The 55,335-nt window shown below is 51.1% G+C and carries 67 protein-coding genes (2 of these 67 cut by a window edge); 17 read left to right on the top strand and 50 right to left on the bottom strand.

Features of this window, described 5'->3' with window-relative positions; translation table 11 throughout:
- The 4 genes from thiP to mpl all read right to left on the bottom strand — a co-directional run.
- A protein-coding gene (gene thiP, locus LGV68_RS16145) for a thiamine/thiamine pyrophosphate ABC transporter permease ThiP (protein WP_252535669.1) crosses the window boundary here: on the bottom strand, positions 1-114 show its 5' portion. 1,497 nt of this gene lie to the left of the window's left edge; only the first 114 of its 1,611 coding nucleotides appear in the window; its start codon is at positions 112-114; its stop codon lies beyond the left edge, outside the window.
- A 7-nt stretch (positions 115-121) separates the two neighbouring features.
- Positions 122-1,111 (bottom strand): thiamine ABC transporter substrate binding subunit, encoded by a 990-nt coding sequence (gene thiB, locus LGV68_RS16140; protein ID WP_252535668.1) that lies wholly within the window; start codon positions 1,109-1,111, stop codon positions 122-124.
- Positions 1,112-1,369: 258 nt separating this feature from the next.
- Positions 1,370-1,993 (bottom strand): flavin prenyltransferase UbiX, encoded by a 624-nt coding sequence (locus LGV68_RS16135; protein ID WP_222778010.1) that lies wholly within the window; start codon positions 1,991-1,993, stop codon positions 1,370-1,372.
- A 29-nt stretch (positions 1,994-2,022) separates the two neighbouring features.
- Positions 2,023-3,393, bottom strand: coding sequence for a UDP-N-acetylmuramate:L-alanyl-gamma-D-glutamyl-meso-diaminopimelate ligase (mpl, locus tag LGV68_RS16130; protein WP_154183981.1), 1,371 nt, complete (start codon positions 3,391-3,393; stop codon positions 2,023-2,025).
- A gap of 259 nt (positions 3,394-3,652) precedes the next feature.
- Here mpl and fbp point away from each other — a divergent pair, with 259 nt between their 5' ends.
- Positions 3,653-4,663, top strand: a complete 1,011-nt coding sequence (gene fbp, locus LGV68_RS16125) for a class 1 fructose-bisphosphatase (RefSeq protein WP_020329516.1) — start codon at positions 3,653-3,655, stop codon at positions 4,661-4,663.
- Between the two features lie 228 nt (positions 4,664-4,891).
- Complete coding sequence (gene ppa, locus LGV68_RS16120) at positions 4,892-5,422, top strand: inorganic diphosphatase (RefSeq protein WP_020329515.1); 531 nt, start codon at positions 4,892-4,894, stop codon at positions 5,420-5,422.
- A 49-nt stretch (positions 5,423-5,471) separates the two neighbouring features.
- Here ppa and LGV68_RS16115 read toward each other — a convergent pair whose 3' ends face one another.
- The 3 genes from LGV68_RS16115 to LGV68_RS16105 are packed head-to-tail and all read right to left on the bottom strand — an operon-like array spanning position 5,472 to position 11,339.
- Positions 5,472-5,819, bottom strand: coding sequence for a gamma-glutamylcyclotransferase (locus LGV68_RS16115; protein WP_020429075.1), 348 nt, complete (start codon positions 5,817-5,819; stop codon positions 5,472-5,474).
- A gap of 46 nt (positions 5,820-5,865) precedes the next feature.
- Positions 5,866-9,627 carry a translocation/assembly module TamB domain-containing protein gene (locus tag LGV68_RS16110; RefSeq protein WP_252535667.1) on the bottom strand — a complete coding sequence of 1,254 codons (3,762 nt, stop codon included), beginning with the start codon at positions 9,625-9,627 and terminating at the stop codon, positions 5,866-5,868.
- Positions 9,624-11,339 (bottom strand): autotransporter assembly complex family protein, encoded by a 1,716-nt coding sequence (locus LGV68_RS16105; RefSeq protein WP_158147924.1) that lies wholly within the window; start codon positions 11,337-11,339, stop codon positions 9,624-9,626. The genes LGV68_RS16110 and LGV68_RS16105 overlap by 4 nt, the downstream gene beginning before the upstream one ends.
- 146 nt (positions 11,340-11,485) lie before the next feature.
- Here LGV68_RS16105 and msrA point away from each other — a divergent pair, with 146 nt between their 5' ends.
- From msrA to LGV68_RS16065, 8 genes are all read left to right on the top strand, one after another.
- Positions 11,486-12,121, top strand: coding sequence for a peptide-methionine (S)-S-oxide reductase MsrA (msrA, locus tag LGV68_RS16100; protein ID WP_172570464.1), 636 nt, complete (start codon positions 11,486-11,488; stop codon positions 12,119-12,121).
- 110 nt (positions 12,122-12,231) lie between these two features.
- Entirely contained in the window at positions 12,232-12,783 is a 552-nt protein-coding gene (locus LGV68_RS16095) for a YtfJ family protein (protein ID WP_172567327.1), read from the top strand.
- A gap of 105 nt (positions 12,784-12,888) precedes the next feature.
- Entirely contained in the window at positions 12,889-13,182 is a 294-nt protein-coding gene (locus tag LGV68_RS16090; RefSeq protein WP_252535666.1) for a DUF2607 family protein, read from the top strand.
- Positions 13,183-13,246: 64 nt separating this feature from the next.
- The gene (locus tag LGV68_RS16085) at positions 13,247-13,912 is read left to right on the top strand and encodes a DUF2796 domain-containing protein (RefSeq protein WP_172570463.1); all 666 of its coding nucleotides are present in this window, start codon (positions 13,247-13,249) and stop codon (positions 13,910-13,912) included.
- A gap of 54 nt (positions 13,913-13,966) precedes the next feature.
- Positions 13,967-14,683 carry an ABC transporter ATP-binding protein gene (locus tag LGV68_RS16080; RefSeq protein WP_020329507.1) on the top strand — a complete coding sequence of 239 codons (717 nt, stop codon included), beginning with the start codon at positions 13,967-13,969 and terminating at the stop codon, positions 14,681-14,683.
- Entirely contained in the window at positions 14,680-15,939 is a 1,260-nt protein-coding gene (locus tag LGV68_RS16075) for an ABC transporter permease (protein ID WP_047458666.1), read from the top strand. Before LGV68_RS16080 ends, LGV68_RS16075 begins: the two co-directional genes overlap by 4 nt.
- 25 nt (positions 15,940-15,964) lie before the next feature.
- On the top strand, positions 15,965-16,465 hold the full coding sequence (locus tag LGV68_RS16070) for a DUF3299 domain-containing protein (protein ID WP_020429090.1): 501 nt from the start codon (positions 15,965-15,967) through the stop codon (positions 16,463-16,465).
- A gap of 298 nt (positions 16,466-16,763) precedes the next feature.
- Positions 16,764-17,663 (top strand): TIGR03899 family protein, encoded by a 900-nt coding sequence (locus LGV68_RS16065; RefSeq protein ID WP_020329503.1) that lies wholly within the window; start codon positions 16,764-16,766, stop codon positions 17,661-17,663.
- A gap of 69 nt (positions 17,664-17,732) precedes the next feature.
- Here the strand turns inward: LGV68_RS16065 and cysC are convergent, their stop codons facing one another.
- The 5 genes from cysC to cobA form a co-directional block, all read right to left on the bottom strand.
- Positions 17,733-18,353 (bottom strand): adenylyl-sulfate kinase, encoded by a 621-nt coding sequence (cysC, locus tag LGV68_RS16060; RefSeq protein WP_020429095.1) that lies wholly within the window; start codon positions 18,351-18,353, stop codon positions 17,733-17,735.
- A 29-nt stretch (positions 18,354-18,382) separates the two neighbouring features.
- Complete coding sequence (locus LGV68_RS16055) at positions 18,383-20,107, bottom strand: SLC13 family permease (protein WP_222764810.1); 1,725 nt, start codon at positions 20,105-20,107, stop codon at positions 18,383-18,385.
- A gap of 46 nt (positions 20,108-20,153) precedes the next feature.
- Complete coding sequence (gene cysN / locus LGV68_RS16050; RefSeq protein ID WP_252535665.1) at positions 20,154-21,581, bottom strand: sulfate adenylyltransferase subunit CysN; 1,428 nt, start codon at positions 21,579-21,581, stop codon at positions 20,154-20,156.
- A 17-nt stretch (positions 21,582-21,598) separates the two neighbouring features.
- Positions 21,599-22,507 carry a sulfate adenylyltransferase subunit CysD gene (gene cysD, locus LGV68_RS16045; protein WP_020329499.1) on the bottom strand — a complete coding sequence of 303 codons (909 nt, stop codon included), beginning with the start codon at positions 22,505-22,507 and terminating at the stop codon, positions 21,599-21,601.
- Between the two features lie 73 nt (positions 22,508-22,580).
- Positions 22,581-23,459 (bottom strand): uroporphyrinogen-III C-methyltransferase, encoded by an 879-nt coding sequence (gene cobA, locus LGV68_RS16040; RefSeq protein WP_020429100.1) that lies wholly within the window; start codon positions 23,457-23,459, stop codon positions 22,581-22,583.
- Positions 23,460-23,763: 304 nt separating this feature from the next.
- On the opposite strand from cobA, the gene cpdB reads away from it, so the two are divergent.
- Both cpdB and LGV68_RS16030 read left to right on the top strand, forming a co-directional pair.
- A complete protein-coding gene (gene cpdB / locus LGV68_RS16035) occupies positions 23,764-25,725 on the top strand; it encodes a 2',3'-cyclic-nucleotide 2'-phosphodiesterase (RefSeq protein WP_252535664.1) in 1,962 nt (653 codons plus the stop codon).
- Between the two features lie 85 nt (positions 25,726-25,810).
- Complete coding sequence (locus LGV68_RS16030; RefSeq protein ID WP_024373769.1) at positions 25,811-26,377, top strand: Crp/Fnr family transcriptional regulator; 567 nt, start codon at positions 25,811-25,813, stop codon at positions 26,375-26,377.
- Between the two features lie 3 nt (positions 26,378-26,380).
- Here LGV68_RS16030 and dbpA read toward each other — a convergent pair whose 3' ends face one another.
- A complete protein-coding gene (dbpA, locus tag LGV68_RS16025) occupies positions 26,381-27,763 on the bottom strand; it encodes an ATP-dependent RNA helicase DbpA (RefSeq protein WP_252535663.1) in 1,383 nt (460 codons plus the stop codon).
- A gap of 170 nt (positions 27,764-27,933) precedes the next feature.
- Here dbpA and LGV68_RS16020 point away from each other — a divergent pair, with 170 nt between their 5' ends.
- Together LGV68_RS16020 and LGV68_RS16015 are read left to right on the top strand one after the other, a co-directional pair.
- Complete coding sequence (locus tag LGV68_RS16020) at positions 27,934-28,386, top strand: GNAT family N-acetyltransferase (RefSeq protein WP_238854238.1); 453 nt, start codon at positions 27,934-27,936, stop codon at positions 28,384-28,386.
- A complete protein-coding gene (locus LGV68_RS16015) occupies positions 28,383-29,288 on the top strand; it encodes a DMT family transporter (RefSeq protein WP_154183971.1) in 906 nt (301 codons plus the stop codon). The genes LGV68_RS16020 and LGV68_RS16015 overlap by 4 nt, the downstream gene beginning before the upstream one ends.
- Here LGV68_RS16015 and LGV68_RS16010 read toward each other — a convergent pair.
- Complete coding sequence (locus LGV68_RS16010) at positions 29,234-29,812, bottom strand: LysM-like peptidoglycan-binding domain-containing protein (protein ID WP_020429107.1); 579 nt, start codon at positions 29,810-29,812, stop codon at positions 29,234-29,236. The two genes, LGV68_RS16015 and LGV68_RS16010, sit on opposite strands and share 55 nt — an antisense overlap.
- 230 nt (positions 29,813-30,042) lie before the next feature.
- Here LGV68_RS16010 and LGV68_RS16005 point away from each other — a divergent pair, with 230 nt between their 5' ends.
- Both LGV68_RS16005 and LGV68_RS16000 read left to right on the top strand, forming a co-directional pair.
- Positions 30,043-30,663, top strand: coding sequence for an FKBP-type peptidyl-prolyl cis-trans isomerase (locus tag LGV68_RS16005; protein WP_020329492.1), 621 nt, complete (start codon positions 30,043-30,045; stop codon positions 30,661-30,663).
- 99 nt (positions 30,664-30,762) lie between these two features.
- Entirely contained in the window at positions 30,763-31,251 is a 489-nt protein-coding gene (locus tag LGV68_RS16000) for a DUF2780 domain-containing protein (RefSeq protein ID WP_020429109.1), read from the top strand.
- A 66-nt stretch (positions 31,252-31,317) separates the two neighbouring features.
- Here the strand turns inward: LGV68_RS16000 and rplQ are convergent, their stop codons facing one another.
- From rplQ to rnr, 30 genes are all read right to left on the bottom strand, one after another.
- Positions 31,318-31,704 (bottom strand): 50S ribosomal protein L17, encoded by a 387-nt coding sequence (gene rplQ, locus LGV68_RS15995; protein WP_001216360.1) that lies wholly within the window; start codon positions 31,702-31,704, stop codon positions 31,318-31,320.
- A 26-nt stretch (positions 31,705-31,730) separates the two neighbouring features.
- A complete protein-coding gene (gene rpoA / locus LGV68_RS15990; protein WP_004728619.1) occupies positions 31,731-32,723 on the bottom strand; it encodes a DNA-directed RNA polymerase subunit alpha in 993 nt (330 codons plus the stop codon).
- A gap of 24 nt (positions 32,724-32,747) precedes the next feature.
- Entirely contained in the window at positions 32,748-33,368 is a 621-nt protein-coding gene (gene rpsD, locus LGV68_RS15985) for a 30S ribosomal protein S4 (RefSeq protein WP_020329490.1), read from the bottom strand.
- A 27-nt stretch (positions 33,369-33,395) separates the two neighbouring features.
- Positions 33,396-33,785 (bottom strand): 30S ribosomal protein S11, encoded by a 390-nt coding sequence (gene rpsK / locus LGV68_RS15980; RefSeq protein ID WP_001118870.1) that lies wholly within the window; start codon positions 33,783-33,785, stop codon positions 33,396-33,398.
- A gap of 19 nt (positions 33,786-33,804) precedes the next feature.
- The gene (gene rpsM, locus LGV68_RS15975; RefSeq protein ID WP_020329489.1) at positions 33,805-34,161 is read right to left on the bottom strand and encodes a 30S ribosomal protein S13; all 357 of its coding nucleotides are present in this window, start codon (positions 34,159-34,161) and stop codon (positions 33,805-33,807) included.
- A 149-nt stretch (positions 34,162-34,310) separates the two neighbouring features.
- Entirely contained in the window at positions 34,311-34,424 is a 114-nt protein-coding gene (gene rpmJ / locus LGV68_RS15970; protein WP_000868186.1) for a 50S ribosomal protein L36, read from the bottom strand.
- A gap of 37 nt (positions 34,425-34,461) precedes the next feature.
- Positions 34,462-35,796 (bottom strand): preprotein translocase subunit SecY, encoded by a 1,335-nt coding sequence (secY, locus tag LGV68_RS15965; protein ID WP_004728616.1) that lies wholly within the window; start codon positions 35,794-35,796, stop codon positions 34,462-34,464.
- 20 nt (positions 35,797-35,816) lie between these two features.
- The gene (gene rplO, locus LGV68_RS15960; RefSeq protein WP_020329488.1) at positions 35,817-36,251 is read right to left on the bottom strand and encodes a 50S ribosomal protein L15; all 435 of its coding nucleotides are present in this window, start codon (positions 36,249-36,251) and stop codon (positions 35,817-35,819) included.
- Positions 36,252-36,256: 5 nt separating this feature from the next.
- Positions 36,257-36,433, bottom strand: a complete 177-nt coding sequence (rpmD, locus tag LGV68_RS15955) for a 50S ribosomal protein L30 (RefSeq protein ID WP_000201159.1) — start codon at positions 36,431-36,433, stop codon at positions 36,257-36,259.
- Positions 36,434-36,440: 7 nt separating this feature from the next.
- On the bottom strand, positions 36,441-36,944 hold the full coding sequence (rpsE, locus tag LGV68_RS15950; RefSeq protein ID WP_004728614.1) for a 30S ribosomal protein S5: 504 nt from the start codon (positions 36,942-36,944) through the stop codon (positions 36,441-36,443).
- Between the two features lie 15 nt (positions 36,945-36,959).
- Positions 36,960-37,313, bottom strand: coding sequence for a 50S ribosomal protein L18 (gene rplR, locus LGV68_RS15945; RefSeq protein WP_020329487.1), 354 nt, complete (start codon positions 37,311-37,313; stop codon positions 36,960-36,962).
- 9 nt (positions 37,314-37,322) lie between these two features.
- Entirely contained in the window at positions 37,323-37,856 is a 534-nt protein-coding gene (rplF, locus tag LGV68_RS15940; RefSeq protein ID WP_020329486.1) for a 50S ribosomal protein L6, read from the bottom strand.
- A gap of 12 nt (positions 37,857-37,868) precedes the next feature.
- A complete protein-coding gene (gene rpsH / locus LGV68_RS15935; protein ID WP_020329485.1) occupies positions 37,869-38,261 on the bottom strand; it encodes a 30S ribosomal protein S8 in 393 nt (130 codons plus the stop codon).
- A 29-nt stretch (positions 38,262-38,290) separates the two neighbouring features.
- On the bottom strand, positions 38,291-38,596 hold the full coding sequence (gene rpsN, locus LGV68_RS15930) for a 30S ribosomal protein S14 (RefSeq protein ID WP_020329484.1): 306 nt from the start codon (positions 38,594-38,596) through the stop codon (positions 38,291-38,293).
- A gap of 17 nt (positions 38,597-38,613) precedes the next feature.
- Positions 38,614-39,153: a 50S ribosomal protein L5 gene (gene rplE, locus LGV68_RS15925; RefSeq protein ID WP_020329483.1), complete on the bottom strand. Its 540-nt coding sequence runs from the start codon at positions 39,151-39,153 to the stop codon at positions 38,614-38,616.
- A 24-nt stretch (positions 39,154-39,177) separates the two neighbouring features.
- Positions 39,178-39,495 (bottom strand): 50S ribosomal protein L24, encoded by a 318-nt coding sequence (gene rplX, locus LGV68_RS15920; RefSeq protein WP_020329482.1) that lies wholly within the window; start codon positions 39,493-39,495, stop codon positions 39,178-39,180.
- A 14-nt stretch (positions 39,496-39,509) separates the two neighbouring features.
- Positions 39,510-39,881, bottom strand: coding sequence for a 50S ribosomal protein L14 (rplN, locus tag LGV68_RS15915; protein WP_004394532.1), 372 nt, complete (start codon positions 39,879-39,881; stop codon positions 39,510-39,512).
- Between the two features lie 161 nt (positions 39,882-40,042).
- The gene (gene rpsQ, locus LGV68_RS15910) at positions 40,043-40,297 is read right to left on the bottom strand and encodes a 30S ribosomal protein S17 (RefSeq protein WP_020329481.1); all 255 of its coding nucleotides are present in this window, start codon (positions 40,295-40,297) and stop codon (positions 40,043-40,045) included.
- Positions 40,297-40,488, bottom strand: coding sequence for a 50S ribosomal protein L29 (gene rpmC, locus LGV68_RS15905; RefSeq protein ID WP_020329480.1), 192 nt, complete (start codon positions 40,486-40,488; stop codon positions 40,297-40,299). The genes rpsQ and rpmC overlap by 1 nt, the downstream gene beginning before the upstream one ends.
- Complete coding sequence (rplP, locus tag LGV68_RS15900) at positions 40,488-40,898, bottom strand: 50S ribosomal protein L16 (protein WP_004728605.1); 411 nt, start codon at positions 40,896-40,898, stop codon at positions 40,488-40,490. The genes rpmC and rplP overlap by 1 nt, the downstream gene beginning before the upstream one ends.
- An 11-nt stretch (positions 40,899-40,909) precedes the next feature.
- Positions 40,910-41,611, bottom strand: a complete 702-nt coding sequence (gene rpsC, locus LGV68_RS15895; protein ID WP_020329479.1) for a 30S ribosomal protein S3 — start codon at positions 41,609-41,611, stop codon at positions 40,910-40,912.
- Positions 41,612-41,630: 19 nt separating this feature from the next.
- A complete protein-coding gene (rplV, locus tag LGV68_RS15890; protein WP_020329478.1) occupies positions 41,631-41,963 on the bottom strand; it encodes a 50S ribosomal protein L22 in 333 nt (110 codons plus the stop codon).
- Positions 41,964-41,973: 10 nt separating this feature from the next.
- A complete protein-coding gene (gene rpsS / locus LGV68_RS15885; RefSeq protein WP_004394525.1) occupies positions 41,974-42,252 on the bottom strand; it encodes a 30S ribosomal protein S19 in 279 nt (92 codons plus the stop codon).
- Between the two features lie 22 nt (positions 42,253-42,274).
- A complete protein-coding gene (gene rplB / locus LGV68_RS15880) occupies positions 42,275-43,099 on the bottom strand; it encodes a 50S ribosomal protein L2 (RefSeq protein WP_020329477.1) in 825 nt (274 codons plus the stop codon).
- 16 nt (positions 43,100-43,115) lie between these two features.
- On the bottom strand, positions 43,116-43,418 hold the full coding sequence (gene rplW / locus LGV68_RS15875; RefSeq protein ID WP_020329476.1) for a 50S ribosomal protein L23: 303 nt from the start codon (positions 43,416-43,418) through the stop codon (positions 43,116-43,118).
- The gene (gene rplD / locus LGV68_RS15870) at positions 43,415-44,017 is read right to left on the bottom strand and encodes a 50S ribosomal protein L4 (protein WP_020329475.1); all 603 of its coding nucleotides are present in this window, start codon (positions 44,015-44,017) and stop codon (positions 43,415-43,417) included. Before rplD ends, rplW begins: the two co-directional genes overlap by 4 nt.
- Positions 44,018-44,033: 16 nt before the next feature.
- The gene (gene rplC, locus LGV68_RS15865; RefSeq protein ID WP_020329474.1) at positions 44,034-44,663 is read right to left on the bottom strand and encodes a 50S ribosomal protein L3; all 630 of its coding nucleotides are present in this window, start codon (positions 44,661-44,663) and stop codon (positions 44,034-44,036) included.
- Between the two features lie 14 nt (positions 44,664-44,677).
- Positions 44,678-44,989, bottom strand: coding sequence for a 30S ribosomal protein S10 (rpsJ, locus tag LGV68_RS15860; protein ID WP_001181007.1), 312 nt, complete (start codon positions 44,987-44,989; stop codon positions 44,678-44,680).
- A gap of 426 nt (positions 44,990-45,415) precedes the next feature.
- A complete protein-coding gene (rlmB, locus tag LGV68_RS15855; protein ID WP_020329473.1) occupies positions 45,416-46,156 on the bottom strand; it encodes a 23S rRNA (guanosine(2251)-2'-O)-methyltransferase RlmB in 741 nt (246 codons plus the stop codon).
- Positions 46,157-46,166: 10 nt separating this feature from the next.
- A complete protein-coding gene (gene rnr, locus LGV68_RS15850; protein ID WP_020329472.1) occupies positions 46,167-48,614 on the bottom strand; it encodes a ribonuclease R in 2,448 nt (815 codons plus the stop codon).
- Positions 48,615-48,796: 182 nt separating this feature from the next.
- On the opposite strand from rnr, the gene LGV68_RS15845 reads away from it, so the two are divergent.
- Entirely contained in the window at positions 48,797-50,632 is a 1,836-nt protein-coding gene (locus LGV68_RS15845; protein WP_252535662.1) for a DUF3413 domain-containing protein, read from the top strand.
- A 53-nt stretch (positions 50,633-50,685) separates the two neighbouring features.
- On the opposite strand, the gene LGV68_RS15840 is transcribed toward LGV68_RS15845, so the two are convergent.
- The 6 genes from LGV68_RS15840 to kefB all read right to left on the bottom strand — a co-directional run.
- Positions 50,686-51,321 carry a tetratricopeptide repeat protein gene (locus LGV68_RS15840; protein ID WP_024373776.1) on the bottom strand — a complete coding sequence of 212 codons (636 nt, stop codon included), beginning with the start codon at positions 51,319-51,321 and terminating at the stop codon, positions 50,686-50,688.
- Positions 51,322-51,546: 225 nt separating this feature from the next.
- Complete coding sequence (locus LGV68_RS15835) at positions 51,547-52,863, bottom strand: adenylosuccinate synthase (protein ID WP_020329470.1); 1,317 nt, start codon at positions 52,861-52,863, stop codon at positions 51,547-51,549.
- 127 nt (positions 52,864-52,990) lie between these two features.
- Complete coding sequence (locus LGV68_RS15830) at positions 52,991-53,932, bottom strand: isoaspartyl peptidase/L-asparaginase (RefSeq protein WP_020329469.1); 942 nt, start codon at positions 53,930-53,932, stop codon at positions 52,991-52,993.
- 154 nt (positions 53,933-54,086) lie between these two features.
- A complete protein-coding gene (gene slyD / locus LGV68_RS15825) occupies positions 54,087-54,656 on the bottom strand; it encodes a peptidylprolyl isomerase (RefSeq protein ID WP_020329468.1) in 570 nt (189 codons plus the stop codon).
- Between the two features lie 164 nt (positions 54,657-54,820).
- Positions 54,821-55,036 (bottom strand): YheV family putative zinc ribbon protein, encoded by a 216-nt coding sequence (locus tag LGV68_RS15820; RefSeq protein ID WP_020329467.1) that lies wholly within the window; start codon positions 55,034-55,036, stop codon positions 54,821-54,823.
- Positions 55,037-55,048: 12 nt separating this feature from the next.
- A protein-coding gene (gene kefB, locus LGV68_RS15815) for a glutathione-regulated potassium-efflux system protein KefB (protein ID WP_252535661.1) crosses the window boundary here: on the bottom strand, positions 55,049-55,335 show its 3' end. The gene runs 1,516 nt beyond the window's last position; 287 of the gene's 1,803 nt are visible here — the last part of the coding sequence; its start codon lies off the right edge, out of view — the gene reads right to left on this strand; it ends in the stop codon at positions 55,049-55,051.

The raw sequence follows: 55,335 nt of genomic DNA, 5'->3' as shown, positions 1-55,335 counted from the left end.
CTGCCCCAGATTGAGATTCGGCGCTTGCCACAATAACGCGCTCAGCGCAGAAAGGACAAAGGCCGCGACAACTGCCGCGACCCCGATGCCAAGTTTAGGCGTACGACTTTGCATTAATGGCTCAGAATGTCAGGGCGTTTTGCCATTCACGAATCCAGCCTTTGCGCTTCGCTGCCACCTCTTCTGCGCTGAACGACAGCGATTTGGCTGGCACACTCAACGTCTCGAAACCTTTTGGCAGCGCCACGTCGGTCACCGGATACATCCAGTTGCCCGTTGGCATCAATGACTGGAACTCGTTGCTGAGCATAAATTGCAGAAACTCATCCGCCAACTTGTCGTTTGGCGACCCCTTCACTTTGGCCGCCACTTCGACCTGCATGTAATGACCTTCGGCAAAGTTCGCCGTTACGTACTTGTCATCGTTTTCAGCAATCAGGTGATAAGCCGGCGATGTGGTGTAAGACAGTACCATGTCGGATTCGCCATCCAGGAACATCGAATACGCTTCCGACCAGCCTTTGGTCACGGTCACGGTTTTGTTGGCCAGTTTCTGCCACGCCTGCGCTGCGTCATCGCCATACACCGACTTCATCCACAGCAACAAACCTTGGCCTGGCGTGGAGGTACGCGGATCCTGATAAATCACGCGCAAATCGTCGCGCTTTTCCACCAGCTCTTTCAGGCTGGTCGGCGGGTTGGTCAGTTTTTGCTTGTTGTATACAAAGGCAAAGTAGCCGTAATCGTACGGTACAAAGGTGTCATCACTCCAGCCGTTTGGCAGGTGCACCGCGTGCGTATCGGTGGTGTGTTTGGCTAACAAGCCTGTTTGTTTGGCTTCCACCATCAGGTTGTTGTCCAATCCCAGCACCACGTCGGCTTTGGTCTTGTTACCTTCCAGGCGCAAGCGGTTAAGAATCGACACGCCGTCATCGAGCGCAACGAAGTTGAGATCGCAGCCGCATTGGGCTTCAAAGGCTTTTTCTACAGCCGGGCCAGGGCCCCAGTCCGCAGCAAAAGAGTCGTAGGTATAGACGGTTAACGTCGGCGCCGCAAGGGCTGCAGAAGAAAACAGGGTTGCCATCGCAATGGCCGTCAGTTTGGTATTCAAGGCTCGCTCTCCTCATTGAGCGGCACAGGCTTGAGGGAGGATGTGATCAGTCCGTTAATCGGTTTCGCAAACCCAGCTCAATTCCTACGCCAGCATTATCTGGTTCAGGTGTATAACCGCAAAGTATTGTGCAGGGCACAACCTTTGTGACTAATGCGGGTCCCAAGCTAGGCTTGATCTCAGCGCCATTCACATGGTGAATGGTGGGCTCCCCGATGAGTGGTACGGATTGTAATTCTATTCGCGTGAAAAAGCGACTCACACGCGTTGGTCGTAACCCCAGCGCGTCACCAATTTCTGTTCAATGCCGAGATGATCCAGTATGCGTGCCACCATAAAATCGACCAGATCGTCAATCGACTGGGGTTGATGATAAAAACCCGGTGCCGCCGGCATGATCGTCACGCCCATTTGCGACAGCTTGTGCATGTTTTCGAGGTGCAACGTCGAGAACGGCGTTTCGCGCACCACCAGCAGCAACTGACCACGCTCTTTCATCACCACATCGGCTGCACGTTCGATCAGATTGTCCGACATACCATGGGCAATCGCCGCCACACTGCCGGCTGAGCACGGACAGACCACCATCTGCTTCGGCGCCGCAGAACCCGACGCCACCGGAGAAAACCAGTCTTCTTTACCGCACACCACCAGCTTGTCGGCGTCACACCCCAAATGGGCGACCAGTGCCTCTTTGGCCGCTTCCGGTCCGGCAGGGAGTTTGAGGCCGTGTTCCGTCGCGAGTACCACTCTCGCTGCTGATGAGATCAGCAGGTAAACGGTGTAGTCCGCCGCCAGCAGACATTGCAGCAGGCGCAGGCCATAAGGCGCGCCAGAGGCACCCGTCCAGGCCAACGTGATGGCTTTATGTTGTTTTGTCATAGCGTTATCGCACGTTCACTGTTTAATCTTCACGCAGGCTGCTGCGCTTTGGCTTTGAGCGCCGCTAGCAGTTTGCCATGAATACCGTCAAACCCGCCGTTGCTCATAACCAGAATCTGATCGCCCGACTTGGCTTCCTGGCAGATTTGCGCCACAAAGTCAGCCATATTGTCGCCCACATGAGCGGGCTGCGAACATTGCTGTGCCACATCTTGCACTGACCATGGAATATTAGCAGGCTGGAACAGATAGACCGAATCCGCTGCCGCCAATGATGCTGCCAAGGTTTCTTTGTGCACACCCAGTTTCATCGTCGCCGAACGAGGCTCCAGCACCGCAATGATTTTGCTGTCGCCGACCTTATTACGCAGCCCGCCTAATGTCAGTTCAATCGCCGTAGGATGATGGGCAAAATCGTCATACAACGTGACACCATTTTCTTCACCTTTCAGTTCCAGGCGGCGTTTGGTATTCACAAATAGTCCGAGCGCCTCACACGCCAGATCCGGCGTGACGCCGACATGGCGTGCCGCTGCGATGGTCATCAAGGCGTTATTGACGTTGTGGTCGCCGACCAAATCCCATTTTACGCTGCCGACACGTTCACCCTTGAGCAGCACATGGAACTCAGAGCCATCTTTACGGACTTTTTCCGCCTGCCAGTCGCCCTGCTCGCCAGTGAATTCGGTTTCACTCCAACATCCGCGGTGCAATACATCGGCTAAAGCGGCGTCTTGTTGCGGTGCAAGAATACGGCCATTGCCCGGCACGGTACGCACGAGATGGTGAAATTGGCGTTTAATCGCTTCCAGATCATCGAAGATATCTGCATGATCGAACTCAAGGTTATTCATCACCAAGGTGCGAGGATGGTAGTGAACGAACTTCGAACGCTTATCGAAAAAAGCACTGTCGTATTCGTCCGCTTCGACAACGAAAAACATGCTATCGCCCAAGCGCGCCGAAATGCCGAAATTGCCCAGCACTCCGCCGACCAGAAAGCCGGGTTGGTAGCCACAATGCTCTAACACCCATGCCAGCATGCTCGAAGTGGTAGTTTTTCCGTGCGTTCCCGAAACTGCCAGCACCCAACGATCATGCAAAAGAAAATCTTGCAGCCACTGCGGACCTGAGGTGTAACGCAGGTTATGATTCAGCACATATTCCACGCAAGGGTTTCCACGACTCATTGCGTTGCCAACCACCACCAGGTCTGGCCTCGGTTCCAATTGTGCCGGGTCAAAACCTTCGATAATTTCGATGCCCTGAGCCTCCAACATAGTGCTCATTGGCGGGTAAACATTGGCGTCACTACCGGTCACTTTATGGCCCAATTGGCGAGCCAACATGGCGACACCACCCATGAACGTGCCACAAATTCCCAGAATATGAATGTGCATAAACCTAGCCTCATTACGACTGTTTTGTATTGCGCTCCATTATCCTGATTCGCATCGCAAAAGCGAGCGTCGCAAATCAGAGCAATGTAATTTCCAAAAAGTCGACAAACAAATTGAGATCTTCGTCTGTTACTTCATTACCCATAAAAAGATCTAACCCCTAAAATCCTCGCTAGGCGCGAGTGCAAATAAGTTCCCCCCAAAGAACCCGCCACCGTGCCGACATACTCCCCCAAAAAATTAGTGTTAAGGAAACAACATGTCTGAGATGCGCACCCTTGGTGAGTTCATTGTTGAGAAACAACATGACTTCCCCCATGCAAGTGGTGAACTATCCTCCCTTCTGGCATCGATTCGTCTTGCTGCGAAAATTGTTAACCGCGAAATCAACAAAGCGGGCCTGGCCGACATCACTGGCGCGTCTGGTAACGACAATATTCAGGGCGAAGAACAACAGAAGCTTGATGTTTACGCGAACGAAAAATTCAAATCCGCTCTCGAAGCGCGCGATCAAGTGTGTGGCGTGGCGAGTGAAGAAGAAGATGAAGCCGTCGCGTTCAACAAAGAACTGAACAAAAACGCCAAATACGTCGTGCTGATGGATCCGCTTGACGGCTCATCCAACATTGATGTGAACGTTTCAGTGGGCACCATTTTCTCTATCTACCGTCGTATCTCGCCGGTAGGCGGTCCACCGACTGCAGAAGACTTCCTGCAACCTGGCCACAAACAAGTAGCGGCGGGCTACGTCATTTACGGCTCTTCAACCATGCTGGTGTACACCACCGGCAACGGCGTGAACGGCTTTACTTACGATCCATCGATCGGTTCGTTCTGTCTGTCGCATGAAAACATGTGTATTCCGGAAAACGGTAAGATTTACTCGATCAACGAAGGCAACTACATTCGTTTCCCGACCGGCGTGAAAAAGTACATTAAGTACTGTCAGGAAAATGTGCCGGAAGATGGCCGTCCTTACACTTCACGTTACATCGGTTCATTGGTGGCGGATTTCCATCGCAACCTGCTCAAAGGCGGTATCTACCTCTATCCGAGCACGCAGAGCCATCCGAACGGCAAACTGCGTCTGCTGTACGAATGCAACCCGATGGCATTCCTGATTGAGCAGGCTGGCGGCACCGCTTCTGACGGCGTCAACCGCATCATGGACATCAAACCGACCGAACTGCACCAGCGCGTACCGTTCTTCGTTGGTTCGAAGAACATGGTGGCGAAAGTGGAAGAGTTCCTCGAAGCTAACCCAGATTAAGTCAGATAGCGCCGCACTTGCGGCGCTGTTTTTTAGGGCTGATAAAATTCAGGCAGTTAGCGGCAAGCTGTGGCCAATTGTCGTGCTTAGACTTAGGTTTACTTGGGAATCGGGCAATTTGAGAGTAAACTCTCTGCTTTGCTGTGCGTTGATTTTTGCACCTCAGCTAATCTTGAATAATAATAAGTCTCGATTTTTTGAAGTCCGGCTAACGAAAAGGAAACCTTAATGAGCTTAAACAATGTGCCAGCGGGCAAATCGCTTCCTGATGACATCTACGTTGTAATCGAAATTCCAGCGAACGCTGATCCGATCAAATACGAAGTAGACAAAGAGTCTGGCGCTGTGTTCGTAGACCGTTTCATGTCTGCTCCAATGTTCTACCCATGTAACTACGGTTACGTGAACCACACTCTGTCTCTGGACGGTGATCCGGTAGACGTACTTGTCCCAACTCCATACCCGCTTATCCCGGGTTCAGTTATTCGCTGCCGTCCGGTTGGCGTTCTGAAAATGACTGATGAGTCTGGTGAAGACGCGAAAGTTGTTGCGGTACCGCACTCTAAACTGTCTAAAGAGTACGACCACATTCAGGACGTAAACGACCTGCCAGAGCTTCTGAAAGCACAAATCACTCACTTCTTCGAGCGCTACAAAGAGCTTGAATCAGGCAAGTGGGTTAAAGTAGACGGTTGGGAAGACGCAGCTTCAGCTCGCGCTGAAATCCTGACTTCTTACGAGCGTGCTCAGCAAAAATAAGCGCTAAGCAACGTTAAAAAAGCCAGCACGATGCTGGCTTTTTTGTGGCTTAAATCCGTTGACACCAGTCACCGGAATCAATGATGGAATCGAGTCGGCTGGCATCCTGATAGATGTATATCCAGGCGGTGCCATAGGGGGTTTCAATCGTTTCACGTCGGTACTCCACTGGTACATCTTCCAGAATGTCCAGCTTCGCCAGCGTCTCCTCATCAACCCGATACACTTCACCATGAATCGACTGATGACCGGCGACTAAGCCCGGATACGGCCCCAAGTCGTGCAGCGCATATTCTGGCTGCGTATCAAACCGTCCGAGTTGTTCACTGTCGGTCAGATAGTTGTGATTGCTTTCGCCCTGACGCAACGTGCCATAAACAAATACCAGATGCTGCACACTCTTCTCCCTGTTTGCATTCGGCTCATTTTCGGCCGCCAACGCGTTAGTCAAACTCAAACCGGTACAGCAGATCGACAGCACTGTCGAGACCTGAAACCGCCTCAAGATACAGATCTTTCATCAATCGGTAGCGAACCGTAAACTCGCCAACCGAGTTAAAAATACCCACACCGTACTTCACTTGCAAGCCTGGCAGAATGTAACCACTTACGGTGACCTGTGAGTCATCGCCCGAACCAGCGGTATCAAGCTGCAAATCCTGCACGCCCAGCTCTTCGCCAATCTGGCCAACCACTTTACCGCTTTTCGCCAGACTCAGACCAATCAGGGTCGTGGTCATCGCGTTGCCACCCGTTTCACCATCAATGTCCTGACCGCGCAGCAAGTAAGACAGCGCGTTGGCCTGCGGCATGCTCGGGTCGGAGAAAATCGACACCGTCGGTTCATCGGCCGGTCCCGTCACCTGCACCCCGGCAACCACATCGTCCTGAGTGTTGTCCGGATTACGAATCGCTTTGATCGACACGTATGGTTGATCCACCGGGCCATTCATCAGAATCTTACCCTCCTGAATGATCAAGTCCTGACCAAACGAGCGGTACTGACCATCCTGAATATTCACCTCACCGGTCACAAATGGCCCCTGGTCTTTCTGGCTGACCTGCAAACGCCCCACCAGACCACCTTCCAAACCAAACGCACTCAGTTTGAAGTCATTACCAATCACGATGCTGACGTTGGTTTCGACGTTAAACGGTATGCTACTCTGCTCTGAAATCGGCTGCAGATCCGCATTCACCAGCACCTGATCTTTCGAGACACTGATCGCGCTCGGCGGCAGTTCTTCGACCACAATCCGTCCCCACGGCAGCGCTATCGAACCGTCGATTTTCGCCAGTTTCGGCTGCATTGCCAGCGTCAGATCGGGCACCACTTTCATTTTCACCATCGGCGGCAGATCCACCAGCAAAGACTCCGCTCCGACATGGGCATTGACCCGCCAGTCATCGAGTTGCTGCCAGTTGGCATCACCAGTCACATTGAGTTTGCCATCGGTGGTTTCAATGCCCGCGTCCAACGTCGCCTGATAGCCGTTGAAGTTAACCGCCAGGGTGCCAGCGTTGATTTCCACCGGCGCAATGTCACCGCGCACCTGCATATCGCTGACACTAAAACGGCCATTGATCTGCGGATGCAACATCGCGCCGCTGAAAGTCACATCGGTTTCAATGTTGGATTTCACTTCGCTGTATTCGCCAATCAGCGGCGCGAGAAAATCGATGTTGAACGTAGTGAGCTTAAGCGCGCCCTGCATCTGCTTGTCTTCAGCGATGACATTCGGAATCGTCAGCTTGCCGCTGACATCGCCGTTGTCCGTCACATCCACCTGCCAATCGGCCTGCAGGCGGTTTTTCACCAGCATCGCGTTGAGCTCAATCTTGTCCCAGCCGAGTTTGAGTGTCTGTTCCAGTTTCTGTTCCACATTGCCTTCAGGCATGCGAACTTTTGCCTTCACCTGCGGCGGTTGATCCGGTGACCACTTGGCCCACACGTCAGCATCCACAGAACCACGCAGCAATGTTTCAGGTGGTAAGAAAGCTTTCACCTGAGCAAAGTCAAACTGATTGACCGACAGCTGTGCTTCGCCACTTACACCAACGGTAGCCGGCTTATCCAGACACAGGGACGAACCCGCCTGGCGCCAGCAGTGAGCGGCGATCGTTGCATTCTGCTGGTCAATATTGGCTTTGATCTCGGTTGCGTGATTGAGCTCCCACACGCCCTGTTGAGACTCAATCCGCGCACGCTCTAAACGCCCGTCCCAGATCATCGCGGGTTTCTCCAACAAGCTCCCCGTCACCGCAAGCTGCGTCGAGACTAAATCGGAGTCTACGTCGAGCGTCAGCTCATGCTGCGCCTGCGTGCCACGCGCAACCAGATTCACCGTGCGCACCACCTGATCCTGATACTCAATTCCTTGTACACGCAGACTGATATCCGCCTGCGGCGTTGGCATCGGCACCACACTGCCACTCAGAGTCACGTGTTTTACCTTTGCTTCTTGCTGCCAGGCGAGGCGGTCAGCATCAAGCGCCAGCTTCACTTTCGGCTCTTTAAGCGGCCCCAGCAACGTCACATCGCCAATCACCTTGCCTGTTAAATCCGGCACACTTTTGGCTAAATCCGGCAGATCGAGAGACAATCCTAAACGCCATGTTTTGTCCAACTGGCCCTGCGCCGTGACTTTGTTCGGCCCGTGCGCCAGTGTCAGTCCGGGAGTAGAAAATTTGAAATCACTATTTCCGCTGACATCCGACGCACTGAGCGTGCCGTTAATGTCCAGCGGGTAGTCACGCACCATGCCATGAATCGCCAGAGTCGGCAGTTCAACTTGCCAGCCCCCTTGCTTGGTCAGTTGGCCTGAGGTCGCCACATCGCCGCTGACTACGCCTTCGGCTTGCGGCCATTGCAGTCCGGGCTGAATTTGCTTGAGGTTCAGTGAAGCCTGCCATTTGACCAATGCACTCCAGTCGGCACTGGCCTGCCCTTGAATATCCCCGCCCAGAGTATGAACCTTCAGTTCATTGAGCGAAATGCGTTGCAGATTCCCTTCACCTTGCAGAGCGACATCCACTTCCGGCACCGCATTGCCCTTCAGATGGCTTTGCAGCTCAAGCTGATAGCCTTGCAGCGATCCTTTGGCGGCGATACGCGGCGCTTCAACAAAATACTCGCCCTTTTCCACCAGCGGCCACTGCGCTTTGAGTGAGTCGATGGTGACATCAAACGGAAACTCTCTGTTCAGCGGCTGCAGTTTGGCATTCAATTGAGCTTCAGCGCGGCCTGCCAGCTGAGCTTTCAAGGCCAGATTGGCGACGCTGCCACTGGCGTTGAGCGTCAGCGTCTGCCCTTTGGCTTCTGCCAGTTTCGCGGTGGCATCGAGAGCGAGCGACAACGGATAATCGCCGCTCAGCGTGATTTGCGTATTGAGCTTGGCGTTCACTTGCGGCATGTCGAGTTCCAGCGTATCAACACTCACTTGTGACTGATAAGCGCTGGCTTTGAGCCCCAAATGATGAATCTGAATCGGCGTCTCTTGCACCAGCGTGAAATCACGCAGATCAAAGCGGTTCAGTTCGACGCGCAGCGGAATGATCACCTCTGGCAACACGATATCCTGAGCCGGTTCATTGGCGGCTGGCGGCGCAGCGGAGGTTGGTGTCTCTGCGGCCGGGGCCAGTGCCACGCGCACGCCCTGCCAGTCGGTCTGGCCGATTCTCAGACGATTGCTCTGAAAGGTCGCGCTGGTCGCGAAATGTTGCCAGTCAAGCTGGTGACCCAACACATTGAGGTGAATATCATCCAGCACCAAACGGCCCAGTTTGATCGGCACCGGCGTCGATAAATTGGTCAGCGGCTCAGACGGCGCGCTTGGAGGCTCGTCACTGGAAGCGGGCAGCGAAGGCAGATTGAGATGCAGGCCGCGAATGGCGACTTCATTGACGCACAACACCGGATCCAGCAGGCAGCTGGCTTTCACTGCCAGCGTCAGACTGTCGACCTCGGTGTCGATGTTGAGCTCAGCATCGTTGAAGCGAACCTGCTGCAGAGTAAAACGGGGGAACAGCGCCCCCTGCGTGGCGCCAACGGAGAACTGAGGCAGCGCTTTTTGCGCCCCCCACACCACCAGATTCAAGCCTTGGTTGGTAAACAGCAATCCGGCAATCGCCAGCGTCAGAATGATGGTCAGAGCAACCAGAGCTGCGGTGAACCATTTGGTCCATTTGATCGCGCGCCTGATCATAATTCAGGCCCCAGCGTGAAGTGGATCTTGAAGCGGCTACCCGGATCTGAGTCTAACCCCCAAGCAAAGTCGAGGCGGATCGGGCCGACTGGCGAGATCCAGCGAATACCAAAACCGGTACCGGTTTTCCAATCCGGTGTATCGTTAAACGCATCGCCGTAATCGACAAACAGCGCTCCCCACCAGTTCCCCGTCAGACGGTACTGATACTCCAGCGAGCTGGTGGCGATATATTTCGCACCGGTCAACGAACCACTTTCATCGCGTGGTGAAATCGATTCATAGCCGTAACCACGTAGGTTATTGTCGCCACCGGCAAAGAAACGCAACGATGGCGGCAACTTATCGAAATCTTCGGCAAAGTTCGCACCACCATCCAGACGAATCAGACCGCGGTGGTTATTTCCGAGGCTGCGCAACCAGGAAGTGCCCGCCTGTACCCGTGTCACTCGAGTATCCGAGATAAAAGCCGGGTCGCCATATTCCAGCGTCATGGTTTGTTTGTCGCCCCAGGTGAGCAGCGAACCGTTCATGCGCGAACGGGTGCGTGTATAGGTCACACCGGGTAAGACGAATTGAGCCGCATCGTCCTGTATACCCTGCTCATAGTCTTCAATCAGATAGCGAACAAATACGGTACGGTGCCAGCCGTTATCCAGCAACCAGTGACGTTCCAGTGCCAAGTTGGATTCGATACTTTTCGTATCACGATTATCGACGTGCTTCATCCCGTATTGAATACGATAGTACTCATGCAATACGTCTTCGAGCGGAATCTTGTAGCCAGCGGTAATGCTCTGCTCTGGTGCGGAAATCGAAAAGCTGCTGTCAAAACTGTGGCCGCGTTCATTTACCCACGGTTTTTTCCACTTGAGTGAGCCACGCACCCCGACGTCGGTTGAATAACCGATACCCGTTTCGAGCTGGTTACGCGATTGCGGTGCCAATGAAACATTCATCGGCAGCTCGCGGCCATTGGTCAACTGGCTGAGATCGGGTTCAACCAACACAGACGAGAACCAATCGGTATTAGAGAGGTTCTGGTTATACAGCCCCACCTGTGACACCAGATACGGGTCACCCTGTTTGAACGGTTGTAGCGAGCGCACACGGTTTTCGTAGATTTGGCTACCGGTAATCGTGCTGGCACCAAAGTGATAGCGAATGCCACTGGCATAATGCAGACGCACAAACGCTTCATTGAGCTCTGGCGCGACTTCAAGTTTGCTGACGATATACTCGCCATCAAAATAGCCTTTTTGCAGCGCCAGGTTGCGCAGACCCGATTTCAAGCTGTCGTACTGACCATGATTGAGCGGCTCACCAACCGTCAGACCGCTGCGGCGAATCAGGCGCTGAAAGTCTTTGTCGCTCTCCGCTTCGCCTGTGATCACGATGTCCACCAGCTTAAGACGCACCACTTCCCCCGGCTCCACCGTCAGGGTCATCGCCTGATTCGGTTTGGTGACATCAAAGTCAAATTGCGGGTGGTAGTAGCCCAGTGCATTGAGCGCCTCGGTGATGGTTTTCTCCAGACGCGACTGAAAGCGCAACTGAGTGGAGTAGTCGCTCTTGGGTATAGAAGAGAGATAAGCATCGACATTGTCTTTCAGCCCGCCTTCCAGCCCTTTAATGGTTAAATCCACGTCGGCGAAAGAAGCAGCAGAAAAGCATAAAGCCGAGATTAGCACTGGTAATGGGGTTCGTCTCATGCTTAATTATTGGCGTTATACAGCAGTTAAGATTTAGCTAGTTGAGAATCATACCGTCAATATGCAATTTAGTCTGTATGAAAACAGTCAATTATCCGGTCTCTCTGTTCATGGTCACACAGTCAGCGAATTAAAAAGGAAATATCATGTTAGACAAACAAGTGATGGTCACCGCTGAAACGGCATTACCAGGACGCTCGACTCCTATGAGTGTAGAAGACACTCACTTCGTCAATCAAACCCGTCTTTCGGCAGCACCCGCGGCGGGTCAGGAAGAAATTCTGATCGGCATGGGTTGTTTCTGGGGCGCAGAACGCCTGTTCTGGCAACTGGATGGCGTAGTCTCAACGTCAGTTGGTTACGCAGGCGGCTACACGCCAAACCCGACTTACGAAGAAGTGTGTACCGGACGCACTGGCCATACCGAAGTGGTACGCGTCATCTACAACCCAAGTGTACTGTCACTGAACGCCCTGCTGCACGCATTCTGGGAACGCCATGACCCGACGCAAGGCATGCGTCAGGGGAACGATTTGGGTACTCAGTACCGCTCCGCAATTTACACCTACAGCGACGAGCAGCAGGCTATTGCCGAGCAGAGCAAAGCCGATTATCAGGCGCTGCTGGAAGAGCACCAACGCGACCTGATCACCACTGAGATTCTGCCAGCTGGACCTTACTACTTCGCGGAAACCTACCACCAGCAATATCTGGCGAAAAATCCACAAGGCTATTGCGGCTTAGGCGGCACTGGTGTGTGCTTCCCGCCGAGCCTGGTGTAAACCGCTCTGATGCTTCAGGTTGCCGGAACCCACATTCCTGTAACCTGAATTTTTCGCAACCTCATTTTCTGTGCTATACCTTTGGGTGCTCAACCAAAGGAACAAAAACAATGAAAAATAAAACACTTATCGCCTTAATGCTGGCGTGCTCTCCAACCCTCGCTCTCGCTCACAACATTCAGCTCGGCCAATCGGTGCCGAATGTCGAAGTCGACAGTTACGGGGAAGTTATTCTACAAAATAAAGATACCACCTTCCAACCCTGGAACAGTGCTCAGATGCCGGGCAAAGTCCGCATCATTCAAGCGATTGCCGGGCGGAGCAGTGCGAAAGAGATGAACGCCGCGCTGATGGCCGCCATCACTGCCGCGCACTTTCCAGAGGAGCAATACCAAACCACCTCGATCATCAACCAGGATGATGCGATTTGGGGAACTGGTTCATTCGTGAAATCGTCCGCTCAGGACAGCAAGAAAGAGTTCCCATGGTCCTCTATCGTGTTGGATAAAGCCGGAAAAGTTGCGAAAAGCTGGGATCTTCAGGAAGAATCCTCGGCAATTATCGTTCAGGATAAAGCGGGGAAAGTGCTGTTTGTTAAAGAAGGTTCACTCAGCGAACCGGAAATCGAACAAGTACTTGGCCTGGTGAAACAGAGCCTGTAATTCTCATGCCGTGAGGAGAAATCTCTGCTCACGGCACAATCCGTACTTGCCTCTACGTCTAATTGTTATACTATAACAATTCTTTTTTCATCCAGTGGATTCACCATGAACCATAGCCTGCACAGTCTGCGACTGCATGCTCGGGTAGTCACCTTAATGGCTATCCTGCTGGCGCTATGGCTCAATTTTGCTTACGTCGAACATCAACTGGATATCACGCCATCGCATCACACGCAGCATCATTGTCAGCTATTTTCCGGTGCCCATCACGGCCTTGCCGCTACACTGCCAGAACTGCCGGTGTGGATCGAACACGATTATCTGCAGCCCGTCGCGGCCACGCTGAACATTACTCGGCTCTATCTGGCCTATCTGGCCCGCTCACCGCCCACTCTGTAAATCACTGCTATTTCCGCGTGCTGTGCGCGCCTATTACCTATTTCAGTATTTATGGAGTCAAACAATGTTTACTAAACCTGTGCTGGCACTCAGCATTTCTGCCGCTCTGTGTGGCAGCGCTTTCGCTCAAGAAGAATTTCGCCAACACGAAGCCCATGTCCATGGCCATGTCGAACTCAATATCGCTCAGGATGGTCAGGATCTTTTGATTGAAATCACCGCGCCAGGCGCTGACGTGGTGGGTTTTGAACACGCACCGCAAACAGATGAGCAGACACAACGCCTCAATCAGGCGCTGGATAACCTCAACAACGCCGAAGCGATTTTCACCCTGAGTGACGGTGCGCGTTGTCATCTGGAAACGGCCAACGTCAAGCATACATTGGGTGGGGCGGACGACCACGACCACGACCACGACCACGACCACGACCACGACCACGACCAGCATGATGATCATGACCACGAGCAACATCAAGGCCATGATGACCATGAACACCACGATGATCATGAACAGGCGCATGAAGGTCATGAGCATCACGACGAGCACCAGCACGGTTCGTTCACAGTACAATATCAGTACCATTGCGATCAGATTACTGAGCTGAAGCAAATCGATAGTCACTGGTTTGAATTGTTCCCGAACACCCAGGAAATGGACGTGAATCTGCTGACCGACAGCGTACAGACGGCGACGGAACTGCGTCCGGGTCAGGCTCGAATTTCACTGTAATGGACCTCTCGGGTAAGTACTTACTTACCCGAGACTATTTTGCAAGGAACTGTGATGAGTGAACTCCATCTCTATTCGGCCAAGCAGGTGATCGAACTCAATCAGGTCACTTTTCGCTGGCCAGACAGCGACAGCCCGACATTAGATATCGAACAGCTGAGTGTCGCAGCCAAAGAGCATCTGTTTATCAAAGGCCCAAGCGGGTGCGGTAAATCCACCCTGCTCAGCTTGCTGACCGGCATCAATACCGCCAGCAGCGGCGAAGTGCGCCTGCTCGGACAAGATTTGAGTCAGCTAAAAGCCAGCGCCCGCGATCGCTTTCGCGCCGATCATATTGGCTATATCTTTCAGCAGTTTAATCTGTTGCCTTATCTGTCAGTGATCGACAACGTTATTCTGCCGTGCCAGTTCTCGGCCCTGCGCCGCAGCAAAGTCAACGAGCCTTTAACTGAGCGGGCCAAAGCACTGCTGACGCGTCTGCACTTGCCGCAAGCTCTGCTGGAAAAACCAGTTGTAGAACTGAGTATCGGCCAACAGCAGCGCGTGGCCGCCGCGCGCGCCTTGATTGGCGAGCCCCATCTCATCATCGCCGATGAACCGACTTCGTCACTCGATTACGACAATCGCAGCGCTTTCATTGAATTGCTGCTGGAAGAGGCAAACCGTGTCGGCTCAACCTTGGTGTTTGTCAGCCATGACCCGACGCTGGAAAGCTTGTTCAGCCGCAGTGTTCACTTACCTACTCTCAACCGTGCGCGAGGGATGTTATGAGCGTCACCGTCAAACTGGCCTGGAAAAGCCTGCTCAACCGTAAGACTACCGCGCTGCTGACGGTCCTGACCGTCGCCATTTCCGTTATTCTGCTGCTGGGTGTAGAACGCATTCGTACTCAGGCCAAAAGCAGTTTTGCCAACACCATATCGGGTACCGACCTGATCGTGGGTGGCCGCAGCGGACAAGTCAATCTGCTGCTCTACTCGGTCTTTCGCATTGGTAATGCCACCAACAATATCGACTGGAAAAGCTATCAGGAATTTAGTACTCATCCGGCCGTGAAGTGGGCGATTCCGATTTCACTGGGCGACTCGCACAAAGGCTTCCGTGTGATGGGGACCAACCATAGTTACTTTGAACACTATCGCTATGGGAGTAAGCAACCACTTACTTTCTCTCAAGGTCGCGAGTTCAACGGTTTGTTTGAAACCGTGCTGGGCGCCGATGTCGCCCGTCAATTGGGTTACCACATTGGCAGCCAAATCATTATTGCTCATGGTATCAGTGACGTCGGTTTTGCCCGTCATGACAACCTGCCCTTTACCGTGGTGGGTATTCTGGCGCCAACGGGTACCCCGGTTGACAAAACCGTTCATGTTTCGCTTGGTGCCATTGAAGCGATTCACGTTGGCTGGGAGTCCGGAGCGCATCTGGGAAATACTCCGGATGCCGCTCAGCTAGAGCAGCGTCAGTTCGAGCCCAAACAGATCACCGCGATGATGATTGGTCTCAAATCCAAAATTCAGACATTTGCACTGCAACGCCAGATCAATGAGTATCGCAAAGAGCCGCTCAGTGCCATTATGCCTGGGGTCGCGCTGCATGAATTATGGGGCATGATGTCGGTGGCAGAACAGGCGCTGATGGCGGTCTCGGTATTTGTGGTGGTCGCAGGGCTGCTCGGCATGCTCAGCAGCCTGCTTACCAGCTTGCAGGAGCGCCGACGGGAAATGTCGATTCTGCGTGCCATGGGTGCCCGGCCACAGCATGTATTCGCGCTGTTGGTGAGTGAAGCCAGTGTACTGACATTCTCAGGCATCGTGCTCGGGCTGGCCGGACTCTATGCCCTGCTGGCGATCGCCGCACCATTGATTGAAAGTCAGTATGGCATCCGTCTGCAGCTGGAATCGCTGTCCGGTTATGAGTGGCAGCTGCTCGGCTATGTGCAAGCGGCTGGCATCGTGATTGGCTTTATTCCCGCGCTGCGCGCCTATCGCCAGTCGCTCAGCGACGGCATGACGATTCGACTGTAAACAACCTGAATAACTGGGGAAAGAGATGAAAAAATGGCTGGCGAGCGCCGCCCTGATGCTAATGACTGTCGTCGCGGCACCAGCATTTAGCAGTGATGAGGTCTTGAAACTGGACTGGATCGATTTGATTCCGGAAAACGAACGCAATCTGTTTGATCAGCAGGGCATGCCGATGCCGGATCACAACGGCAGCGCACCAGCCAAGCAATCCAAAATCGGCCATGTGCGTTCTGAACTTAATGGCAGCACGGTAAAAATTCCCGGCTTTGTGATCCCATTGGAAGGGGATGAAAATACCGTCACGGAATTTTTGTTGGTGCCGTATTTTGGTGCCTGCATTCATGTGCCACCACCGCCACCGAATCAGATTATTTACGTGAAATTCCCGAAAGGTGCGCCAGTGCAGGAGCTATGGGATGTGGTGTACGTGATTGGGACGCTCAAGACGGAATCGGTCAGTTTGGATCTGGCGGAAACAGGCTATGTGATTGAAGGCAGTGAGATCGCCGAATACGACGATATGTAAATCGTGTTAACAACCAAGTAACCTATTGATTGTGCTGTCTAAACGATGTACTTGGAGAGATACGTCAGTACTCCCAGATAAACAACGAATAGTAGAGCAATCGATAGGTGCTTGCGCAGCTTTATATCCTTCCCGTATTTCATTGGCACCCCCACAAACAGCGGTAACAATTTTAACAAATTATTATCATTTGGCATAGCGCAAATTTGTGCGCTGCAACCAAGAGTTTCGCTGGAGGCAACACGGCAGACAGGGTACATTTTAAACCATGTCCGAAAAGCATAACTGCTGGTAAAACATGGCCGAATCGAAACAACCTGTAGTGATTGATCACGAGCCGACTTCCGGTTCATCACAGGAAAGAAAATCCAATTACGTCAAAGACAGCGCCAACCGCATTTTTAGTATCGCGCAGCAGCATGGTGTTGATGCTCTACTGCTGAGTGAAGCTCCGAAGAAAACCCCGCTCGACCGCGCGTTAAAGCGCGAGCGTGATCGTAAAGAACAGCGTCAGAAGAATCTGGAGCAGATTGTGCGTCTGGCCCATGTCTCGTGTCGCAATGAGACGGCCGGCGATCCGGATCAGGACTGGCTGTACCGCTTTTTCGACATGGCACAGGACATTCACAACTCGTCCATGCAGCGCTTGTGGGCTCAGGTACTCAAACGTGAAGTGACCAACCCGGGCTTTACCTCGATGAAAGCGCTAAAAGTACTGCAGGACATGACGCCCAAAGAAGCACAGATTCTGCAACGCGCGGCGGGGCTGGCTTGCAGTTTTGGCAGTGACCAGAGCCTGAAACTGCTGTTCGGACTGAAGATTCAAAACAGCTTGTTCAGTTTTGGCAAGCGGGCGGTGACCAACACCCTGAATATCGGCAGCCACCAGATGCCCTACTCCAACTTACTGGTGTTGATTGAGCTTGGTCTGCTGCATGCCACCGAACTGGAATCCGGCGAAATTGAACTCGACCCGCCACTGACGCTGAGCTATCAGGGCAAGCATTTATCGCTCAACGCCAACTCGCGCGGCGTGCGTCTGCTCTACTACCGCTTCTCCCCTACCGGCAATGAACTGTGTCGCCTGCTCGGCAACAAGCCCAATATGGGCTACTACGATCAGCTGGTGGCACTGCTGAGCCAGAAATTTACCGTGCACACCGAAGCCAGTGCGTCGACCATTCACCACACGGTGTAATGGCAAACCGCAGAGACAAAAAAGTCAGGCTTAGCCTGACTTTTTGTTTATCGCTTTCAGTCCATGGATTTACTGAGCAATGATGCCGCGCGCGTTCAGCTCAGCCACACACTGCGCCACCAGCTCATCGATACTGGCATCGCCGGCAGGCAGGTCGATTTCCGGATTGAGCGGCGCTTCATACGCAGAATCAATCCCGGTAAAATTGGCGATCTCACCGGCACGAGCTTTCTTGTACAGCCCTTTCGGATCGCGCTGCTCGCACACTTCCAGTGACGTATTGACGAACACTTCGATGAACTCTCCCTGCGGCAACAAGTCACGCACCAACTGACGCTCTGCGCGGTGCGGCGAGATAAATGCCGTCAGCACAATCAGGCCTGCATCGGCCATCAGTTTGGCCAGTTCACCAATACGGCGAATATTTTCGCGGCGATCCTGCTCAGAAAAACCCAAATCACTACACAGGCCGTGACGCACATTGTCGCCATCCAGCAGATAGGTGTGATAACCCAGCGTCGCCAGACGGCTTTCCAGCGCGCCAGCCACAGTTGACTTGCCCGCACCAGACAGGCCAGTAAACCAGAGTACCGCTGGTTTCTGCTTTTTCAGCTCAGCGCGAAAGTGTTTATCAACCGAGTGTTGATGCCACACGATGTTGTCGTCTTTCACATTCGATGCGGTGCTCATATGTCATCCTTTTGCACAGATTTTAAAAATTAAAACGGAAAAAATACCGGGATCAGCGTCAACACCAACGTTGAGTAAACCAGCGAAATCGGAATGCCGACTCGCACATAATCACTCAGTTTGTAATTGCCCACGCTGTACACCAACAGATTGGTCTGATAGCCGTAGGGCGAGATAAAACTCGCGCTGGCGCCAAACAGCACCGCCATGATGAACGGCATCGGATCCACGCCATAGCCCACAGCCATGCTGTAGCCAATCGGAAATGCCAGCGCCGCCGCCGCGTTGTTGGTAATGAGTTCCGTCAGTACCAGAGTGACCAGATAGGTCGCCACCAGCGCGCCGAAGACACCCCAGCCATTAAAGGCCTGAATAAACATTTGGCCCATGCGCTCGGATAAGCCGGACGAAATCATCAACTGCGCAATCGACAACGCCGAGCCGACGATCACCACGATGTCGACCGGGAAACGGCGACGTAGCTCACTGATTTGCACAATGCCAAACACAAACAGCAGCAGCAGATACGCCAATAGCCCTTTGATGATCGGCACAACCCCCAGTAGCGACGCGCCAATCACAGCGGCAAACCCCACCAGCACCAGAGTGGATTTACTGGTATCAAGTTTGGCGCTGGAATCCAGATCGTTGATCAGTACAAACTCGCGGCTGTTGGCACGGCGCTGCGCATCAAAGCGTTTGCCCGGCACCAACACCAGTGTGTCACCTGCGGTCAGCGTAATATTGCCCAGCCCGCCTTCCAGCCGTTCATGCCCACGACGAATCGCCACCACCACCGCATCAAAACGGTCGCGGAAACGGCTCGATTTGAGGGTTTTGTTGCAGAAGCTTGCCGAGGAGCTGACGACCACTTCAACGAAGTTCTGGCCGTTAAGGTGATGCTGACCAAACAGCGTCAGACCCTGAATTTCCTGCAGCGTCGAGACACTTTCCACATCGCCACAGAACAGCAGACGATCGCGCGCCTGCAATACGAAATCCGGACCGACCGACGGTACGCTTTCACCATCGCGAATCACTTCGGCGAGAAACAGCTTACGCAATGCGCGCAGGTTGTTTTCGGCAATACTGTGTCCAACCAACGGCGAGCCCGGCTCAACAATCGCTTCAAGGAAATACGGCAGATCGTCCTGATTCTGTTCATCATAACTGGGCAGCAGATAGCTCAGCGGGATCAAAATGATCACCCCGCCCACCAGCACCGCCAGACCGATCATCGAGGGCGCGAAAAAGTTGAGGCTTGGCAGTCCGGCATCTTCGACAAAGCTGTTGATGATCAGATTGGTTGAGGTGCCGATCAACGTCAGCGTGCCCCCAAAGATCGCGGTGTACGACAGCGGGATCAATAACTTCGACGGCGCATGCTGTTGATTGCGTTTGATCGCGCCAATCAGCGACACCACCACAGCGGTGTTATTCGTGAATGACGAGAGAAACGCGGTCGACAAGCCCAGTTTGGCCACCACGGTGCCCAAGTTGCCTTCTGAAATATTGCGGCTCACCCAGCTTACCAAACGCGTTTTTTCCAACGCGCTGGAGGCTAAGATCAACAAAACCAGAGTCAGCAGAGACGTGTTGGTGAAGTTCGACGCCAGCGCGTTCACATCCATCATGCCGGACATAAACGCCACAAACGCCGCGCCGGCAAAAATGAAACTCGGCTTAATTCGCGTGACCAGCAGACAGGTCACGATGCCCAGCAGAATCGCCAGTACCAGCCCTTGTTCCCACATAACACATCCCTCAACACGAGGGTGGTTACCCACCCTCCATCACTTATTACTTAAGCAATTGACTCAGATCCTTGGCATCCCAGTGTGGGAAGTGCTTACGGATCAGTGCGTTGAGTTCAACTTCAAACGCAGAGAATTGACCTTCGGCTTGCGCCACGCTTTGCAGACTGTCACGCACCAGGCCTGCGCCAACAGTGACGTTGGTCAGACGGTCGATGATGATGAAACCACCGGTGTCTGCGCAGTCGAGATATTTGTCCAGTGCAACAGACTGATTGAACGTCCACTCACACAGACCAATGCCGTTCAGTGGCAGTTCTGCTGCCTGATAAGTCGACAGATTGTTGATGTCGTATTGGTGACGAATCGCTGAAACCTGACCGACCGTCTTCTTACCGGCGATCTTCACGTCGTAATCACGGCCCGGTTGAAGCGGTTGCTCCGTCATCCACACCACATCGGCCAGCAGATGATTGGTACTTTCAACCTGATCCTGCTCCAGCACAATCAGATCGCCGCGGCTGATGTCAATTTCATCCGCCAGCGTCAGCGTCACCGCCAGACCAGCGCGCGCTTCTTGCAGATCGCCATCAAACGTCACGATGCGAGCGACTGTGGAGGTTTTGCCTGACGGCAGTGCTTTGATCTTATCGCCCACTTTGACTGAACCCGACGAGATCGTGCCAGCAAAGCCGCGGAAATCGAGGTTTGGACGGTTGACGTACTGCACCGGGAAACGGAACTCGCCGCTGCCTTTTTCCTGATCAACATCGACGGTTTCCAGCAACTCGAGCAGTGACGGACCTTGATACCAGTCCATGTGCGCGCTTTTATCTACCACGTTGTCGCCTTCCAGCGCCGACAGCGGAATGATCTGAATATCGATATCGCCGTGCAGGTGTTTAGAAAACTCAAGGTACTCGGCACGAATCTCTTCAAAACGCGCTTGCGAGTATTCAACCAGGTCCATCTTGTTGACCGCTACCACGAAGTGTTTCAGCCCCAACAAGTTCGAGATGAACGAGTGACGACGCGTTTGATCCAGCACGCCTTTGCGCGCATCAATCAGGATCACCGCTAGATCACAAGTCGAGGCACCCGTCGACATGTTACGGGTGTACTGTTCGTGTCCCGGAGTATCGGCAATGATGAATTTGCGCTTCTGCGTCGAGAAGTAACGGTACGCAACATCAATGGTGATGCCCTGTTCGCGTTCGGCTTGCAGGCCATCGACCAGCAGCGCTAAGTCCGGGCGCTCACCCGTGGTACCAACACGTTGGCTGTCGGAATGCACCGCGGCTAGTTGATCTTCATAAATCTGTTTTGAGTCGTGAAGCAGACGACCAATCAGTGTACTTTTACCATCGTCTACCGAGCCACAGGTGAGGAAGCGAAGTAGCGATTTGTGTTGGTGTTGATTGAGGTAACCTTCAATACCTAGCTCAGCAAGTTGAGCTTGAACTGCACTATTCATTTTCTTTCCTTAGACCCTTAGAAGTAACCTTGACGTTTTTTCAGTTCCATCGATCCAGACTGATCGTGGTCGATCGCTCGGCCTTGACGCTCACTCGAGGTCGCCACCAGCATCTCTTCGATGATTTCCGGTAGTGTTTTGGCGTTCGATTCAATTGCGCCAGTCAGTGGGTAACAGCCAAGCGTTCGGAAGCGCACGCTCTTGTGTTCAATCTTTTCGCCTGGTTGCAGCTTCATGCGGTCGTCATCCACCATGATCAGCATGCCGTCCCGCTCGACCACCGGACGCACGTCCGACAGATACAACGGTACAATTTCGATGCCTTCTAAGTAGATGTATTGCCAGATATCCAGTTCGGTCCAGTTCGACAATGGGAACACACGAATGCTTTCGCCTTTGTTGATCTGGCCGTTGTAGGTTTTCCACAGCTCAGGACGCTGGTTTTTCGGGTCCCAGGTGTGGTTCTTATCGCGGAATGAATAGACACGCTCTTTCGCACGAGATTTTTCTTCATCGCGGCGCGCGCCACCAAAGGCCGCATCAAAACCGTACTTGTTCAACGCCTGTTTCAGACCCTGGGTTTTCATGATGTCGGTGTGCTTCGAAGAACCGTGATCAAACGGGTTGATACCCATCGCCATCCCTTCCGGGTTTTTATGCACCAGCAGCTCGAAACCGTATTTCTTCGCTGTCGCGTCACGGAACGCGATCATGTCGCGGAATTTCCAGTCGGTATCGACGTGTAACAAGGGGAATGGGATCTTGCCCGGATAAAACGCTTTACGCGCCAGATGCAACATGACCGAAGAGTCTTTACCGATCGAATACATCATGACTGGATTGGCAAATTCCGCAGCCACTTCACGAATGATGTGGATACTTTCTGCCTCAAGCTGTTTTAAATGGGTTAAGCGTTGTTGATCCATTTTGCGTGCTTCCTTTTAGCTGCCTGTTGGCTTGAAAGACCCGCGACCGGGTCTCGCAATTTGAATAATTGGGTTATGCGTATTGGTATTGAGCTGACGGGTTGGTGTTGTCACCGAACCAGGCCAGTTTGTCGGCCAGCGTCACGACTTCACCAATGACAATCAGTGACGGCGACTGAGCATGTGCCGCTAACTGAGGTAATTCACTGAGTGCGCCGCGAAAAACTTTCTGCGTTGACTGCGTGCCACGTTCGATGATCGCAATCGGCGTACTAGCGTTGCGGCCATGTTCAATTAGCTGCGTGGCGATGGTGCTCGATTTCATCAGCCCCATATAAATCACCAGCGTCTGTTGACTGCGAGCGAGCGTTGACCAGTCCATATCGGCGGCTTCGGCTTTCAAATGACCAGTGACAAACAGCGCGGACTGCGCGTAATCACGGTGGGTCAGCGGAATACCTGCATAGGCCGTTGCACCAGCAGCGGCAGTAATGCCCGGAATAACCTGAAACTGAACGCCAGCATCAAACAGCACTTCCAGCTCCTCACCGCCACGACCAAACATAAAAGGATCGCCGCCTTTGATGCGCACCACACGGTGGCCTTGCTTGGCAAAATCGACCAGCAACTGGTTGGTTTTTTCCTGCGGCACGCTGTGATGACCCGCGCGCTTACCCACACACACCAGAATGGTGTCGCTCGGGATCAGGGCCATAATGTCGTCAGACACCAGGTAGTCAAACAGCACCACATCCGCCTGTTGCAGATAGCTGAGCGCTTTAACCGTCAGCAGCTCCGGATCACCCGGCCCGGCACCCACCAGTGCCACTTCTCCCGGCTGCAGTTGGCTGCGGGCAATCTTGGACCATGTCTGGTTGTGTGCGCCGCCATCGACCGCCACTAAGCGTGGAGCTGCTGTTGTCAGCGTTGACACTGTTTGTGAACCCGCCATGTTTTGTCATCCCTTACCCGATTGATGATTGCATTATGGGCAGTTCCTTTTATTACCTGAAATTCTAAAATTTCATTTTTTATTCGAAAAACTGATATAGGATTGGCACAGTTGAAGCATTGAGGGGGCAAAAATAGCGGGCAAGGGGTGAATAAGAAGTGCGCGAACGGTCCGGAAAATCTCGCTTTCTGTACGCAATAAGGTGCTTAAAATCACATTTCACTATCCATTGAAGTCATTGTTTCATCAGTATTTGTTACATTTATCGAGTTATTGACTTCCCTCAACCCGATTGGAGCGCACCATGACAGCGGCAATCAAACCATTATCTGTCGCCATTCTCGGCGGCCTGCTGACGTTAGCTGGCCCGGCGATGGCAGAAACGATCAAACTTCGCATTATCGAAACCACCGACATCCACACTAACCTGATGGATTACGATTACTACAAAGACAAACCATCACAACAGATTGGTCTGGCGCGAGCGGCCAGTCTGGTCAAAGAGGCGCGCAGCGAAGCCGCCAACAGCATTCTGGTGGATAACGGCGATTTGATTCAGGGCAGCCCGATGGGCGATTACATGGCGGCCAAAGGCATTAAGCCGGGCGAAGTCCATCCAGCCTACAAAGCGATGAATCAGCTCAGCTACGATGTGGGCAACATCGGTAACCACGAATTCAACTACGGGCTGAAATTTCTGCTCGAAACGATCAACGATGCGAATTTCCCTTACATCAACGCCAACGTCTACGACGCGAAATCAGGCGAGCACTTCTTTAAGCCGTATCTGATCAAAACGCACACCTTTAAAGACACCGATGGCAAGGCACATCAAGTTAAAGTCGGTTACATCGGTTTTGTGCCACCACAAATTCTGGTGTGGGATAAGAAGAACCTTGACGGCAAAGTGATTGCCAAAGACATCAAAGCCACCGCCGAAAAACTGGTGCCGGAAATGCGCGCTCAGGGCGCGGATGTGATTGTGGCCATTCCTCACTCTGGCGTCTCTTCAGACCCTTATAAACTGGGCGCGGAAAACTCGGTTTACTACCTCACGCAGGTACCGGGTATTGATGCCATTGCCTTTGGTCACTCACACGCGGTGTTCCCGGGTAAAGACTTCGCCTCTCTGCCAGGGGCTGACATCACGCAAGGCACGATTAACGGCGTGACCGCCGTGATGCCGGGTCGCTGGGGCAGCCATGTCGGGGTTATGGATTTGACGCTGGAACAAAAAGGCGGCCAGTGGGTAGTGACGCATGGTCAGTCAGAAGCGCGCCCTATCTTCGATAAAGCGCACAACAAACCACTGGTTGATGCCGACAAGGGCATCGTTAAAGCGCTGGAAGCCGATCACAAAGGCACGCGTGACTTCGTCAACCAGCCGATCGGACAAGCCAACGATGTGATGTACAGCTATCTGGCACTGGTACAGGACGATCCGACGATTCAAATCGTCAACCTGGCGCAGAAAGATTACGTTGAACGCTTCATTCAGGGCGACCCGAATCTGGATGGTCTACCCGTGCTGTCTGCCGCCGCGCCATTTAAAGTCGGTGGACGCAAAAACGATCCTTCTAACTTTACCGAAGTGGAATCAGGCGAGCTGACATTCCGCAACGCCGCCGACCTTTACCTTTATCCGAATACGCTGGTGACCATGAAAGTGTCCGGTAAAGAGGTCAAAGAGTGGCTGGAATGTTCTGCGGGACAATTCAATCAGATCGACGTGAATTCTGAGCAACCGCAATCGCTGATCAACTGGGATGGTTTCCGTACCTACAACTTTGATGTACTCGATGGCGTGAACTATCAGATTGATGTAACTCAGCCAGCCAAATACGATGGCGAATGTAAGGTAACCCATCCGAATGCGCAGCGTATCGTCAATCTGACCTATCAGGGCCAAGCGATTCGTGATGATCAAACCTTCCTGATCGCGACCAATAACTACCGCGCCTACAGCAACAAGTTCCCAGGCACGGGTGGTGAGTTTATCGCGTTTGATTCTCCGGACGAGAACCGTACTGTGGTCGCCGATTACATTTCGCGTGTCAGCAAAGAACAAGGACAAGTGACGCCAAGTGCAGACAACAACTGGTCATTTGCGCCAATCCACAGCACGCATAAACTCGACATTCGTTTTGAGACCTCACCGAGTGACAAAGCGGCGCAGTTTATTGCCGATAAAGGCCAGTATCCGATGAGTAAAGTGGCCACCGATGAGGTGGGCTTTGCGGTGTACCGTATCGATCTACAAAAGTAACCCGATATTGAGTACAGTATCAGCCGCAGCATGTGCTGCGGCTTTTTTATGGGAGCAAACCGGCATGTCATTCGCCGAGACAGACATTCAGCAGCAGTTTCATCAGTTGATGAGCGAACACGGTTTTAGCAGCGACGAGACAGCCGAACTGCTGGCAGCCGCGACCCCGCTGGAGCTGCCGACACGCCATATTCTGGTCAATCAGGGGGAAAACCCGACGCATTTTTACTTCATCTGTAAGGGAATTTGCCACGCCAGCTACCTGACGCCAGAAGGCAAGGAGTTCAGTAAGGAGTTTTACTGGGAACAGGATTGGATCATTGGTTTTGAAAGCCTGATTCACCGTGCGCCGTCGCCGTATCTGCTCGAGAGTCTCACGCCGGTCACGCTGCTGTGCTTACCGATTGAGTATCTGCACCAATGGCGTCAACGCTTTCATCCCTTGTACATCAAGCTGCTGGAAGCGCAGCTGATGCACAAGGAAAACAAAGAACGGTTTATGTTGCTCTATCGCCCAGAACAGCGTTATCAGGTGATGTGTCAGCAGTTTCCGGAATTGATTCCGCGCGTCAGCGACACCCACATCGCCGCCTATCTGGGTATCACGCCCATCAGTCTCAGCCGAATCAAAGCCCGGCTGAGAAACGAGTGATGCTTATTTGATGTAACGGGCGCGGAACTGACGGCCTTTCATTTTGCCGTTGCTGAGTTTTTCCAGCGCCACTTTAGCCACGCTCTTTTGCACCGCGACATAGGCGCGCATCTGGAACAGGTTGATCTTACCGATCTGATCCGCGGTCAGGCTGCCATCGCTGGTCAGCGCGCCAAGAATATCACCCGGGCGCACTTTCTGTTTCTTACCGCCGTCGATCTGAATCGTCACCATGTTCGAACGGTATGGCGCGACACCTTTCACCGGTGCAGGCAGTTCAGCTGGTGACACCACGATGTCCATGTACTCTTCGATCTGCGCGATGCGGTGCATCTCTTTATCGCTGAAGAAACTGATCGCCAGACCTTTACTGCCCGCGCGACCGGTACGGCCGATGCGGTGTACGTGCACTTCCGGATCGCGAGACAGTTCGAAGTTAAATACCGCGTCCAGGTTGTCGACATCCAGACCACGCGCCGCGACATCCGTGGCGACCAGAATTGAGATGCTCTTGTTGGCAAACTGCACCAGCGCCTGATCGCGCTCGCGCTGTTCCATATCACCATGCAGTTCAATCACACTGAAGCCTTTGTGGTGCAGCTCATCGGCCACGCTCTGCACTTCACGTTTAGTGTTACAGAACACCACCGCCGATTCCGGTTGGTGATTCAGCAGCAGTGTCGCCAGCGCTTCATCACGCGCTTCCGTGCCTTCTACTTTGTAGAACTGTTGGCGAATACTCGATGCTTCATGTGTCGAGGCCACTTTGATCATCAGCGAATCGTGGGTCACCGATTGAGCGATCTCTTGAATCGCCTGCGGATAGGTAGCACTGAACAGCAGTGTCTGACGCTGTTTTGGCGCTTCGGCGATGATCGCATCCAGCGCTTCCTGAAACCCCATCTCCAGCATACGATCCGCTTCATCCAGCACCAGAGTGTTGAGCTCTGACAGGTCGATACGTCCTTTGGACAGGTGATCCAGAATACGCCCCGGTGTACCCACCAGAATGTGCGCGCCGTGCTCCAGCGAACCAATCTGAGGCCCCATCGGCATACCGCCACACAGAGTCAGCACTTTGATGTTGTGAATCGCGCGCCCGAGCGTGCGAATATCGGTGGCGACCTGATCGGCCAGCTCACGAGTCGGACACAGCACCAGTGACTGCACGCGAAAACGCTTCACGTTGAGGTTTTGCAACACGCCCAGACCAAACGCTGCGGTTTTACCTGAGCCGGTTTTCCCCTGACCAATCACATCCTGACCGTTGAGGATTGCTGGCAGAGATTGCGCCTGAATCGGCGTCATATGAGTAAACCCCATGGTATCGAGGTTTGAGAGCAGTTCTGGCTTGAGGTTCAAAGCAGCAAAAGATGTTGGGTTCAAGGGAGTGTCCTTAGGTCAGACGAAAAAACGAGCGGCTATTATCGTTATTTTAATCGTCAGCACCAGTGAATATTGATTTAATTTTTTTGCTGCCGACGCTTAACTTTTGTTAATGCTGAAGCCGGGGTGCGCTGCTAGAGTAAAGCGCTAACCATCCTAAGGAGTGACGTATGGTAACCTGGCAATGCCTTTCTTTTTCTGAACTCACCAACCACCAACTGTACGAACTGCTTAAACTGCGGGTCGACGTGTTCGTCGTTGAACAAACCTGTCCCTATCCGGAACTCGACAACAAAGACATTGCCGAAGGCGTCAAGCATCTGCTTGGCTACCGAGATGGGCAGTTGATCGCCTGTTCTCGTCTTCTGCCACCCGAAGTCAGCTATCCCAGCGTCAGTATCGGCCGTGTCGCGACATTGCAGACCGCCCGCGGAGATGGTCTTGGCCATCAACTGATTCGCGAAGCACTCGAGCAATGCCAAAGCTTGTGGCCCAATCAAGCGATTGAAATCGGCGCACAGGAGCATCTGTCGGAGTTTTATGCCCGTCACGGTTTTGTACGAACCTCATCCACCTATCTCGAAGATGGCATTGCGCATGTGGACATGAAGCGCGGCGCATGACTCCTCATACCCTGGCACTGTGGTTACTGGTTCTGGGCAATCTGGCCGCATCACTCTCGGATGTTGCGGTCAAGCTGCTTGATGGGGAAGTGTCGCCCTTTCAGTATATGTTTTTGCGCCAGTTGATTTCGTTGGTTGTCATTCTGCCCATGTGGTGGCGGCAACCTCGCGCGCAGCGCGCATTGCTGAATCCAGGCGTGACCACATTACGCGCCCACCTGGTATTAATCGGCAGTGGCTGCATGTTGGTTGCGATTACTTATTTACCGCTGGCGACCGCGAATGCGGTGTTTTACGCCGCGCCATTGCTGATGCTGCCGCTGTCAATCGTATTGCTTAAAGAAACACCCGGACTGGGCAAAGTCGTGGCGACGGTATTGGGGTTTATTGGCGTGTTGGTGGTACTGCGTCCCTCGCAGTTTCACTGGGCAGCCATGTTTGCACTCGGGACAGCGATGACGTTAGCCCTGTTTAACATTCTGGCGCGGAAGATTCCCGCGAGGCAGACAGTCGTCACGACCCTGATGTGGACTTCGCTGTTTTCGTTGCCGCTGTCGGCGACTCTCACCTTGTGGCAATGGCACCCGATGACTCTGGAACAGATCGGCTGGGTTGCCAGCAGTGCTCTGTTAGTTCTGACCTACAACGGCCTCGCTGTCGCCGCCTACCGACGTGCGCCAGCCAGCCAGATTGCGCTGGCGGAGTATTCGGGATTGATTTTCGTCGCACTGATGGGAATGTGGTGGTTCAACGAGATGCCTGATAGCCTGACCTGGCTTGGCATCGCGCTGATTGTGTTACCGCTGCTGCCCGTCAGAATTCTCAAACGGGCAAGCCAAGCAGGGCGTCATTTGCTGCGGCCAAAGCCGCCGTCGGACAAACGGAAAAACATCACCGATTGATTATTTTTCTCGAGTTGCAGAATGTCCAACTTACCCTCACTGGAGAGTTTAAACCGAATCAGTTGGCCCTGTTGAATTTGGCTCAGTGGTTTGTCACTGCCTTCGATTTTCACCAGATCGTTCAAATCGGCCATTGGCAGTTCGTTGTTACGAAACACCTGCGAAAGCGTATCACCTTGCTGCACGATGTATTCATGCCACGCAGTCGATTTGAGTTTGCTTTGCTCTGCTGACTGCTGCTCACTCAAACCACGGGTATTAATGTTCACTTCCACACGCTGGCCTGACGCTGGCGTTTGTGGTGCTTCAGCCGAATGCTGAGGCAACGGAATCACCATCAATATTAAAACCACCGGCACCAACACCATCAGAGCACGTTGATGCAACTTTGGCAGTCGTTGCCAGAACTGCACCACTTTTTGCTGATATTGGCGCCAGTCAAATTGGAAGTCGATAGCTGCCCACTTGCTTTGAATCAGTGCGAGATAATCTGTCTGTTGCTTTTTCTTATGTCGACGATTCATGTTAATCCGTCCCTAAAATCCTTGCCACAGTATAAAAACTCATGTGCCGAGAGTATAGAGGCAGGCCCCTAATCTGCTAAAGGTTGACATAATCCTGAAGATTTTCCTCTGGTATTCTGCGCAAAGTCACACCTTGCGCCCTTATTGTAACGATTTCCCGCCGGGCGTTTCATCCCTATGCTGAACCTGTTATCCTGTGGCCTTTATTGATACGACAAAGAGTGACTTTTATGTCTGACGTAAAATTTGAAACCGTAGAACAGAAAGCAAGCTACGGTATCGGTCTGCAAATGGGCCAGCAACTGGCAGGTAGCGGTCTGGAAGGCTTGAGTGTTGATGCAATTGCAGCGGGTATTGCCACTGCACTGGTTGGCGACATGCCAGCAATTGAAATCGATGAAATCAACCAAGCTCTGCAAGCTCTGCACATGCGCGCTGAAGAAGCACGCCAAGAAGCAGCAAAAGCAGCAGCCTCTGAAGGTGATGCATTCCTGAAAGACAACGCTCTGCGTTCAGAAGTAACCGTTCTGGAATCTGGCCTGCAGTACGAAGTGATCACTGAAGGTACTGGTGAAATCCCAACTGCAGATAAAGCAGTACGTGTTCACTACCACGGTGAACTGGTAGACGGTACGGTATTCGACAGCTCAGTATCGCGCGGTCAACCAGCTGAGTTCCCAGTGACTGGCGTAATCAAAGGTTGGGTTGAAGCACTGCAACTGATGCCTGTGGGTTCAAAATGGAAACTGTACATTCCACACGACCTAGCATACGGCGAGCGTGGCGCAGGTGCCGCTATCCCTCCATTTGCTGCCCTAGTATTTGAAGTGGAACTGCTGGACATTCTGTAAGCAGAACGAATTAGCAAAGAATTAACATCAAGCGGCGCTCAGCGCCGCTTTTTTTATCTAAACTTAAACTTCAGCCAACATTTAGGAATGACCGTCATCATGAAACACTCTCTCGTCTGGACACTGATGCTAGGAACCGTATTCAGTGCCCCAAGTTATGCCTTCCTCAACCTAGGCAGCAGTAACGATGATCTCGCCAGCATGGTCAGCAGTACGCTCAGTCAGGCAGAAAGTAATTCAGCACTCATCTCTCAAGTAACCAGCCAACTCCCGATCTCCGATCAACAAGCCACTGGTGGGGTTGGAGCACTATTATCTTTGGCACAAAACCAATTATCCGATAGCAACAGCGCTGAGCTCAGCAAACTCATTCCGGGTATGGATCAACTGACCAATCTTAATCTGTCAGGCAGCAAAGACATGTTGTCGGGCATTCAAAGCTTAGAGTCGGTGAATAAAGTGTTTGAGCAACTGGGTCTGGATTCGAGTATGGTGTCGCAGTTTGCACCACTTCTACTGCAATATCTGACGGGTCAGGGTGCCAGTGAAGGTTTACTCAGCTCGCTGAGCAGTTTGTGGGGAGCATAAAGCTTTTCAGAAACATCAGATACAAAAAAGCCGAGCAGATGCTCGGCTTTTTTAATCACGAACTGATTACTCAGCAGCAGCTTCAACAGCAGCTTCTGGGCGATCAACAAGCTCAATGTAAGCCATTGGAGCTTTATCGCCTGCACGGAAACCACACTTCAGAATGCGAGTGTAGCCGCCTTGACGTGCAGCGAAACGTGGACCTAGTTCGTTAAACAGTTTAGCAACGACTTCGTTGTCACGAGTGCGTGCAAATGCTAGACGACGGTTAGCAACACTGTCAGTCTTAGCTAGTGTAATCAAAGGCTCAACTACGCGACGTAGCTCTTTAGCTTTTGGCAAAGTAGTCTTGATAACTTCATGACGTACTAGAGAGCTAGCCATGTTGCTGAACATCGCTTTGCGATGACTGCTGTTGCGGTTGAGTTGACGACCACTCTTACGATGGCGCATGACCAAATCCTTCTAACTAGTATCGATTAATCTTCAGCGATTGACGCTGGCGGCCAGTTTTCTAGGCGCATGCCCAGAGACAGACCACGTGATGCAAGCACGTCTTTAATCTCTGTAAGAGATTTCTTACCAAGGTTAGGCGTTTTAAGTAGCTCAACCTCAGTGCGCTGTACTAGATCACCGATGTAGTGAATCGCTTCTGCTTTCAGACAGTTAGCAGAGCGAACTGTTAGTTCAAGATCGTCTACAGGACGCAGTAGGATCGGATCGAATTCAGGCTTCTCTTCTTTCTCCTCAGGAACTCGTACATCACGTAGATCTACGAATGCATCCAGTTGTTCAGCAAGAATAGTTGCTGCACGACGGATTGCTTCCTCAGGTTCAAGAGTACCGTTAGTTTCCATATCGATAACTAGCTTGTCCAGGTCAGTACGTTGTTCAACACGCGCTGCATCAACAGAGTAGGCAATTTTGTCTACTGGGCTGAAAGTCGCGTCGACAAGCAGACGACCAATTGGACGCTCGTCTTCTTCGGTATGGATACGCGCAGAAGCTGGAACATAACCACGACCACGTTCAACTTTGATACGCATAGCGATCTCAGCGTTGTCATCAGTTAGGTGACAAATAACGTGTTCAGGGTTTACGATCTCTACATCACCATCATGGGTGATGTCACCTGCAACCACAGGGCCCGAGCCTGATTTGTTTAGTGTAATGAACACTTCATCTTTGCCTTCGGCAACGCGAACAGCCAAACCTTTCAGGTTCAGTAGAATCTCAAGGATATCTTCCTGAACACCTTCTTTGGTGCTGTACTCGTGAAGTACGCCTTCAATCTCTACTTCTGTTACGGCACAACCCGGCATAGAAGATAGAAGAATACGGCGAAGTGCATTACCCAGAGTATGGCCGAAACCACGCTCTAATGGCTCAAGAGTTACTTTTGCGTGTGTCGTGCTGATTTGTTCGATATCAACAAGACGTGGCTTAAGAAATTCTGTTACAGAACCCTGCATTGTGTCCTCTCTTTAGTTTAAACCTTACTTAGAGTAAAGCTCGACGATCAATTGTTCGTTGATGTCAGCTGATAGATCTGAACGTTCAGGCAAACGCTTGAAAGTACCTTCCATCGTGCTAGCATCTACTTCAATCCAAGTTGGTTTTTCGCGTTGTTCTGCAACTTCTAGAGCTGCTTTAATGCGAGATTGCTTTTTCGCTTTCTCACGGATTGCAACAACGTCGTTAGCCGCAACATTGAAAGAAGGAACGTTTACAACTTTACCGTTAACTAGGATAGCTTTGTGGCTAACTAGTTGGCGTGCTTCTGCGCGAGTTGCGCCAAAGCCCATGCGGTAAACTACGTTGTCTAGACGACCTTCAAGAAGCTGAAGTAGGTTCTCACCAGTGTTACCTTTAAGGCGAGCTGCTTCTTTGTAGTAGTTACGGAATTGTTTTTCTAGAACGCCATAGATACGACGAACTTTTTGCTTCTCACGAAGCTGAACGCCATACTCAGATAGACGACCGCGACGAGCGCCGTGTACACCTGGTGCGTTATCGATTTTACACTTGGTATCAATCGCACGAACGCCTGACTTAAGGAACAAGTCAGTACCTTCGCGGCGGCTAAGCTTCAGCTTAGGACCCAAATATCTTGCCATGATCTTTCTCCAATGTTCCCAGAAACGTTAAACGCGACGTTTCTTAGGTGGACGACAACCGTTATGAGGGATTGGTGTCGCATCAACGATGTTAGTGATACGGAAACCAGCGGCGTTCAGTGCGCGAACAGTAGATTCACGACCTGGACCAGGACCCTTAACCATAACTTCCAGGTTCTTCAGGCCATATTCTTTAGCCATTTCAGCACAACGCTCAGCAGCAACCTGTGCAGCGAACGGAGTTGATTTACGAGAACCACGGAAACCAGAACCACCTGCAGTAGCCCAAGCTAGTGCATTACCTTGACGGTCAGTAATGGTAACGATTGTGTTGTTGAAAGATGCATGAATGTGCGCTACGCCATCAGCAACTTGCTTGCGTACACGCTTACGTGCGCGAGTTGGTTGTTTAGCCATTGTACTCTACCCTTCCCGATTATTTCTTGATCGGCTTACGCGGACCCTTACGGGTGCGAGCATTGGTTTTAGTACGCTGTCCACGTAGTGGTAGACTGCGACGATGACGAAGACCACGGTAACAACCAAGGTCCATTAGACGCTTGATGTTCATGGAAACTTCACGACGTAGATCACCCTCTACAGTGTATTTAGCTACACCATCACGCAGTTGATCGATCTGCTCTTCAGTTAGTTCACTGATCTTAACACTTTCAGCAATACCCACTTCAGCTAGGATAGCTTTAGAACGAGTTTTGCCGATACCGTAGATCGCTGTTAGTGCGATTACAGCATGTTTTTGATCAGGAATGTTAATGCCTGCTATACGGGCCACTATTCACTCCTAGTACTTTCTATAAAAGAATTATCCGCAGCAAAGCCCGTAGAGGATACGCTGCGGGATACTACTTCTTTTGCACGCAAAAGGTAGGCCGAGGAATATACTCGACCGACCTTTACTTTTCAAGTAAAAATTTCTGCTTATTAGCCTTGGCGCTGCTTGTGCTTTGGCTCACTGCAAATCACGCGAACGACACCGTTACGCTTGATAACTTTACAGTTACGGCAGATTTTTTTAACGGAAGCACGAACTTTCATTGCTAAACTCCGTAAATCTACTCTGAATGGCGACCGATTAACGGCCGTAACCCTTCAGATTTGCCTTTTTCAACACAGACTCATATTGATTTGACATCATATGTGTCTGTACCTGTGCCATAAAGTCCATGATTACGACAACTACAATCAGTAGTGATGTGCCGCCGAAGTAGAAACGTACGTTCCAAGCGACCATCATGAACTCAGGGATCAGACAGATGAAAGTAATGTATAGCGCACCAGCAAGGGTTAGGCGAGTCATTACTTTATCAATGTATTTAGCTGTCTGTTCACCTGGGCGGATACCGGGTACGAATGCACCAGACTTCTTCAGGTTATCTGCTGTTTCACGTGGGTTAAATACCAACGCTGTATAGAAGAAACAGAAGAAAATAATCGCTGCTGCATAAAGCATTACATACAGAGGCTGGCCTGGGCTAAGAGCCAAAGACACATCAGTTAGCCAACCGAATGTGCTGCTCTCACCGTTCTGACCGAACCACTGAGCCAGTGTTCCAGGGAACAGGATAATGCTTGATGCAAAAATCGCAGGGATAACACCCGCCATGTTGATTTTCAACGGCAGATGCGTGCTCTGCGCTGCAAATACTTTACGACCTTGTTGACGCTTCGCGTAGTTCACGACGATTCGACGCTGACCACGTTCCATGAAAACAACGAAGTAAATAACAGCAAAAGCTACTACTGCGATTAACAGTAGAAGAAGTACATGCAGTTCACCTTGACGCGCTTGCTCGATTGTTTGTCCGATTGCTTTTGGCAATCCAGCAACAATACCTGCAAAAATTAGCAATGAAATACCATTACCAATTCCACGCTCTGTAATTTGTTCACCTAACCACATCAGGAACATGGTGCCGGTTACTAAACTCACGGTAGCAATTAGCGTAAACATGGTTTGGTTGATAACAACCAGATTGTCGACCATGTTTGGTAAGCCAGTTGCAATACCAATAGCTTGGAAAGTTGCAAGTACAAGCGTGCCGTAGCGCGTATATTGGCTGATCTTACGACGGCCTGCTTCACCCTCTTTTTTGAGTTCCGCTAACGCTGGATGAACTACAGTCAACAACTGAACAACAATAGATGCCGAGATATACGGCATGATGCCCAGTGCGAATATAGATGCACGCGAAAGTGCACCACCAGAGAACATGTTAAACATTTCAATGATGGTGCCTTTTTGCTGTTCGAACAAATCGGCAAGTACAGCAGCGTCAATACCAGGAATCGGCACAAAAGAGCCTGCTCGGAATACTAGAAGCGCACCCACTACGAATAACAAGCGCGACTTCAGTTCACTTAAGCCGCTCTGAGCACTACGAAAATCTTGTCCTGGTTTCTTAGCCATCTGTACCTCAATCCTCGAGATTATTCCTCGATTTTACCGCCTGCAGCTTCGATTGCAGCTTTAGCGCCTTTAGTCACGCGCAGACCTTTAACAGTCACTGCTTTGTTGATCTCGCCAGAAAGAACAACTTTAACAAACTCGATGTTCTTAGTAACGATGTTAGCCGCTTTCAGGCTGTTCAGATCAACTACGTCACCAGTTACTTTCGCTAGCTCAGCTAGACGAACTTCAGCAGACACTAGGCTCTTGCGAGAAGTGAAACCGAATTTTGGTAGACGTTGTTTCAGAGGCATTTGACCGCCTTCAAAACCTGGACGAACAGTACCGCCAGAACGTGACTTTTGACCTTTGTGGCCACGGCCACCAGTTTTACCAAGGCCAGAACCGATACCACGGCCTAGGCGCTTCTTAGAAGGCTTAGAACCCGCAGCCGGTGATAGAGTATTCAAAAGCATTATGATTACTCCTCAACTTTAACCATGTAGTAAACCTTGTTGATCATACCGCGCACGCACGGAGTATCTTCAAGTTCTACTGTGTGGTTGATTTTACGAAGGCCTAGACCGCGCAAAGTAGCTTTGTGCTTAGGCAGGCGACCAATTGAGCTTTTAGTTTGAGTTACTTTAATAGTTGCCATGGTGTTCTTACTCCGAAATAGATTCAACAGTCAGACCACGTTTAGCAGCAACCATTTCAGGTGACTTAACGCTTGCTAGTGCATCGATCGTTGCACGAACGATGTTGATAGGGTTCGTAGAACCGTATGCTTTAGACAGAACGTTGTGTACACCAGCAACTTCAAGTACTGCACGCATCGCACCACCTGCGATTACACCAGTACCTTCTGCAGCAGGCTGCATGTAAACTTTAGAGCCCGAATGGCGACCTTTCACCGGGTGGTGAAGAGTACCTTCGTTCAGAGCGATCGTAGTCATGTTACGACGCGCTTTTTCCATTGCTTTTTGGATCGCTGCAGGTACTTCACGAGCTTTGCCGTAACCGAAACCTACACGACCGTTACCGTCACCAACTACAGTCAGTGCAGTAAAGCTCATGATTCGACCACCTTTAACCGTCTTAGAAACGCGGTTAACGGCGATTAGCTTTTCTTGCAAATCATTCGCTTGAACTTGTTGTTCTTTAGCCATCTTTCCAACCCTACCTTAGAATTTCAGACCAGCTTCGCGAGCAGAGTCTGCTAGCGCCGCCACTCGACCGTGGTATTGGAAACCAGAACGATCGAATGCAACTACCGTTACGCCTTTTTCAAGCGCACGCTCAGCAACTGCTTTACCAACTGCTTTTGCTGCTTCGATGTTACCAGAGTATTTCACTTGCTCACGGATCGCTTTTTCTACAGTAGAAGCGGCTGCGATAACCTCAGAGCCATTAGCTGCAATCACTTGAGCGTACACGTGACGAGGAGTACGGTGTACTACTAGGCGAGTTGCACCCAGTTCTGCAATCTTACGACGTGCACGTGTAGCACGACGGATGCGAGATGCTTTCTTATCCATAGTGTTACCTTACTTCTTCTTAGCTTCTTTACTACGCACATTTTCATCTGCGTAACGAATACCTTTGCCTTTGTATGGCTCAGGCGCGCGGTAAGAACGAATGTCAGCCGCAACTTGACCGATGACTTGTTTATCACAACCAGTCAGGATGATCTCAGTTTGGCTTGGACATTCGGCTTTAACGCCCTCTGGCAGTTCATGCTCAACAGGGTGAGAGAAGCCTAGGGTCAGACCTACAGCGTTGCCTTTGATAGCAGCACGGTAACCAACACCTTTAAGAACTAGCTTCTTCGTAAAGCCTTCAGTAACACCAACAACCATGTTGTTTACAAGAGCGCGAGCAGTACCTGCTTGAGCCCATGCATTTTCAACACCTTCACGAGGGCCGAAAGTCAGGTTGTTTTCTTCCTGTGCGATCACTACGCCATTGTGAACAACGCGAGTTAGTTCACCTTTAGCGCCTTTAACAGTGATCTCTTGGCCGTTCAGTTTCACCTCTACGCCAGCTGGAATAGCGACAGGTGCTTTAGCAACACGAGACATTTTCTACTCCTATTACGCTACGTAAGCGATGATTTCACCACCAAGACCTGCTTTGCGAGCAGCGCGGTCTGACATCAGACCTTTGGAAGTGGAAACAACAGCAACACCAAGACCGCCCATCACAGATGGCAGCTCGTCTTTCTTCTTGTAAACACGAAGACCTGGACGAGAAACGCGTTTGATTTGCTCGATTACTGGTTTTGCTTGGAAATACTTAAGAGTAATTTCCAGCTCAGGTTTTGCTTCGCTTTCAACAGCGAAGTCAACGATGTAACCTTCAGCTTTAAGTAGTGCAGCAATTGCAACTTTAAGCTTTGAAGAAGGCATTTTAACAGCAACTTTGTTTGCTGCCTGACCGTTACGAATACGGGTCAGCATATCCGAAATCGGATCTTGCATGCTCATAAACTTTACTCCAAATGATTAAGTGGCAATTACCAGCTAGCCTTACGAAGTCCAGGAATCTCGCCTTTCATGCAAGCTTCACGAACTTTGATACGGCTTAGACCGAACTTACGTAGGTAACCGTGTGGACGACCAGTTTGGTTACAACGGTTGCGCTGACGTGATGCACTTGAATCACGTGGAAGAGATTGCAGTGTCAGAACTGCGTTCCAACGATCTTCTTCAGATGCGTTTACATCGCTGATGATAGCTTTAAGCGCTGCACGCTTTTCAGCGAACTTAGCTACTAGCTTTGCACGTTTTTCTTCACGTGCTTTCATTGATTGTTTAGCCATAACAGTAACCCTTCACCTTACTTACGGAATGGGAAGTTAAAGGCAGCCAGCAGAGCACGGCCTTCCTCATCGTTTGCAGCAGTTGTCGTGATAGTAATATCAAGACCGCGCACACGATCGACTTTATCGTAGTCGATTTCCGGGAAGATGATTTGCTCGCGAACGCCCATGCTGTAGTTACCGCGACCGTCAAAAGACTTAGCGCTAACACCACGGAAGTCACGTACACGTGGTAGAGCGATCGAAATCAGACGCTCCAGAAAATCCCACATGCGTTCGCCACGCAAGGTTACTTTACAACCAATTGGGTAGCCTTCACGAATTTTGAAACCTGCAACAGATTTACGTGCTTTAGTCACCAGTGGCTTTTGACCAGAGATGATAGCCATATCAGCTGCTGCGTTTTCTAGTAGTTTCTTATCGTTGATTGCTTCACCAACGCCCATGTTGAGGGTGATTTTCTCAATTCTAGGGACTTGCATGACGCTTGTGTAACCGAACTGTTTGGTCAGTTCAGCGACTACAGACGACTTGTAGTAATCATGCAGTTTCGCCATAGTAGAACTCCAAATTACTTCTAATTAGTTAGAAACGGTTTCGCCGTTAGACTTGAAGAAACGAACTTTCTTGCCGTCTTCGATTCGGAAACCGATACGGTCCGCTTTACCAGTTGCTGCGTTGAAAATTGCAACGTTAGAAACATCGATAGCTGCTTCTTGCTCTACGATACCGCCTTGGATACCTAGTGCAGGAACAGGTTTCTGGTGTTTCTTAACAAGGTTGATACCTTCAACGATAACTTTACCAGTTGCTAGAACCTTAGTTACTTTACCTTTCTTGCCTTTATCTTTACCGGCAAGAACGACTACTTCGTCATTACGACGGATTTTAGCTGCCATCTTTTACGTGCTCCTTACAGAACTTCTGGAGCCAGTGAAACAATCTTCATGAATTTCGCGTTACGAAGTTCACGAGTCACTGGACCAAAGATACGTGTACCGATTGGTTGCTCGGTGTTGTTGTTCAACAATACGCAAGCATTACGGTCGAAGCGAATGACAGAACCGTCTGGACGACGAACGCCTTTACGGGTGCGAACTACCACCGCCTTCAGTACATCACCTTTCTTAACTTTACCGCGTGGAATTGCTTCCTTAACAGTAACTTTAATGATGTCGCCAACGTGGGCGTAACGACGGTGAGAGCCACCCAGAACCTTAATACACATTACGCTGCGAGCGCCTGAGTTATCAGCTGCGTCCAGCATACTTTGCATTTGGATCATGTTAGTGCTCCGCTAAATATTTAAATTAACTAGACCCATCTCGGGTCGGGCTGCCTCTTTAAAGGGACGCGAATTGTACCACCCTTTTTTGTGATTGGGTAGTCAAAAAACAAGCGGCCCCAAAAATAATTGGGGCCGCTTTTTTAGTAGTTCAAGCTAAATTAGATTTTTGCTTTTTCTACTACTTTCACCAAAGTCCAAGACTTAGTCTTAGACAGTGGACGACACTCTTTGATTTCAACTAAGTCGCCTAGGCCACATTCGTTGTTCTCATCATGTGCGTGTACTTTAGTCGTGCGCTTAACGAATTTACCGTAGATTGGGTGCTTTACGAAACGCTCGATAGCAACAGTGATAGACTTGTCCATCTTGTCGCTAGTAACACGACCTTGTTGGGTACGAATTTTGTCGCTCATTATGCGCCTGCCTTCTCAGTCAAAACAGTTTTCACACGTGCGATATCACGGCGGACAGCTTTCAGAGTATGAGTTTGCTGTAGTTGACCAGTTGCAGCTTGCATGCGCAAGTTGAACTGCTCTTTAAGCAGATTCAGTAGCTCTGCATTAAGCTCTTCAACGCTTTTCTCGCGTAGATCTTGTGCTTTCATCACATCACCTGTTTAGTTACAAATGTAGTCTTGAATGGCAGTTTACGCGCCGCTAGACGGAACGCTTCACGAGCCAGTTCTTCAGGTACACCATCAACTTCGTACATAACCTTACCAGGTTGGATTTGGGCTACCCAGTACTCAACGTTACCTTTACCCTTACCTTGACGAACTTCTAGTGGTTTTTCTGTGATTGGCTTGTCTGGGAACACACGGATCCAGATTTTACCTTGACGCTTAATGTGACGCGTCATCGCACGACGTGCCGCTTCGATTTGACGAGCAGTTAGACGACCACGGCCTACAGCTTTCAAACCAAAAGAACCGAAGCTTACTTCTGTACCTTTTGCCAGACCACGGTTACGACCTGTATGAACCTTACGGAACTTAGTACGTTTAGGTTGTAGCATCTGTCGACTCCTTACTTACGGCCTTTACGCGGCTTCTTGTTAGGCTTGTCAGCCTTTGGCTCTACTGCGTTAGCAGCTGGCATACCGCCTAGAATCTCACCTTTGAAGATCCAAACTTTAACGCCGATTACACCGTATGTGGTGTGAGCCGAAGAAGTTGCGTAATCAATGTCAGCACGTAGAGTGTGTAGAGGCACACGGCCTTCACGGTACCACTCAGAACGTGCAATTTCAGCACCGCCTAGACGGCCGCTTACTTCCACTTTGATACCTTTAGCGCCTAGACGCATAGCGTTTTGAACTGCGCGCTTCATAGCACGACGGAACATAACGCGACGCTCTAGTTGAGACGCGATGCTATCAGCCACTAGTTGGCCGTCTAGCTCAGGCTTGCGTACTTCAGCGATGTTGATTTGCGCTGGTACACCTGCGATTTTCGCTACTGCTGCGCGTAGCTTCTCAACGTCTTCACCTTTCTTACCGATTACAACGCCTGGACGAGCAGTGTGAATAGTCACACGGATGCTCTTAGCAGGACGCTCGATAACGATGCGTGAAAGAGACGCTTTTGACAGTTCTTTAGTTAGGAACTGACGTACCTTGAAGTCGCCGTCTAGGTTGTCAGCGAAATCTTTGGTGTTAGCAAACCATGTAGCATTCCAAGGCTTAACGATGCCTAGACGAATACCATTTGGATGTACTTTTTGACCCATTGCTTACTCTCCTAGTCTCTTAGCGATCTGCGACAACCACAGTGATGTGGCTTGAACGCTTCAAGATACGATCCGCACGGCCTTTAGCACGAGGCATAATACGCTTCATGACTGGGCCCTCATCTACGAAGATTTTAGCGACACGTAGGTCGTCGATATCAGCACCTTCGTTGTGCTCCGCGTTCGCGATAGCTGACTCTAGAACTTTCTTGATCAGTTCAGCAGCTTTTTTGTTGCTGAAAGTCAGAACTTGTAGAGCCTGGTCAACTGATTTACCACGGATTTGATCTGCAACTAAGCGAGCTTTCTGAGGCGAAATGCGAGCAAAGTTATGTTTAGCTAATGCTTCCATTATTTACTCCTTAACGCTTCTTAGCTTTCTTATCCGCAGCGTGACCGCGGTAAGTGCGAGTTGGTGCAAATTCACCCAGTTTGTGACCGATCATCTCGTCAGTTACAAAAACTGGAACGTGTTGACGACCATTATGGACAGCGATGGTCAAACCGATCATTGTTGGAATGATCATTGAACGACGGGACCAAGTCTTAATAGGCTTTTTGTCTCCGCTTTCCACCGCTTTCTCTACCTTCTTCAGCAAGTGTAGGTCAATAAATGGACCCTTCTTGAGAGAACGTGGCATGGCGATTCCTCTTTAAAATAGATTACTTGTTACGACGACGTACGATGTACTTGTCAGTGCGTTTGTTCTTACGGGTCTTGAAGCCTTTAGTTGGCATACCCCAAGGAGAAACTGGGTGACGACCACCAGAAGTACGGCCTTCACCACCACCGTGTGGGTGGTCAACCGGGTTCATTACCACACCGCGAACGGTTGGACGAACACCGCGCCAGCGGCTAGCACCAGCTTTACCCAGTTCACGTAGCATGTGCTCAGAGTTGCCTACTTCGCCGATTGTTGCACGGCCTTCAGACAATACTTTACGCATTTCGCCAGAACGTAGACGGATAGTTACATATGAACCGTCGCGAGCAACGATTTGAGCATATGCACCCGCAGAACGAGCTAGCTGTGCACCTTTACCAGGAGTCAGTTCAACACAGTGAACTGTAGAACCTACTGGGATATTGCGCATTGGCAGAGTGTTACCCGCTTTGATCGGTGCATCAACACCAGATTGGATAACGTCACCAGCTTGCATACCTTTTGGTGCAATGATGTAACGACGCTCACCGTCTGCGTACAGAACTAGAGCGATGTTAGCGCTACGGTTTGGATCGTATTCTAGGCGCTCAACTTTCGCTGGGATGCCATCTTTAGTACGTTTAAAGTCGATTACACGGTAGTGTTGTTTGTGACCGCCACCGATGTGACGAACAGTGATACGACCGTTGTTGTTACGACCACCGTTCTTAGAGTTTTTCTCTAGAAGTGGTGCGTAAGGCTTACCTTTGTGCAGGTCAGCGTTAACAACTTTAACTACGTGACGACGACCAGCCGAAGTCGGCTTACATTTAACAATAGCCATTTTTCAACTACTCCTGTTATTCCGCGCCGCCAACAAAGTCAAGATCTTGACCTTCTTTCAAAGTTACGTACGCTTTCTTCACGTCTGAACGACGGCCTTGGCGTAGACCTTGACGCTTGGTCTTACCCTTAATGATAAGAGTGTTTACAGACTTAACTTCAACTTCAAATAGCTTTTCTACAGCTGCTTTGATCTCTTTCTTAGTTGCATCTTTTGCTACTTTGAAAACGATAGTGTTCGCTTTCTCAGCAGCCATAGTTGCTTTTTCAGAGATGTGCGGTGCACGTAGAACTTTTAGTAGACGCTCTTCACGGATCATGCCAGCATCTCCTCAACTTGCTTAACTGCAGCAGCAGTCATAAGAACCTTGTTAAATGCAATCAGGCTTACTGGATCGATACCAGAAGCGTCACGCACGTCAACTTTGTACAGGTTACGAGCAGCTAAGAACAGATTCTCGTCTACTTCGCCAGTAACGATTAGTACATCGTTAAGCTCAAGTTCTTTAAGCTTAGCTACTAGCTCTTTAGTTTTTGGTGCTTCAACTGAGAATTCTTCAACAACGATCAGACGCTCTTGACGAACTAGCTCAGACAGAATGCTCTTCATAGCACCGCGGTACATTTTCTTGTTTACTTTTTGGCTGTGATCTTGTGGTTTCGCAGCAAAAGTAACACCACCTGTACGCCAGATTGGGCTACGAATTGTACCAGCACGTGCACGGCCAGTACCTTTTTGACGCCATGGCTTAGCGCCACCGCCAGAAACTTCTGAACGTGTCTTTTGAGCACGAGTACCTTGACGAGCACCTGCTGCGTACGCAACAACTACTTGGTGTACAAGAGCTTCGTTGAACTCACGTCCGAAAGTAGTTTCGGAAACAGTTAGTGCGTTAGCACCTTTAACCATCAATTCCATTACTTACTCCTAGACGTTATGCTTTAACAGCTGGTTTAACGATCACGTTACCGCCAGTTGCGCCAGGGACTGCACCTTTAATAAGAAGCAGATTGCGCTCAGCGTCAACACGTACGATCTCTAGGTTTTGAGTCGTTACACGCTCAGCACCCATGTGACCTGCCATCTTCTTGCCTTTGAACACGCGGCCTGGAGTCTGACATTGACCGATAGAACCAGGAGCACGGTGAGACAATGAGTTACCGTGAGTCATATCTTGAGTACGGAAGTTCCAACGCTTAACAGCGCCTTGGAAACCTTTACCCTTAGATGTACCAGTAACGTCTACTTTCTTAGTTTCGTTGAACAGTTCAACAGTCAGTTCAGCACCAACTTCAAACTCTTCACCGTTTTCCAAACGGAATTCCCAAAGACCGCGACCAGCTTCAACGCCAGCTTTAGCAAAGTGACCTGCTTCAGCTTTGTTTACGCGGTTAGCTTTCTTAGAACCAGCAGTTACCTGGATTGCAGCGTAACCGTCAGTTTCAAGAGTTTTCACTTGAGAAACGCGGTTTGCTTCAACTTCAACAACAGTTACTGGAATAGAAACGCCGTCTTCAGTAAATACGCGGGTCATGCCCACTTTACGACCGATTAGACCAATCATTCTTCTAATCTCCCTTAACCTAGGCTAATTTGTACGTCAACGCCCGCAGCAAGGTCTAGACGCATCAGAGCATCAACAGTTTTGTCTGTTGGCTCAACGATGTCGATTAGACGTTTGTGAGTACGGATTTCGTACTGATCACGAGCATCTTTGTTAACGTGTGGAGAGATAAGAACTGTGAAACGCTCTTTACGAGTTGGCAGTGGGATTGGACCACGAACCTGTGCGCCAGTGCGCTTAGCTGTTTCAACGATTTCCGCGGTAGAAGCGTCGATCAGTTTGTAATCGAATGCTTTTAGGCGGATACGGATACGTTGGTTCTGCATGAGACAGAGCTCCAATATTAAAAAATTACACAAACAATATCGCCACTCAAACTCGTCAAGACGAGAGAATGCCGATTGATTTATGTGAAACCGTAGCATCCAAGATTAGGACGCATTGTCAGCTAATAGGTGATTAACCTGAACTATCGCGAAGATAGTGAAAGCTAAATTTTTATTAACTGCGAACATAAGCTGAGTTTACATTACCTAACGAATCCTGAGATTCGCCAGCTCCTCGCTGCTCATTGGTTCACAACTGGCTTAACCAGTGGGGCTGCATTATACAGATCACCTGCTTCCATGCAAGCAGTGTTTGAAAAATAATCGCTATTTATTCTAAGCCACTGATTCTTTCAGCGCCCCACTGGCTCCAATAAAAAACGCAGGCGTTTCAGCCTGCGTTTTACTGTTGCACTGACTGGCGACTTAAGCCAGAGAACGCTGACGTACCGCTTCAAACAGACAGATGCCGGTCGCTACAGAAACGTTCAGGCTGGACACGCTGCCTGCCATTGGGATTTTGATCAGGTCATCGCAGGTTTCGCGAGTCAGACGGCGCATGCCATCCCCTTCCGCGCCCATCACGATAGCCAGAGGCCCGGTCAGCTTGCTCTGATAAATGTCATGGGTAGCTTCACCCGCCGTGCCGACAAACCAGATGCCTTTTTCCTGCAGCGCACGCATGGTACGCGCTAAGTTGGTCACACGTACCAGTGGCACGGTTTCCGCTGCGCCACAGGCCACTTTACTGACGGTCGCCGTCATCGGAGCCGACTTATCTTTGGGCACGATTACCGCAGCAACACCAGCAGCATCCGCGTTACGCAGACACGCGCCCAGGTTGTGCGGATCGGTCACGCCATCCAGCACCAACAGCAGAGGCTGTGAATGTTGAGCTAGAATGTCATCCAGATCGTTTTCGTTCAGTTGTTTCGCCGGTTTGACTTTGGCAATCACGCCCTGGTGATTGGCCCCCTGCGCTTTGTCATCCAGAGCTTTGCGGTTCATCTCCTGAATCGAGATACCCAAACGCATCAGTTCATTCAGCACGGGGAGCAAACGGTCATCCTGACGACCTTTCAACACATAGGCTTCCACAAAACGGGCTGGATCGCGCTCAAGAACAGCGTTCACCGCATGGATGCCATAAATAAATTCGTTACTCATTGTTTACCTATTACTTTTTCGCTCGCGCTTTGTCGGCTTTACTGCGAGCTTTTTGCTTACGCGCTTTTTCTGCTTTGGTTTTTTTGTGTTTTGGCCCTTTCGCTTCACCGGAATTATCCGGGCGCTTAGTGGGTTCAACCAAAGGTACGGCTTTGCCGCCACGGGTCGCCGCTTCTTTCTTGCCTTTGGCTTTAGCCTTCGCCTCAGCCGCGCGTTTCTTCGCCGTTTTACCTTCGCCGCGTAGCTTACGACTTGTTTCGACTAATTCAAAGTCTATTTGGCGATCATCAAGGTTAACTGCCAGCACTTTGACTTTGACAGCGTCGCCCAGGCGGTAAATCGCACCAAACGATTCGCCTATCAGGCGCTGACCAATCGGGTCAAACTGATAGTAGTCGTTGGCCAGAGTAGAAATGTGCACCAGACCATCGATGTGCAGCTCTGTCAGACGAACGAAGAAGCCAAACCCCGTGACATTAGCAATCACACCGTCGAGCTCTTCACCAACGTGATCTTGCATGTACTCACATTTCAGCCAGTCAGACACTTCGCGAGTCGCATCATCAGCGCGGCGCTCGGTCATCGAACACTGCTCACCGTAGTAATCCATATCATCAAACGAGTAATGATAACCACCCGTTGGTGTCCAGCGATCCTGATTGCGGCCTTCCTCTTTGGCAATCAAATACTTGATTGCACGGTGCAGCAGCAAATCCGGGTAGCGGCGGATTGGTGAAGTGAAGTGCGCATAACGTTGCAGCGCGAGACCAAAGTGACCTGCATTGTCCGCGTTATACACTGCTTGCTTCATTGAGCGCAGCAACATAGTCTGAATCAGTTCTTTATCCGGGCGCTCGCCAACCTGACTCATCAGATGCGCGTAATCGGTCGGTGACGGTTCCAGACCGCCGCCCAGATCCAGGCCGAGTTCGCCGAGGAAATCACGGAAGCCCATCAGGCGCTCTTCACCCGGCGGCTCGTGAATACGGTATAGCGAAGGCTCTTTCGCCTTCTCAACCAGAGACGCTGACGCAATGTTAGCCATGATCATGCACTCTTCGATCAGCTTGTGTGCGTCGTTACGTTCCAGTGGTTCAATGCTTTCAATCTTACGTTGCGCATTGAAAATGAATTTGGTTTCTACGGTTTCGAACTCAATCGCACCGCGTTGTTCACGGGCATCTTTCAGCACCTTGTACATGCGATGCAGCTCTTCCAGATGCGGAACCAGTTCGGCATAACGCACACGCAGCTCTTCGTCACCTTCCAGAATGTCGTGCACTTTGGTGTAGGTCAGACGCGCATGAGAGTTCATCACCGCTTCGTAATGTTTGTAACCAGAGAGCTTACCTTTCTCGGAGATGGTCATCTCACACACCATACACAGGCGATCTACCTGCGGGTTGAGTGAACATAAACCATTCGACAAGACTTCCGGCAACATTGGCACCACTTGTGATGGGAAGTACACCGAGTTACCACGATGTGTGGCTTCTTTATCAAGAGCGGTGTTCGGACGCACGTAGTAACTCACGTCGGCAATCGCAACCCACAAACGCCAGCCGCCACCTTTCTTCGCTTCACAGTACACCGCATCATCGAAGTCACGCGCGTCTTCGCCATCAATGGTCACCAAAGGCAGAGCTCGCAAATCAACGCGACCCTGTTTGGCTTCTTCCGGTACTTCTTCACCCAGCCCAGCAATCTGCTGTTCCACTTCTTGTGGCCAAACATGCGGGATCTGGTGAGTACGAATCGCAATCTGGGTTTCCATGCCCGGCGCCATGTTTTCGCCCAGCACTTCCACCACTTTACCCATCATGCCGCGGTTACGACCGCCACGATCGGTAATCTCAATCACCACCACGTTCCCCATGCGCGCACCGCCACGCAGTTCATTTGGGATCAGAATATCCTGATGAATACGCGAATCATCCGGCACGACGTAAGAGTAACCGTGTTCAAAGAAGAAACGGCCGACAATTTGCGTCTGACGCTCTTCCAGCACGCGGACCAGACGCCCCTCTTTTCTGCCGCGCTTATCGGTACCCGTTGGCTGAACCAGCACCAGGTCGCCGTGGATAATAGTCCGCATCTGATGATGAGGAAGAAGAATATCGTTATCTTTGTTGGTGCTGCCTTCCGGGCGCACCCAGCCGTGACCGTCCTTATGACCAATCACATAGCCTTTCACCATTTCCAGTTTCTCTGGCAGCGCGTAACACTGACGGCGGGTAAACACCAGTTGGCCATCACGCTCCATCGCACGCAGACGACGGCGCAGACCTTCATACTGATCTTCACCGGACAGTTCCAGCGCTTCGAACAAATCATTACGGTTCATCGGCACATTGGCCTTAGTCAGAAATTCAATGATGTATTCGCGACTTGGAATTGGGTTGTCGTAGTTATCAGCTTCGCGATCCGCAAAAGGATCAACATGGGTGGTGTCAGACATAGGCAGACCTGCTTATTTAGGTAGGGGATTACAGTATATCCTACTGAGTTCCTAAGCTTAAGGACTAATACCAATATCCTGAACAAGATCACCAAACCACAAGATGTGACATAGCTCAAATAATTCGGTACATTGAGCGCCCTTTATTTTCACATTCAATCCCGTCAGGGAACCCAATTCTCATGCTGTTAACGATTCGACAAAACGTTCGCTGGCTTTTTAGTCACTTTATTTTGAACGCCGTTTTATTGGCAACATTAGGCTTGCCTTATCTGACATGGATGACCCCACCCGACAATGATGTCATCGCTCAACTGTATTTATTCACCACCCAGGCAGGTTGGTTTGGTCTGTTTGCCGGGCTGATTGCTACCATCATGTTGCCACTGTGCTGGCTACCCCTGCGTGTCGTCCGGCCGTTGGCCATCTTGGTTACCTGGCTGAGCTCGGTCCTGCTGCTGATTGATGTCGCGGTTTATCAGCAATACCGTTTTCATCTCAGCGGTTTTATTTGGGAGCTTTTGCTGCAAGGCGGAGACGAGGTCATCAGCCTCTCTTGGTATACTATCGCCATCGCAGCTCTGCAGGTCCTCGGTGTGGCTGTGGCTTGTTTGGTCATTGCACTGATGAGTAACTACCTTGCCAAACGGAGCCTACGTTGGATGGTCGGCGCGAGTGTGATTTGGCTTGCTTCACTGCTGGTTAGTCAGTCGATTCACATGTGGCGTGATGCCCACTATGACACGACCGTACCCAGCTACAGCGTGCACTGGCCACTGTATTATCCGCTGACTGGCAAGCGCCTGTTGGACAAACTCGGGCTAGTCGATACGCAAACCGTGCGTGAACAGAGCTTGACGTTGCCACGTCCAAGTCATTCACATCTCAACTACCCGCTGCATCCGCTGGACATTCGTCAGCCAGATCAGACGCCTAATATCCTGTTTATTGCCATTGATACCTGGCGTTATGACGATGCTAATCAGGATGTCACGCCGAACATTGCCCAATTTGCTCAGCGTTCGCTGCGTTTTGAGCAGCATCTCAGTGGTGGTAACTCCACTCAGGCAGGCATTTTCAGCTTGTTTTACGGTTTACCCGCGACGTATTGGGACTCGTTTCACGCCACCCAGAAGCGCCCGGCAATGATGAAAGCTCTGGAAGCGCTTGATTATCAGTTTGCCATTTACGCCTCTGCGCCGCTCAATAGCCCGCCGTTTGATCGCACGGTATTTCGTGGCATCGATAATCTGCGTGTTGATACCCCCGCCGAGACGTCACCGCTGCGCGACCAACGCATCACTGATGACTTTGTCGATTTCCTCAAGACACGGAACACGAATCAGCCCTACTTCGGCTTTTTGTTTTATGACTCGGCCCACGCGACAGAATTTCCGGCTGACATGGAGCCGCACTTTACGCCGTCGTGGAATCGGGTTGATCACATCAAGCTGGATAACGATTTCAACCCAGAGCCGTACCGTAACCGCTATCGCAATGCCCTGTATTACATTGATGGACAAATTGAGCGAGTACTGAACGCCGTTGAAGCGCAAGGCGGGCTCGAGAACACCATCATCGTTATTACCTCAGATCACGGTCAGGAGTTTAACGACAACCACAAGAACTATTGGGGCCACGGCAGTAACTACAGCATGGCGCAAATCCATGTTCCGCTGTATATCTATGTGCCGGGTGAACGACCGGAGAAAATCGACTGGAAGACAACGCATCTGGATATTGCCCCAACCTTTATGCATCGGGTGCTTGGCGTGCAAAATTCGACCGATGATTATTCCGTCGGCTATGACCTGCTTGATACTGAGCGTGACAGAGGGTGGCTGATCATCGGCAGCTATTTCAACTACGCACTCGTAGCCGACGATGAAATCATGGTGACTTATCCCAGCGGCGCGGTACAGACTATGACACCGCAACTCGAGCCGAAGCGACAGCGTTCACTCAGCAGTGGCGATTTGATGCAGGCGCTGAAACAGATGAATCGATTTTTGAATTGATGTAATTGATCAGGTTATGACAACCTTTGGTAACGGGCAGGTATGAGTTCCCGTTACCAAAAGGTTCCGCGGCGTTTGGCGCGAGCGATGATGTTTTCCGGCATGCGTTGTTCCAGCCCTTGGCGCAGAATCGCAATGCGGTTATGGGTACGTTTGTCCGCCGTGACTGAGTTGTACAGCCAGCGGTATGCATCTTCGTAGTCGAGCGGGCTGCCATAATCACGCAGCAACAGTTCCGCCAGCTGAATACGCGCATTCAGGTTACCCATAGCCGCCGCTTCACGCAGGTATGGGATCGCGCGCTCTTTGTCCTGCTGCACCAGTGTGCCACGCGAATAGTAACGCCCTAACTGCTCCAGTGCTTCCGGCAGGCCCTGATGCGCAGCGTTTTCCATGTAGTAAAGCCCCAGCTCCACATCCTGGTTCACACACACGCCCCACGCCAGCATGTCGCCATACAAAAACTCGTACGACGGTAGATTGATGCGGGTTGCACGGGCAACGATGTCTTCCACCAACTGACAGTTATCAGCCTTCACACGCTCAAGGTGCTTATTTTCTGAGATTAATTTGATCAGCTCTGCTTCTGAATAGATCGGCACGGGTTCTCCGACTTCCGCCACACTGGCGTGACTGAAAGTCGAATAAAATGCTAACACTAGAGAAGCGGCTACCGTTCGTAGCTTCATACCTGCACTCTTCGTTCACTCCGATAGCCATAACAGTATAGCGCTTCATCGGCGCTGGCTCGGTCTGATTCCTGTATCGGCCATTTGGCGGCACGCTTTAGTGAAAACTTACCAATCGGCGACAATTTTTTGCCACCAGTGCACAAAATAGCATCACCTCAGAGAAAGCAACAGGTATAAAAAAGCCGACCTGTTTGGCCGGCTTTTCAATATCAACAGTTCAAATTACACGTTGAATGGGTGTACTTTGATGATGGTTTCGTTACGGTCTGGGCCCGTAGAGATGATGTCAACCGGAACGCCAGTCAGCTCTTCGATACGTTTGATGTAATCAAGCGCAGTTTGAGGCAGCGCATCGATAGATTTAGCACCGAACGTTTTTTCAGACCAACCAGGCATGGTTTCGTAGATAGGCGTTACGTTTTCGTACGCATCTGCAGCCATTGGCGAGACTTCAAGCACAGAACCGTCAGCCATTTGGTAACCAGTACAGATCTTGATTTCTTCTAGACCGTCTAAGACGTCCAGTTTGGTCATACAGAAACCTGTAATTGAGTTGATTTGAATAGCACGACGCATGGCAACCGCATCGAACCAACCAGTACGACGCAGACGACCCGTTGTTGCACCAAATTCAGCGCCAACAGTACCCAAATGCTTACCAACTGGATCTTGCTTCTCTTTACCATCGTATAGTTCTGTCGGGAACGGACCTGCACCCACACGAGTACAGTACGCTTTCGCAATACCCAGAATGTAACCCAAGTGACGAGGGCCAAAACCAGAACCTGCCGCAACGCCACCTGCCGTGGTGTTAGAAGAAGTTACGTATGGGTAAGTACCGTGGTCGATGTCCAGCAGTGTGCCTTGTGCACCTTCGAACATGATCTTGTCGCCGCGCTTACGTGCTGCATCCAGCTCGTCAGTCACGTCAATCACCATGGAAGTCAGCAGATCGGCGTAACCCATGGCTTGTTCAAGCACGTCTTCGTAGCTGACAGGTTCAACTTTGTAGAAGTGTTCTAGCTGGAAGTTATGGAAAGTCATAACTTCTTTTAGTTTCTCAGCGAATGCGGCACGGTCAAACAGGTCGCCAACGCGCAGACCACGACGTGCTACTTTGTCTTCGTAAGCTGGACCGATACCACGACCAGTCGTACCAATTGCTTTATTACCACGAGCAGCTTCACGCGCTTGGTCCAGAGCAATGTGGTAAGGAAGAATCAGAGGACAAGCTTCAGAAATGAAAAGACGCTCTTTAACAGGAACACCGCGGTCTTCTAGACCAGTCATTTCTTTGATAAGTGCATCTGGTGAAAGTACAACACCGTTACCGATAATGCATTTCACGTTGTTGCGAAGGATACCTGATGGAATCAAGTGAAGAACGGTTTTCTCACCGTCGATTACTAGAGTGTGACCTGCGTTGTGACCGCCTTGGTAGCGAACCACGTATTTTGCATCTTCAGTTAAAAGGTCTACGATTTTACCTTTACCTTCGTCACCCCATTGGGTGCCAAGAACGACTACGTTATTTCCCATCTTTCCAAGTCTGTTGCTAGTTAAAAATGGATTCTAGCACCGAATCTGATTCGATGCAGTCATTTTTTAAGCATGAAAATGTCTTAAAAAATGACGGATAAAATCCATTCAGTTATGACAAAAATATTCACTCATCTGCATAAATTTTGACGAGTAAATCCCCTTGGCGATCGATGCCTGCGCGGTACATGCCACTGCTGTTCATGGCGAAGTGAATCTCACCCGATGCGTCAATCGCGATCAAGCCGCCCTCGCCACCCATCGTTTTCAGTTCGCCCTGAATCACCTGCTCACACGCGGTATGCACATCTTCACCCAGATAACGCATACGCGCCGCCACATCGCCCGCCACCATTTTGCGAATAAAGAACTCACCCATGCCCGTCGTCGATACCGCCACATTACCGTTTTCTGCCACGGTGCCAGCACCAATCAGCGGTGAATCGCCAACCCTTCCAAACTTCTTGTTGGTGATACCGCCTGTACTGGTCGCGGCCGCCAAATTACCCAACTGGTCGAGCGCCACCGCACCAACGGTGCCAAACTTCTTGTCATCCGGATATTTGGACTCTGAAAGCGCAAACAGCCCTTTTGATTTCATCGATTGCAGCTGTTCATAACGGCGCTCAGTGAAAAAGTAATCTTGTTCGGTATAGTCGTAGCCGAGCCCAAACGCAAACTCTTCCGCCCCTTCGCCCATCAGCAGAACATGGTCGCTGTGGCGCATCACATCACGCGCCAGCTCAATCGGGTTACGAATATGACGCACACCCGCGACTGCACCCGCATCCATGTGGCGACCGTGCATCACCGAGGCATCCATTTCGACCATTTCTTTGTTGGTCAGCACTGAGCCTTTGCCTGCATTGAACAGCGGTGAGTCTTCCAACACTTTGACCGCCGCGACCACAGCATCCAGCGCATCACCGCCCTCGCTCAGCAATTGATGTCCAGCGCGCACTGACTGTTCCAGTACCATCAGGATGTCGTTTTTCAGCTCCTCGCTCATCTGTGAGCGTAAAATGGTGCCGGCGCCACCGTGAATAGCGATAGCAAAAGGTTGAGACATGTTCGATTCCTTAACCGTCAAACGGCAAATCCTGCCGCAGAGCGCGCTGGATTACAGCGCATAAAAAAGCGCCAACCGATCACTCGATTCGCGCTTTCTGTGTCTTGCTCCGGCCAAGGCGTTTACCTCGGCCGCAGTCGCTTGTCACTGAGACTTAGTGGCAGTGACCGCCGCCACAGCAGCCGCCTTCGTGATCATGACCGTGATCGTGGTCGTGATCATGGCCACCGCAACAACCGCCTTCGTGGTCGTGATCGTGTGCCTGGTGGATGTGACCGTGTGCGATCTCATCTTCAGTCGCTTCGCGCAGTGCCACCACTTCGCATTCGAATGTCAGAGTGTGGCCAGCCAGCATGTGGTTACCATCAACCACCACTTCGTCGCCGTCGACTTCTGTGATTTCAACTGGGATTGGACCTTGGTCAGTGTCTGCCAGGAAACGCATGCCCACTTCGATTTGATCTACGCCTTGGAAAACGTCAGCTGGTACGCGCTGAACCAGCGCATCGCTGTGCTCGCCGTATGCGTCTTCAGGTGCGATAGTCGCAGTGAATTTGTCACCAGCAACTTTGCCTTCCAGTTCACGCTCAAGACCAATGATCAGGTTGTTGTGACCATGCAGGTAATCCAGTGGTGCTTCCACTGTTGATTGGTCAACCACGATGCCATCTTCCAGTTTGACTTGGTAGGCAAGGCTTACAACCACGTTCTTTTCAATTTTCATAACGGCTCCAAGGAGTTGTGTATTCAATACTCAATTCGCGCCAACATGCTGACGACTGAGATGGCCGATATTATGGAGTAATCCCCCAGTCACCTCAAGCCATCTGTGATCGCCGCTCCGTTGAAGACAGGCTGAATCTCCATGTTGGCGGCGCTTGCGGCGATTTATTCCGGTTTAAAAATACCGATCATCTGATCGCTGCCATGCTCACTGCTTTCCACCGATTTCGGTTTGCGCTGCTCGTGATAGTCACACTCGACACACTCGACCAGCTCAATGTTGTTTTCTATCCACCAGCGCAGCGTATCCTGCGCCTTGCAGCTCGGGCAACTCGCGCCGGCGATAAAGCGTTTCTTTGATTTTACGTTATTGCTGTTCACGTCTTGGTCCTGTTACTTTTCCCAATAGCCGCGCGATTGACGATCGTTGTCCATCTCACGGCCAAAAATTTCTTCCAGCTCTTTACGTGCTTCTTTGGCGCGTAATGTCAGTTTTTTATCTTCACTGTGTTGCGGCAGCAGCTCTTTAAGCATTGCACTGTCGAGCCTGCGGAAATGCGCTTCGGCCCGCTTCGCCTCATACGGATGCATGCCCAGCGTAACCAGAGCCTGTCGGCCGAGATCCAGCGCGCCGAGGAACATTTCTCGCGAATAACGCTCCACGCCGTGGTTGAGCAGTT

The sequence above is a fragment of the Vibrio sp. LQ2 genome (assembly GCF_023920125.1).
Classification (GTDB): Bacteria; Pseudomonadota; Gammaproteobacteria; order Enterobacterales; family Vibrionaceae; genus Vibrio; species Vibrio fluvialis.
Note: the sequence above shows the minus strand (reverse complement) of the source record. Positions and strands in the feature narration are given on the sequence as shown.

Bases quoted from the DNA above. Each gene is read 5' to 3' on its own strand.
- rplB (WP_020329477.1), bottom strand. From the start codon at position 43,099: ATGGCTATTGTTAAATGTAAGCCGACTTCGGCTGGTCGTCGTCACGTA.
- LGV68_RS16085 (WP_172570463.1), top strand. From the start codon at position 13,247: ATGTTTACTAAACCTGTGCTGGCACTCAGCATTTCTGCCGCTCTGTGT.
- rpmD (WP_000201159.1), bottom strand. From the start codon at position 36,433: ATGGCAACTATTAAAGTAACTCAAACTAAAAGCTCAATTGGTCGCCTG.
- LGV68_RS16080 (WP_020329507.1), top strand. From the start codon at position 13,967: ATGAGTGAACTCCATCTCTATTCGGCCAAGCAGGTGATCGAACTCAAT.
- LGV68_RS15840 (WP_024373776.1), bottom strand. From the start codon at position 51,321: ATGAAGCTACGAACGGTAGCCGCTTCTCTAGTGTTAGCATTTTATTCG.
- LGV68_RS15845 (WP_252535662.1), top strand. From the start codon at position 48,797: ATGCTGTTAACGATTCGACAAAACGTTCGCTGGCTTTTTAGTCACTTT.
- LGV68_RS16110 (WP_252535667.1), bottom strand. From the start codon at position 9,627: ATGATCAGGCGCGCGATCAAATGGACCAAATGGTTCACCGCAGCTCTG.
- LGV68_RS15835 (WP_020329470.1), bottom strand. From the start codon at position 52,863: ATGGGAAATAACGTAGTCGTTCTTGGCACCCAATGGGGTGACGAAGGT.
- msrA (WP_172570464.1), top strand. From the start codon at position 11,486: ATGTTAGACAAACAAGTGATGGTCACCGCTGAAACGGCATTACCAGGA.
- LGV68_RS16065 (WP_020329503.1), top strand. From the start codon at position 16,764: ATGGCCGAATCGAAACAACCTGTAGTGATTGATCACGAGCCGACTTCC.
- cobA (WP_020429100.1), bottom strand. From the start codon at position 23,459: ATGGCGGGTTCACAAACAGTGTCAACGCTGACAACAGCAGCTCCACGC.
- LGV68_RS16090 (WP_252535666.1), top strand. From the start codon at position 12,889: ATGAACCATAGCCTGCACAGTCTGCGACTGCATGCTCGGGTAGTCACC.
- LGV68_RS16055 (WP_222764810.1), bottom strand. From the start codon at position 20,107: ATGTGGGAACAAGGGCTGGTACTGGCGATTCTGCTGGGCATCGTGACC.
- LGV68_RS16015 (WP_154183971.1), top strand. From the start codon at position 28,383: ATGACTCCTCATACCCTGGCACTGTGGTTACTGGTTCTGGGCAATCTG.
- rpmC (WP_020329480.1), bottom strand. From the start codon at position 40,488: ATGAAAGCACAAGATCTACGCGAGAAAAGCGTTGAAGAGCTTAATGCA.
- rpsJ (WP_001181007.1), bottom strand. From the start codon at position 44,989: ATGCAGAACCAACGTATCCGTATCCGCCTAAAAGCATTCGATTACAAA.
- LGV68_RS16105 (WP_158147924.1), bottom strand. From the start codon at position 11,339: ATGAGACGAACCCCATTACCAGTGCTAATCTCGGCTTTATGCTTTTCT.
- secY (WP_004728616.1), bottom strand. From the start codon at position 35,796: ATGGCTAAGAAACCAGGACAAGATTTTCGTAGTGCTCAGAGCGGCTTA.
- ppa (WP_020329515.1), top strand. From the start codon at position 4,892: ATGAGCTTAAACAATGTGCCAGCGGGCAAATCGCTTCCTGATGACATC.
- rplV (WP_020329478.1), bottom strand. From the start codon at position 41,963: ATGGAAGCATTAGCTAAACATAACTTTGCTCGCATTTCGCCTCAGAAA.
- rplO (WP_020329488.1), bottom strand. From the start codon at position 36,251: ATGCTTTTGAATACTCTATCACCGGCTGCGGGTTCTAAGCCTTCTAAG.
- rplQ (WP_001216360.1), bottom strand. From the start codon at position 31,704: ATGCGCCATCGTAAGAGTGGTCGTCAACTCAACCGCAACAGCAGTCAT.
- rplR (WP_020329487.1), bottom strand. From the start codon at position 37,313: ATGGATAAGAAAGCATCTCGCATCCGTCGTGCTACACGTGCACGTCGT.
- rplW (WP_020329476.1), bottom strand. From the start codon at position 43,418: ATGATCCGTGAAGAGCGTCTACTAAAAGTTCTACGTGCACCGCACATC.
- LGV68_RS16000 (WP_020429109.1), top strand. From the start codon at position 30,763: ATGAAACACTCTCTCGTCTGGACACTGATGCTAGGAACCGTATTCAGT.
- rpsK (WP_001118870.1), bottom strand. From the start codon at position 33,785: ATGGCTAAACAACCAACTCGCGCACGTAAGCGTGTACGCAAGCAAGTT.
- rpsD (WP_020329490.1), bottom strand. From the start codon at position 33,368: ATGGCAAGATATTTGGGTCCTAAGCTGAAGCTTAGCCGCCGCGAAGGT.
- mpl (WP_154183981.1), bottom strand. From the start codon at position 3,393: ATGCACATTCATATTCTGGGAATTTGTGGCACGTTCATGGGTGGTGTC.
- rpsC (WP_020329479.1), bottom strand. From the start codon at position 41,611: ATGGGTCAAAAAGTACATCCAAATGGTATTCGTCTAGGCATCGTTAAG.
- cysC (WP_020429095.1), bottom strand. From the start codon at position 18,353: ATGAGCACCGCATCGAATGTGAAAGACGACAACATCGTGTGGCATCAA.
- rplF (WP_020329486.1), bottom strand. From the start codon at position 37,856: ATGTCTCGTGTTGCTAAAGCACCTGTCGCTATTCCAGCTGGCGTAGAG.
- rnr (WP_020329472.1), bottom strand. From the start codon at position 48,614: ATGTCTGACACCACCCATGTTGATCCTTTTGCGGATCGCGAAGCTGAT.
- cysD (WP_020329499.1), bottom strand. From the start codon at position 22,507: ATGGATCAACAACGCTTAACCCATTTAAAACAGCTTGAGGCAGAAAGT.
- rplN (WP_004394532.1), bottom strand. From the start codon at position 39,881: ATGATCCAAATGCAAAGTATGCTGGACGCAGCTGATAACTCAGGCGCT.
- rpsQ (WP_020329481.1), bottom strand. From the start codon at position 40,297: ATGAGCGACAAAATTCGTACCCAACAAGGTCGTGTTACTAGCGACAAG.
- LGV68_RS16070 (WP_020429090.1), top strand. From the start codon at position 15,965: ATGAAAAAATGGCTGGCGAGCGCCGCCCTGATGCTAATGACTGTCGTC.
- slyD (WP_020329468.1), bottom strand. From the start codon at position 54,656: ATGAAAATTGAAAAGAACGTGGTTGTAAGCCTTGCCTACCAAGTCAAA.
- rplC (WP_020329474.1), bottom strand. From the start codon at position 44,663: ATGATTGGTCTAATCGGTCGTAAAGTGGGCATGACCCGCGTATTTACT.
- rpsE (WP_004728614.1), bottom strand. From the start codon at position 36,944: ATGGCTAAAGAACAACAAGTTCAAGCGAATGATTTGCAAGAAAAGCTA.
- LGV68_RS16095 (WP_172567327.1), top strand. From the start codon at position 12,232: ATGAAAAATAAAACACTTATCGCCTTAATGCTGGCGTGCTCTCCAACC.
- rpoA (WP_004728619.1), bottom strand. From the start codon at position 32,723: ATGCAGGGTTCTGTAACAGAATTTCTTAAGCCACGTCTTGTTGATATC.
- cysN (WP_252535665.1), bottom strand. From the start codon at position 21,581: ATGAATAGTGCAGTTCAAGCTCAACTTGCTGAGCTAGGTATTGAAGGT.
- LGV68_RS16010 (WP_020429107.1), bottom strand. From the start codon at position 29,812: ATGAATCGTCGACATAAGAAAAAGCAACAGACAGATTATCTCGCACTG.
- rpsN (WP_020329484.1), bottom strand. From the start codon at position 38,596: ATGGCTAAACAATCAATGAAAGCACGTGAAGAAAAACGTGCAAAGCTA.
- LGV68_RS16020 (WP_238854238.1), top strand. From the start codon at position 27,934: ATGGTAACCTGGCAATGCCTTTCTTTTTCTGAACTCACCAACCACCAA.
- rpmJ (WP_000868186.1), bottom strand. From the start codon at position 34,424: ATGAAAGTTCGTGCTTCCGTTAAAAAAATCTGCCGTAACTGTAAAGTT.
- rlmB (WP_020329473.1), bottom strand. From the start codon at position 46,156: ATGAGTAACGAATTTATTTATGGCATCCATGCGGTGAACGCTGTTCTT.
- rpsH (WP_020329485.1), bottom strand. From the start codon at position 38,261: ATGAGCATGCAAGATCCGATTTCGGATATGCTGACCCGTATTCGTAAC.
- fbp (WP_020329516.1), top strand. From the start codon at position 3,653: ATGTCTGAGATGCGCACCCTTGGTGAGTTCATTGTTGAGAAACAACAT.
- rplX (WP_020329482.1), bottom strand. From the start codon at position 39,495: ATGGCAGCTAAAATCCGTCGTAATGACGAAGTAGTCGTTCTTGCCGGT.
- rplE (WP_020329483.1), bottom strand. From the start codon at position 39,153: ATGGCGAAACTGCATGATTACTACAAGTCGTCTGTAGTCGCTGAACTG.
- rplD (WP_020329475.1), bottom strand. From the start codon at position 44,017: ATGGAATTGATGGTTAAAGGTGCTAACGCACTAACTGTTTCCGAAACT.
- cpdB (WP_252535664.1), top strand. From the start codon at position 23,764: ATGACAGCGGCAATCAAACCATTATCTGTCGCCATTCTCGGCGGCCTG.
- rplP (WP_004728605.1), bottom strand. From the start codon at position 40,898: ATGCTACAACCTAAACGTACTAAGTTCCGTAAGGTTCATACAGGTCGT.
- rpsS (WP_004394525.1), bottom strand. From the start codon at position 42,252: ATGCCACGTTCTCTCAAGAAGGGTCCATTTATTGACCTACACTTGCTG.
- LGV68_RS16005 (WP_020329492.1), top strand. From the start codon at position 30,043: ATGTCTGACGTAAAATTTGAAACCGTAGAACAGAAAGCAAGCTACGGT.
- LGV68_RS16135 (WP_222778010.1), bottom strand. From the start codon at position 1,993: ATGACAAAACAACATAAAGCCATCACGTTGGCCTGGACGGGTGCCTCT.
- LGV68_RS15830 (WP_020329469.1), bottom strand. From the start codon at position 53,932: ATGTCTCAACCTTTTGCTATCGCTATTCACGGTGGCGCCGGCACCATT.
- LGV68_RS16075 (WP_047458666.1), top strand. From the start codon at position 14,680: ATGAGCGTCACCGTCAAACTGGCCTGGAAAAGCCTGCTCAACCGTAAG.